The 57,107-nt window shown below is 38.3% G+C and carries 49 protein-coding genes and 6 tRNA genes; 33 read left to right on the forward strand and 22 right to left on the reverse strand.

Annotated features, from left to right (window positions below; genetic code table 11):
* The 3 genes from H4J62_RS14905 to rimP all read right to left on the reverse strand — a co-directional run.
* Positions 1-494, reverse strand: a 494-nt coding sequence (locus H4J62_RS14905; protein WP_182231344.1) for a translation initiation factor IF-2 associated domain-containing protein, incomplete at its 3' end; no start/stop codon positions are given.
* Between the two features lie 20 nt (positions 495-514).
* The gene (nusA, locus tag H4J62_RS14910; protein ID WP_070376182.1) at positions 515-2,008 is read right to left on the reverse strand and encodes a transcription termination factor NusA; all 1,494 of its coding nucleotides are present in this window, start codon (positions 2,006-2,008) and stop codon (positions 515-517) included.
* Between the two features lie 94 nt (positions 2,009-2,102).
* Positions 2,103-2,570 (reverse strand): ribosome maturation factor RimP, encoded by a 468-nt coding sequence (rimP, locus tag H4J62_RS14915; RefSeq protein ID WP_070376181.1) that lies wholly within the window; start codon positions 2,568-2,570, stop codon positions 2,103-2,105.
* Between the two features lie 477 nt (positions 2,571-3,047).
* Between rimP and H4J62_RS14920 the strand changes: the two genes are divergently transcribed.
* The 8 genes from H4J62_RS14920 to nth all read left to right on the forward strand — a co-directional run bounded on the left by H4J62_RS14920 (position 3,048) and on the right by nth (position 11,722).
* Positions 3,048-4,916 (forward strand): EAL domain-containing protein, encoded by a 1,869-nt coding sequence (locus tag H4J62_RS14920; protein ID WP_182215447.1) that lies wholly within the window; start codon positions 3,048-3,050, stop codon positions 4,914-4,916.
* A gap of 156 nt (positions 4,917-5,072) precedes the next feature.
* Entirely contained in the window at positions 5,073-5,654 is a 582-nt protein-coding gene (rsxA, locus tag H4J62_RS14925; RefSeq protein ID WP_070376179.1) for an electron transport complex subunit RsxA, read from the forward strand.
* On the forward strand, positions 5,654-6,208 hold the full coding sequence (gene rsxB / locus H4J62_RS14930; RefSeq protein ID WP_070376178.1) for an electron transport complex subunit RsxB: 555 nt from the start codon (positions 5,654-5,656) through the stop codon (positions 6,206-6,208). Before rsxA ends, rsxB begins: the two co-directional genes overlap by 1 nt.
* 10 nt (positions 6,209-6,218) lie before the next feature.
* Positions 6,219-8,591, forward strand: a complete 2,373-nt coding sequence (rsxC, locus tag H4J62_RS14935; protein WP_182215449.1) for an electron transport complex subunit RsxC — start codon at positions 6,219-6,221, stop codon at positions 8,589-8,591.
* A 4-nt stretch (positions 8,592-8,595) separates the two neighbouring features.
* Positions 8,596-9,672, forward strand: coding sequence for an electron transport complex subunit RsxD (gene rsxD, locus H4J62_RS14940; protein WP_182215450.1), 1,077 nt, complete (start codon positions 8,596-8,598; stop codon positions 9,670-9,672).
* Positions 9,672-10,331 carry an electron transport complex subunit RsxG gene (gene rsxG / locus H4J62_RS14945; protein WP_182171345.1) on the forward strand — a complete coding sequence of 220 codons (660 nt, stop codon included), beginning with the start codon at positions 9,672-9,674 and terminating at the stop codon, positions 10,329-10,331. Before rsxD ends, rsxG begins: the two co-directional genes overlap by 1 nt.
* 5 nt (positions 10,332-10,336) lie before the next feature.
* A complete protein-coding gene (locus H4J62_RS14950) occupies positions 10,337-11,044 on the forward strand; it encodes an electron transport complex subunit E (protein ID WP_182215452.1) in 708 nt (235 codons plus the stop codon).
* Between the two features lie 18 nt (positions 11,045-11,062).
* Positions 11,063-11,722 (forward strand): endonuclease III, encoded by a 660-nt coding sequence (gene nth, locus H4J62_RS14955; RefSeq protein WP_182215454.1) that lies wholly within the window; start codon positions 11,063-11,065, stop codon positions 11,720-11,722.
* 35 nt (positions 11,723-11,757) lie between these two features.
* Here the strand turns inward: nth and H4J62_RS14960 are convergent, their stop codons facing one another.
* A complete protein-coding gene (locus H4J62_RS14960; RefSeq protein WP_182215456.1) occupies positions 11,758-12,426 on the reverse strand; it encodes an ABC transporter substrate-binding protein in 669 nt (222 codons plus the stop codon).
* Positions 12,427-12,762: 336 nt separating this feature from the next.
* Between H4J62_RS14960 and H4J62_RS14965 the strand changes: the two genes are divergently transcribed.
* Complete coding sequence (locus H4J62_RS14965) at positions 12,763-13,182, forward strand: VOC family protein (RefSeq protein WP_182215458.1); 420 nt, start codon at positions 12,763-12,765, stop codon at positions 13,180-13,182.
* A gap of 55 nt (positions 13,183-13,237) precedes the next feature.
* Here the strand turns inward: H4J62_RS14965 and H4J62_RS14970 are convergent, their stop codons facing one another.
* Together H4J62_RS14970 and topA are read right to left on the reverse strand one after the other, a co-directional pair.
* Entirely contained in the window at positions 13,238-15,313 is a 2,076-nt protein-coding gene (locus tag H4J62_RS14970; protein ID WP_182215459.1) for a spermidine synthase, read from the reverse strand.
* Between the two features lie 248 nt (positions 15,314-15,561).
* On the reverse strand, positions 15,562-18,267 hold the full coding sequence (gene topA, locus H4J62_RS14975; protein WP_182215461.1) for a type I DNA topoisomerase: 2,706 nt from the start codon (positions 18,265-18,267) through the stop codon (positions 15,562-15,564).
* A 390-nt stretch (positions 18,268-18,657) separates the two neighbouring features.
* On the opposite strand from topA, the gene H4J62_RS14980 reads away from it, so the two are divergent.
* On the forward strand, positions 18,658-19,764 hold the full coding sequence (locus tag H4J62_RS14980; RefSeq protein WP_182215463.1) for an arginase family protein: 1,107 nt from the start codon (positions 18,658-18,660) through the stop codon (positions 19,762-19,764).
* A gap of 85 nt (positions 19,765-19,849) precedes the next feature.
* Here the strand turns inward: H4J62_RS14980 and H4J62_RS14985 are convergent, their stop codons facing one another.
* On the reverse strand, positions 19,850-22,369 hold the full coding sequence (locus tag H4J62_RS14985) for a hypothetical protein (RefSeq protein WP_182215465.1): 2,520 nt from the start codon (positions 22,367-22,369) through the stop codon (positions 19,850-19,852).
* A gap of 173 nt (positions 22,370-22,542) precedes the next feature.
* On the opposite strand from H4J62_RS14985, the gene H4J62_RS14990 reads away from it, so the two are divergent.
* Together H4J62_RS14990 and H4J62_RS14995 are read left to right on the forward strand one after the other, a co-directional pair.
* Positions 22,543-23,895, forward strand: coding sequence for a dicarboxylate/amino acid:cation symporter (locus H4J62_RS14990; RefSeq protein ID WP_070376166.1), 1,353 nt, complete (start codon positions 22,543-22,545; stop codon positions 23,893-23,895).
* 428 nt (positions 23,896-24,323) lie between these two features.
* Entirely contained in the window at positions 24,324-24,875 is a 552-nt protein-coding gene (locus H4J62_RS14995; RefSeq protein WP_182215466.1) for a DUF805 domain-containing protein, read from the forward strand.
* A gap of 163 nt (positions 24,876-25,038) precedes the next feature.
* On the opposite strand, the gene kdsA is transcribed toward H4J62_RS14995, so the two are convergent.
* The 7 genes from kdsA to hemA all read right to left on the reverse strand — a co-directional run bounded on the left by kdsA (position 25,039) and on the right by hemA (position 31,909).
* Positions 25,039-25,887, reverse strand: a complete 849-nt coding sequence (gene kdsA / locus H4J62_RS15000; protein ID WP_182171330.1) for a 3-deoxy-8-phosphooctulonate synthase — start codon at positions 25,885-25,887, stop codon at positions 25,039-25,041.
* Positions 25,888-25,923: 36 nt separating this feature from the next.
* Positions 25,924-27,186, reverse strand: coding sequence for a DUF819 domain-containing protein (locus H4J62_RS15005; RefSeq protein ID WP_070376163.1), 1,263 nt, complete (start codon positions 27,184-27,186; stop codon positions 25,924-25,926).
* A gap of 71 nt (positions 27,187-27,257) precedes the next feature.
* Positions 27,258-28,058 carry a SirB1 family protein gene (locus H4J62_RS15010; protein ID WP_070376162.1) on the reverse strand — a complete coding sequence of 267 codons (801 nt, stop codon included), beginning with the start codon at positions 28,056-28,058 and terminating at the stop codon, positions 27,258-27,260.
* Between the two features lie 59 nt (positions 28,059-28,117).
* Positions 28,118-28,480: a SirB2 family protein gene (locus H4J62_RS15015; protein WP_182215468.1), complete on the reverse strand. Its 363-nt coding sequence runs from the start codon at positions 28,478-28,480 to the stop codon at positions 28,118-28,120.
* Between the two features lie 21 nt (positions 28,481-28,501).
* Positions 28,502-29,389 (reverse strand): peptide chain release factor N(5)-glutamine methyltransferase, encoded by an 888-nt coding sequence (prmC, locus tag H4J62_RS15020; protein ID WP_220470078.1) that lies wholly within the window; start codon positions 29,387-29,389, stop codon positions 28,502-28,504.
* An 8-nt stretch (positions 29,390-29,397) separates the two neighbouring features.
* Positions 29,398-30,486: a peptide chain release factor 1 gene (prfA, locus tag H4J62_RS15025; protein WP_070376160.1), complete on the reverse strand. Its 1,089-nt coding sequence runs from the start codon at positions 30,484-30,486 to the stop codon at positions 29,398-29,400.
* A gap of 163 nt (positions 30,487-30,649) precedes the next feature.
* Positions 30,650-31,909, reverse strand: a complete 1,260-nt coding sequence (gene hemA / locus H4J62_RS15030) for a glutamyl-tRNA reductase (RefSeq protein WP_070376159.1) — start codon at positions 31,907-31,909, stop codon at positions 30,650-30,652.
* Between the two features lie 232 nt (positions 31,910-32,141).
* Between hemA and lolB the strand changes: the two genes are divergently transcribed.
* The 3 genes from lolB to H4J62_RS15045 all read left to right on the forward strand — a co-directional run bounded on the left by lolB (position 32,142) and on the right by H4J62_RS15045 (position 34,770).
* The gene (gene lolB / locus H4J62_RS15035; protein WP_182215470.1) at positions 32,142-32,777 is read left to right on the forward strand and encodes a lipoprotein insertase outer membrane protein LolB; all 636 of its coding nucleotides are present in this window, start codon (positions 32,142-32,144) and stop codon (positions 32,775-32,777) included.
* Positions 32,770-33,693, forward strand: coding sequence for a 4-(cytidine 5'-diphospho)-2-C-methyl-D-erythritol kinase (ispE, locus tag H4J62_RS15040; RefSeq protein ID WP_182215472.1), 924 nt, complete (start codon positions 32,770-32,772; stop codon positions 33,691-33,693). Before lolB ends, ispE begins: the two co-directional genes overlap by 8 nt.
* Positions 33,694-33,822: 129 nt before the next feature.
* Positions 33,823-34,770, forward strand: a complete 948-nt coding sequence (locus tag H4J62_RS15045; protein ID WP_070376156.1) for a ribose-phosphate pyrophosphokinase — start codon at positions 33,823-33,825, stop codon at positions 34,768-34,770.
* A 120-nt stretch (positions 34,771-34,890) separates the two neighbouring features.
* Here the strand turns inward: H4J62_RS15045 and H4J62_RS15050 are convergent, their stop codons facing one another.
* Positions 34,891-36,012, reverse strand: a complete 1,122-nt coding sequence (locus H4J62_RS15050) for an alanine--glyoxylate aminotransferase family protein (protein ID WP_182215473.1) — start codon at positions 36,010-36,012, stop codon at positions 34,891-34,893.
* A 344-nt stretch (positions 36,013-36,356) separates the two neighbouring features.
* On the opposite strand from H4J62_RS15050, the gene H4J62_RS15055 reads away from it, so the two are divergent.
* The 10 genes from H4J62_RS15055 to H4J62_RS15100 all read left to right on the forward strand — a co-directional run bounded on the left by H4J62_RS15055 (position 36,357) and on the right by H4J62_RS15100 (position 40,419).
* Positions 36,357-36,977 (forward strand): 50S ribosomal protein L25/general stress protein Ctc, encoded by a 621-nt coding sequence (locus tag H4J62_RS15055; RefSeq protein ID WP_182215475.1) that lies wholly within the window; start codon positions 36,357-36,359, stop codon positions 36,975-36,977.
* Between the two features lie 19 nt (positions 36,978-36,996).
* Entirely contained in the window at positions 36,997-37,581 is a 585-nt protein-coding gene (gene pth / locus H4J62_RS15060) for an aminoacyl-tRNA hydrolase (RefSeq protein ID WP_182215476.1), read from the forward strand.
* Between the two features lie 43 nt (positions 37,582-37,624).
* Positions 37,625-38,716 carry a redox-regulated ATPase YchF gene (ychF, locus tag H4J62_RS15065; protein ID WP_070376152.1) on the forward strand — a complete coding sequence of 364 codons (1,092 nt, stop codon included), beginning with the start codon at positions 37,625-37,627 and terminating at the stop codon, positions 38,714-38,716.
* 292 nt (positions 38,717-39,008) lie between these two features.
* Positions 39,009-39,356, forward strand: coding sequence for a DUF3718 domain-containing protein (locus H4J62_RS15070; RefSeq protein WP_182171308.1), 348 nt, complete (start codon positions 39,009-39,011; stop codon positions 39,354-39,356).
* Between the two features lie 216 nt (positions 39,357-39,572).
* Positions 39,573-39,649 (forward strand) — tRNA-Met (locus H4J62_RS15075).
* A 37-nt stretch (positions 39,650-39,686) separates the two neighbouring features.
* Positions 39,687-39,771 (forward strand) — tRNA-Leu (locus H4J62_RS15080).
* A gap of 52 nt (positions 39,772-39,823) precedes the next feature.
* A tRNA-Gln gene (locus H4J62_RS15085) sits at positions 39,824-39,898 on the forward strand.
* Positions 39,899-40,000: 102 nt separating this feature from the next.
* A tRNA-Gln gene (locus tag H4J62_RS15090) sits at positions 40,001-40,075 on the forward strand.
* Between the two features lie 132 nt (positions 40,076-40,207).
* A tRNA-Leu gene (locus H4J62_RS15095) sits at positions 40,208-40,292 on the forward strand.
* Between the two features lie 52 nt (positions 40,293-40,344).
* A tRNA-Gln gene (locus H4J62_RS15100) sits at positions 40,345-40,419 on the forward strand.
* 101 nt (positions 40,420-40,520) lie between these two features.
* On the opposite strand, the gene H4J62_RS15105 is transcribed toward H4J62_RS15100, so the two are convergent.
* Positions 40,521-41,732 carry an FAD-dependent monooxygenase gene (locus tag H4J62_RS15105; RefSeq protein ID WP_182215478.1) on the reverse strand — a complete coding sequence of 404 codons (1,212 nt, stop codon included), beginning with the start codon at positions 41,730-41,732 and terminating at the stop codon, positions 40,521-40,523.
* Positions 41,733-41,984: 252 nt separating this feature from the next.
* Here H4J62_RS15105 and miaB point away from each other — a divergent pair, with 252 nt between their 5' ends.
* The 6 genes from miaB (at position 41,985) to H4J62_RS15135 (ending at position 49,214) form a co-directional block, all read left to right on the forward strand.
* Complete coding sequence (gene miaB / locus H4J62_RS15110; RefSeq protein WP_182215480.1) at positions 41,985-43,427, forward strand: tRNA (N6-isopentenyl adenosine(37)-C2)-methylthiotransferase MiaB; 1,443 nt, start codon at positions 41,985-41,987, stop codon at positions 43,425-43,427.
* A gap of 36 nt (positions 43,428-43,463) precedes the next feature.
* On the forward strand, positions 43,464-44,510 hold the full coding sequence (locus H4J62_RS15115; protein ID WP_182215481.1) for a PhoH family protein: 1,047 nt from the start codon (positions 43,464-43,466) through the stop codon (positions 44,508-44,510).
* Positions 44,510-44,968, forward strand: a complete 459-nt coding sequence (ybeY, locus tag H4J62_RS15120) for an rRNA maturation RNase YbeY (protein ID WP_182215483.1) — start codon at positions 44,510-44,512, stop codon at positions 44,966-44,968. The genes H4J62_RS15115 and ybeY overlap by 1 nt, the downstream gene beginning before the upstream one ends.
* Positions 44,969-45,076: 108 nt before the next feature.
* On the forward strand, positions 45,077-45,952 hold the full coding sequence (locus H4J62_RS15125) for an HlyC/CorC family transporter (RefSeq protein WP_070376146.1): 876 nt from the start codon (positions 45,077-45,079) through the stop codon (positions 45,950-45,952).
* A 5-nt stretch (positions 45,953-45,957) separates the two neighbouring features.
* Entirely contained in the window at positions 45,958-47,526 is a 1,569-nt protein-coding gene (lnt, locus tag H4J62_RS15130) for an apolipoprotein N-acyltransferase (RefSeq protein WP_182215485.1), read from the forward strand.
* 26 nt (positions 47,527-47,552) lie between these two features.
* Entirely contained in the window at positions 47,553-49,214 is a 1,662-nt protein-coding gene (locus H4J62_RS15135; RefSeq protein ID WP_182215486.1) for an amidohydrolase, read from the forward strand.
* A gap of 61 nt (positions 49,215-49,275) precedes the next feature.
* Here H4J62_RS15135 and H4J62_RS15140 read toward each other — a convergent pair whose 3' ends face one another.
* Positions 49,276-50,244 carry a diguanylate cyclase gene (locus tag H4J62_RS15140; RefSeq protein WP_182215488.1) on the reverse strand — a complete coding sequence of 323 codons (969 nt, stop codon included), beginning with the start codon at positions 50,242-50,244 and terminating at the stop codon, positions 49,276-49,278.
* Between the two features lie 2 nt (positions 50,245-50,246).
* Positions 50,247-51,356: a response regulator gene (locus H4J62_RS15145; RefSeq protein WP_182215489.1), complete on the reverse strand. Its 1,110-nt coding sequence runs from the start codon at positions 51,354-51,356 to the stop codon at positions 50,247-50,249.
* Between the two features lie 173 nt (positions 51,357-51,529).
* Here H4J62_RS15145 and tpx point away from each other — a divergent pair, with 173 nt between their 5' ends.
* Positions 51,530-52,195 (forward strand): thiol peroxidase, encoded by a 666-nt coding sequence (gene tpx / locus H4J62_RS15150; RefSeq protein WP_182215491.1) that lies wholly within the window; start codon positions 51,530-51,532, stop codon positions 52,193-52,195.
* 292 nt (positions 52,196-52,487) lie between these two features.
* Positions 52,488-52,979, forward strand: a complete 492-nt coding sequence (locus H4J62_RS15155; RefSeq protein WP_182215493.1) for an Hsp20 family protein — start codon at positions 52,488-52,490, stop codon at positions 52,977-52,979.
* A 135-nt stretch (positions 52,980-53,114) separates the two neighbouring features.
* Here the strand turns inward: H4J62_RS15155 and H4J62_RS15160 are convergent, their stop codons facing one another.
* From H4J62_RS15160 to H4J62_RS15175, 4 genes are read right to left on the reverse strand one after another with little or no spacing between them, the layout of a single operon-like run.
* Positions 53,115-54,350 carry an ABC transporter permease gene (locus H4J62_RS15160; protein ID WP_182215494.1) on the reverse strand — a complete coding sequence of 412 codons (1,236 nt, stop codon included), beginning with the start codon at positions 54,348-54,350 and terminating at the stop codon, positions 53,115-53,117.
* Positions 54,343-55,083 (reverse strand): ABC transporter ATP-binding protein, encoded by a 741-nt coding sequence (locus tag H4J62_RS15165; protein WP_310733562.1) that lies wholly within the window; start codon positions 55,081-55,083, stop codon positions 54,343-54,345. The genes H4J62_RS15160 and H4J62_RS15165 overlap by 8 nt, the downstream gene beginning before the upstream one ends.
* Before the next feature lie 33 nt (positions 55,084-55,116).
* The gene (locus tag H4J62_RS15170) at positions 55,117-56,322 is read right to left on the reverse strand and encodes an efflux RND transporter periplasmic adaptor subunit (RefSeq protein ID WP_182215497.1); all 1,206 of its coding nucleotides are present in this window, start codon (positions 56,320-56,322) and stop codon (positions 55,117-55,119) included.
* Positions 56,323-56,337: 15 nt separating this feature from the next.
* On the reverse strand, positions 56,338-57,057 hold the full coding sequence (locus H4J62_RS15175) for a YIP1 family protein (protein WP_182215500.1): 720 nt from the start codon (positions 57,055-57,057) through the stop codon (positions 56,338-56,340).
* Between the last annotated feature and the right edge of the window lie 50 nt (positions 57,058-57,107).

Below are 57,107 nucleotides of genomic sequence, written 5' to 3' on the forward strand. Positions count from 1 at the left end.
GCTTTAGCTTCGGCTTCGGCTTTTGCCGCTGCTTTACGCTCAGCTTCTGCTTCAGCTTTTGCTGCAGCAACTGCTTTACCATTTTCTGCTTCTTTAGCATCAGCAATTGCTTTTGCTTCAGCAGCTGCTTGAGCGGCGATTTCAGCTTCTGCTGCTACTTTAGCTTCAGCTTCTGCTTGCTGTTGTTCTTCAACTTCGCTGCGCTTAACATAAGTGCGTTTTTTACGCACTTCAACATTAACTGACTTAGCTTTACTGCCATGTCCCATCGTTAACGTTGATTTAGATTTACGGTTAAGCGTCATTTTTAATGGTCCGGCTGTTGAGTCGTCACCATGTTGCTTTTTCAAGTGGTCTAACAATGCTTCTTTTTCATCTTGTGATACGGAATCGGTCGCGGATTTATTCACGCCAGAGTCAGCCAATTGGCTAACTAAGCGGTCCACCGGTGTACCAATTTCTTGAGCAAGTTCTGCTACAGTTGTGTTTGACATCTACTATATTCTCCCGGGAATTATTCTTCGTTAAACCAACAAATATTACGCGCAGCCATAATTAACTCGCCCGCTTTGGTTTCATCTAATTCTTCAATATCGGCAATTTCGTCAACGCCTTGTTCAGCTAAGTCTTCAAGGGTAATTACACCACGACTTGCTAATACAAATGCTAAGTGACGTTCTAAACCGTCTAGCGCTAATAAATCAGCTGCTGGTTCTGCATTTTCAAGAGATTCTTCACTTGCTAATGCACGAGTCGTTAATGCCGCTTTGGCACGTTCACGAAGCGCTTCAACAATATCTTCATCCATACCGTCAATTTCTAACATTTCAGCTGCTGGTACGTAAGCGATTTCTTCTAACGTAGCAAAACCTTCTTCTGCTAATAAGTTAGCAAAATCATCATCGATATCTAAGTTATCTGTAAACAATGAAATAACTTTATCGTTTTCGGCTTGATGCTTCTCGTTCATGTCAGCAACAGTCATCACGTTTAATTCCCAGCCAGTTAATTGGCTAGCTAAACGGATATTTTGACCACTACGACCAATGGCCATCGCTAAATTGCCTTCTTCAACAGCAATATCCATGGTGCCTTTGTCTTCATCAACAATAATTGATGCAACTTCAGCTGGAGCCATTGCGTTGATAACATATTGTGCTGGGTTATCGTCATATAAAACGATATCAACACGTTCACCACCAAGCTCAGTTGAAACGGCTTGCACACGTGAACCACGCATACCAACACAAGCACCTACTGGGTCAATACGCTTGTCATTAGATTTTACAGAAATCTTTGCACGTGAACCTGGATCGCGAGCAGCGCCCTTAATTTCTAGCATCTCTTCGCCAATTTCTGGCACTTCTACGCGGAAAAGTTCAATTAACATTTCAGGCTTAGAACGAGTCACTAATAATTGTGCGCCGCGCGTTTCTGTTTTAATTTCGTATAACAAACCACGAACACGATCCCCTGGACGGAATGTTTCACGAGGTAACATATCGTCACGGTAGATAACCGCCTCTGCATTATTACCTAAATCAATAATGATGCTATCGCGACTGGCTTTTTTAACAACACCTGTCACTAGTTCGCCAATTTGTTCTTGGTAAGCTTCAACAATAAGAGCACGTTCTGCTTCACGAATTTTTTGAACAATAACTTGTTTTGCTGTTTGCGTAGTTACACGGTCAAATTTAACTGATTCAATTTGATCTTCAATGTAATCGCCTAACTGCAACTCTTCATTGTCGTACTGTGCAGCTGACAAACTCATTTCTGCAAATGGGTTTTCTGCTACGGCGTCATCGGCAACAACCAACCAACGTCGGAAAGTATCAAATTCACCATTAGTACGGTCAATAGCAACACGAACAATAATGTCACCTTCATATTTTTTCTTTGTTGCTGTTTCTAAAGCGGTTTCCATTGCTTCAAAAATGCTTTCACGGGGTAATGCTTTTTCGTTAGATACGGCATCTACAACCAGTAATATTTCCTTACTCATGCTACTTAGCCTTTTTAATCGTTTCTGAACAGTTCAACTATTTATGTAATGACGTTGAACAACTACGTATTTTTATTTTATTGTTATTATTTGCTTAGCTTTTTTTATTATGATTAAAAACCAAATTGCCCTTAACAATATTACCAAGCACTAATTCATAGTCTTCACTGTCGACCGTTACTACTAAAGTATCGTTTTCAACGGCAGCTAAGCGACCTTTAAATTTGCGGCGACCGTTTAATGGTATAGATAATTTTACTTCAATAATTTCACCAATCACTGCTTCATAGTGTGGTTTATCAAATAACGGTCGGTCTAAACCGGGTGACGAAACTTCTAAATTAAACTCACTGCCGATAGGGTCTTCAACGTCAAGAATAGCGCCTACTTGACGGCTAACTTCAGCACAATCATCAACATCAATGCCATTCTCATGGTCGATAAACAAACGTAATACTGAGTTATTACCAGCACTAATATACTCAATGCCTAATAATTCCTTACCAACTTCTTCAACAGCAGGACGTAACATGTCTGTTAATTTATGTTCAAACTTAGCCAATCATTTTCTCCAAATAAAATCTTACTTTGTCTTCATGTATCAACATCCAGATACAAAAAAAGGGCTTATAGCCCAGCAATTCTTAAAGCTTATCGTGCTGAACAAATGTCCCAGATACGAAAAAGCCCCAATACGCGGGGCTTATTACACTGAACCCACGATGTTGATTTAACCTAGTGACTTATAAAATAAGCCGTCAAATCGATACAACAATATAAAATTATCTTCTAACTTTGCTTTAAGCAATAGCCAAAAAATTAATTTCAGTGAAATATTATTATATTTAAGCTAGGTCAATTATATAGCGACTACCGCCGAATCGCAAGCCTAATTGATAGGATAAGCAATAAAACCTTAAGTTATAGAGCTCATTAACGCCTACATTATATATCGCTCTAAATAACAGTAAGTTAGTAATTTTTTATCAAGCATGCTATAAATTGAAGTGGGCCTAACTTTTCAGTAAATCAACATATTATGTATAGCTATTCTCAATTATTAATGCGCAACGTCATTTTAGGGATGTTTTTTAATATTCTTATTGTTGTTATGGTGAGTTATTTCTTTGCTACCTCACTCTCGAGTAAGCAATTAATGATGCAAAACTCTATTTCAGCTATTATCGACACATCAGATAAGACCAACCAATTAGAACAAGTTAAACACTTAGTTAATCTAGCTGATTTTCAATTATTTTCCCTACAACAACAAAACAAAGAAATAGTTAATTATAAAGTAGAAAACACCAACCTGCTTGTCTCTTATATTTCCCCACCCATAGTCGTATTTACTCACCCATCTAATACGACCGTTAGTTATCAAATAAACAGTAATGATGCCGCGACATTGATCTTTAAAATAATGCTGGTATCTATTTTAGCCAGCCTTATCATTATTGTTATTGCTTGTACGTTAAGTGTTAAACACACTAAAAAGCTTGTTTTTGTGGTTAACAACAAAATAAAACAGGGTATTGCTCAAGTTATATCGATGAATAAACTTGAGGCTGGTGATGAAATTATCGACATGCCTGAATTAACTCATGGACTAAAAAAAGTCGAGGCATTACTTTCCGCGCATGTTAATGATGCCAGTGCACTTGAAAAGCAAGCTTATATAGAACCTCTTACAAAATTAGAAAACCGTAATCGCTTTATTCAGTTTTTTGCTAATGATGAAAACCAGGTTGAATTTGGTGTCTTAGCGATAACACGCTGTTCTGAACTGCAAACGATAAATCAAATACACGGTTACAGTGAAGGTGATAATTATATTTGCAAAGTTGCCGACATTATCAAAAGCGTTACTGCAACCTACCGAGGTGCAAATGTTTATCGACTTAATAGTTCTGACTTTGCCACTTTGCTTCCTAACGTAACATTAAAAGAAGCTGAAAACGCTGCGAATGAAATATCCAGTAAGTTTAACGCTTACCAACAATCATCAGATTTAGATTCAGTTGGCTACACTGGGTTAGTCTATTTCGAGAAAGACAAACCACTTGGCGAATTACTGGCACTCGCTGATACCGGCATCAGTATTGCACAAACTCAACAACTAAATTCTTGGTATTCGCAAAGCGACAGTGACATTTTACATAGCTCTAGTGCGAATTATGGCAACCAAAATTGGCGTCAAGAAATAGACAGCGTATTAGAAAACCAACGGGTTAAATTACTTGTCCAACCGATAAAACCTAATAGCCGTAACAATAAAGTCTATGGTGAAATTCTTGCCCGCTTTTTAAATTCAACTGATGAAATGTTACCCACCGCTTCTTTTATAGCTATGGCGGAAAAGCTTGATAAAATGATGGCTGTTGACAAAATGATTATCGAAAAAGTGATCAGTGAAATTAAAACAAAAAATTTACATGACCAATTTTTTGGCATCAACATCAGTTCACGTAGTATTCATGACGAACATTTTTTAATTTGGCTTGAACGTCGTTTATTGAAAGAAGCAACTATTGCTGCGAAATTGATCTTTGAGATAACGGAATACGGCCTCCAACAAAACATTAAAACCAGTAAGCGTTTTATTGATATGATCCACAGAGTCGGTTCTCGTATTACTGTTGAGCGTTTTGGTGTGGGTTTAACCTCTTTTAAATTTTTCCGCGACCTTAAACCTGACTTTATTAAAATGGATAGTACTTATACACGTGATATTGATGATGATAAAAACAACCAGTACTTCATCAGATTAATGGTCGATCTTGCTCATCGTCTCAGTATCACTGTTCTAGCTGAAAGTGTTGAAAGCCAAGAAGAAAAGTTTACTTTAGAAAAATTATTTATCGATGGTTGCCAAGGTTTTTATTTAGGAAAGCCTGAAGCGATTTAATTGAGTATAACTTAAAGCTAAACGTTCCATCTTAATAAAGGCCAAGCATGGCAAGAAGATAGTGCATATGCAATAAAAATTAAGGCATTGAGCGGTTGTCATCTGACTAATAAAGTCGGATAATAGCGTGAATTATCTCATAAAATTAATTTTCAAATGACAGATTATCTACTGCTGTTAGTTAGCACAGTATTAGTCAATAACTTTGTTCTCGTAAAGTTCCTAGGTTTATGCCCATTTATGGGGGTGTCTTCACGTACTGAAACTGCAATCGGTATGTCATTTGCCACCACCTTTGTAATGACTATTGCTTCGTTACTCAGCTACATCGTAAATACCTATATTCTTACTCCTCTGGGACTCGAATATCTAACAACTATGATGTTTATTTTAGTCATTGCTGTTGTTGTACAATTTACCGAAATGGTCGTACATAAAACCAGTGCCAACTTATACCGTTTACTGGGTATTTTCTTGCCTTTGATTACCACTAATTGCGCGGTATTAGGTGTTGCTTTATTAAATATTTATGAGCAACATAATTTTCTTGAGTCGATTGTTTATGGCTTTGGTGCGGCTGTCGGTTTTTCTCTTGTACTTATTATGTTTTCAGCGATGCGCGAAAAACTTGCTAATGCTGATATCCCAAAACCTTTTAAAGGTTCCGCTATCGCTATGATAACCGCTGGCTTAATGTCACTTGCCTTTATGGGTTTCACTGGATTGGTGAAGTTGTAATGACCACCCTATTAGCAATACTAGTACTTGGCTGTATGGCATTAGTCTTTGGCGCCATTCTTGGCTTTGCCTCTGTAAAATTTCACGTTGAGGGCGACCCTCTTGCCGAGCAGGTTGATGCTATTTTACCACAAACGCAATGTGGCCAATGCGGTTACCCCGGTTGTAAACCTTATGCTGAAGCAGTCGCTAACGGTGAGGCTATTAACAAATGCGCACCTGGCGGCGAAGATACCATCAAAAAAATAGCAGACTTAATGGGGGTTGAACCACCACCTCTTGACGAAAACCATGATACAGACAATTCTCCTAAAGTTGCTTTTATTATTGAAGAAGACTGTATTGGTTGTACTAAATGTATTCAAGCTTGTCCTGTTGATGCAATCTTAGGTACGACCAAACAGATGCACACTATAATAGCCGACGAATGTACTGGCTGTGACTTATGTATAGACCCTTGTCCGGTTGATTGCATAATAATGATACCTATCGCTAAAACACCACAAAACTGGCAATGGGATCTTAATAATATACCTGTGGTACAGCTTGATTAGGTGAGGATTCGTGGGATCAGTTATTGAACGTATAAAGCGCGCTAATTTTTGGACTTTTCATGGCGGTATACATCCACCAGAACAGAAGTTCTTAACCACTGATAAGCCTATCAGAGCGGTTAGCATACCTGAACAGCTAATACTGCCATTACAGCAACACATAGGTATTGCTGCAGATTTACGGGTAAAAGTAGGTGATAAAGTACTTAAGGGGCAAGCACTCACCCAGAGTATGCATCCTATGGCTGTTCCTATTCACGCTCCTACGAGTGGCACTATTACTGCCATTAAAAATGCCGTTATTGCTCATCCCTCAGGCCTAAGCGAATTATGCTTATTTATTAAGCCAGACGGAGAAGATACATGGCAAGAACGTCATATATGTACTGATGTAAGTAAATTAAGCCATAATGAAATAATTGATAAAATTTCCTCAGCCGGTATATCAGGCATGGGAGGTGCTGGTTTTCCTACACAAGTTAAAATAAGTACTAGAGACAAAATACAATTCCTTATTATTAATGCCGCTGAATGTGAACCTTATATTAGTGCTGACGATTTATTAATTCGCGAGCACAGCCCATCAATTCTTGATGGCATTAATATACTTGACCGTCTTCTTTCACCAGAACATATCCTCATTGGTATTGAAAATAATAAACCTGAAGCGATAAAAGTACTTCAGCAAGCAACCGCTAATAATGAAAAAATTCAAGTGTGTGTAGTGCCAACTAAATATCCTACTGGCGGTGAAAAACAGTTAATTCAAATATTAACAGGTCAAGAGGTTCCTTCAGGCGTTTTCCCAAGTTCTATGGGTATTGTTATGCAAAACATTGCCACTTGCTTTGCGATAGCTGATGCGGTAATAAACGATATTCCATTAATTAAGAGAGTGGTCACTGTCAGTGGCCAAGCTTTACAGAAGCCACAGAATGTCTGGTCATTACTCGGCACCCCCGTAGGCTTCTTGCTCGAACAATGTGGTTACCCCAATAAAGATAAAAAGCATATCATTATGGGTGGTCCAATGATGGGCTATAGCTTACCCACAGATCAAGTTCCCGTTGTAAAAACAACCAATTGTATACTTGCACCGAGTGAGCAGGAAATATCATCACCTTATTCAACCGGCACAAAAGAGGTTGAGTGTATCAGATGTGGCCAGTGTAGTGATGTCTGCCCCAGCCAATTGTTACCACAAGAGTTACAGTGGAGCGCTAAAGCAAAAGATCACCAACAACTTGATAAATTAAACTTATTTGATTGTATTGAATGTGGTGCTTGTGCCTATGTTTGTCCGAGCCAGATCCCCTTGGTGCATTATTACCGAGTAGCAAAATCTGAAATTCGTCAACAAAAACAACTTGATCTAAAAGCTGAACATGCAAAGGTAAGATTTGAAGCACGAAAAGAGCGTTTAGCCAGAGATAAAATAGCACGAGAAGAAAAACACAAAGCAGCAGCAGAAGCACGTAAAGCGCGGATGAACTCAGGTACCAGCGAAGCAAAAACAGAAAAATCAGCGGTTGCTGCCGCCTTAGCTCGAGTTAAAGCGAAAAAAGCTCAACAAACCCAAGGTAGTGAAAATTTCACTGCACAGACAGAAGCACCATCGGTAGAAAATGAACAAAAAAGTCAAGTGAGCGCAGCTATTGCAAGAGCGAAAGCGAAAAAGCTAGCAGCGCAACAAAATACGGCAACTTATAAATCAGAACCACAAAGTGCGCTGGGAGATGTTCCACCGGCAATTGATGATAAAAAAGCTAAAATTGCCAATGCTGTTGCAAAGGCGAAAGCCCGTAAGCTAGCTGAAAAAAATAAGAATAGCGCAGATGATAGCGACTTAACCCTTGATAATAACATTGTTAACGAAGCAGACGCACAAGCAAACCAGGCTGATATGCTCGTTCCAGCTGATGATAAAAAAGCTAAAATTGCCAAGGCGGTTGCAAAGGCGAAAGCCCGCAAGCTTGCTGAAAAAAATACGAATAGCGCAGATAATAGCGACTTAATCCTTGATAATAACATTGTCGTCGAAGCAGACGCACAAGCAAACCAGACTGATATGCTCGTTCCAGCTGATGATAAAAAAGCTAAAATTGCCAAGGCGGTTGCAAAAGCTAAAGCCCGTAAGCTAGCTGAAAAAAATAACAATAGCGCAGATGATAGCGACTTAACCCTTGATAATAACATTGTCATCGATACAGACGCACAAGCAAACCAGGCTGATATGCTCGTTCCAACTGATGATAAAAAAGCTAAAATTGCTGCAGCAATTGCAAAGGCGAAAGCCCGTAAACTTGCCCAGCAACAATCAAAATCAACGGCTAATACTAGCGAAGAAATAACCAACAAACCCGTAAAATCAGAGTTGACGTAAAATTATGGCCTTCTGGATAGCAAGCTCACCACATAATCATGTTCAAAGTGAAACATCATCAATAATGCGTATGGTCATTTACGCCACTATTCCCGGTGTATTTGCCCAGTGGTATTTTTTTGGCTGGGGTAATTTAATCCATATATCACTCGCTGTGATCACCGCATTAATAGCAGAATTTACCGTTTTATCTTTACGGGAGAAAAATATCAAGGCGCAACTATTTGATGGCAGCGCTATTTTAACGGCGGTATTACTGGGGATTAGTTTACCCGCCATAGCGCCGTGGTGGATCACTGTTATCGGTGTATCTTTTGCCGTCATTGTCGTAAAGCAACTATACGGAGGTCTAGGTCATAACCCTTTCAACCCTGCAATGGCCGCTTATGTCATGCTATTGATTTCATTTCCGGTACAAATGACATCGTGGTTACCACCACTTGAACTAATGACCTTACCGTTAAATTTTGTTGATACACTCTCTGTAATCTTTAGTAGCTTTACCATTGATGGCTATTCTGTTGAGCAACTAAGAACACATGTCGACGGTTATACCATGGCAACCCCCCTAGATACGGTAAAAACAAACCTAACACTGGGCTTAAACATTGCAGAAAGTATGACAAGTCCCGTCATTGGTGAAAATTTTGGAGTGGGTTGGGAATGGGTTAGTGCAGGTTTTTTACTCGGTGGTCTATTCTTAATAGGCAAAAAAACAATTCATTGGGCAACACCCGTTAGCTTTTTAGCAAGCATATTTGTTTGTTCATTAATTGCTTTTTTATATAGCCAAGATACTAACGCTTCAACACTCTTCCATTGGTTTAATGGTGCATGTATGTTTGGCGCATTCTTTATTTTAACGGACCCAGTTTCCGGCGCTACCAGTATTAAAGGCCGAATCGTTTTTGGCGCATTAGCAGGCTTTTTAGTCTTTATTATTAGAAAATACGGCGGTTACCCTGATGGCGTCGCGTTTGCAGTGCTAATTTGTAACATGGCTGCTCCACTAATAGATCAATACACACGCCCCCGTACTTATGGGCATAATATTTCATCAAGTAAAGCAGGCAAAGAATAATGGTCCTTTCTCTTACCAGTGCAGTCAGTAAAAATGCCAGGATCCTCGCTTTATTTGCTATTGCTTGCACGGCAATTGTTGGCGTGGTTCATTCACTCACCAAAGATCAAATTATCTTGCAGCAACAACAAGACTTATTACGTAATTTAAACAGTATAATTGCCAAAAATAGCTACAACAATGTTATCTATAAAGACTGCTTCATTTTACCTAACGAGGCATTAGGCACAGTTAACCCACCAAAAGTTTACCGTGCAAGAAATGATAATAGCCCTGTTGCTGCAGCAATTACCACCGTTGCACCAGATGGATACAGTGGCAATATAGAGCTTATTGTTGCCATCAATATCGATGGTAGCATAAGCGGTGTTAGAACATTAAAACACCAAGAAACGCCTGGACTAGGCGATAAAATTGAAGAGAAAAAAAGTGATTGGATCAATAGTTTTACCGGTAAAAAGCTCATTGATAAAAATGATAATCGTTGGTTAGTAAGAAAAGATGGCGGCATGTTTGACCAGTTCACCGGCGCGACAATAACCCCACGTGCTGTGGTCAAAGCAGTACGTAAATCCGTTAATTATTTTAACGCTCACCAAGATGAATTATTTGAAGCAGCGAGTAATTGTTCAAATCAAGATGTTGCTAAGGGAGCTTAATCGTCATGAAAATTAACGATGAATATAAAGAATTAGCTTGGCAAGGTTTATGGAAGAACAATCCGGGTATAGTACAGCTTTTAGGATTGTGTCCATTATTAGCCGTAACATCGACCCTAACCAATGCTATTGGTTTGGGCTTAGCGACCTTATTTGTTCTAATTTGTTCAAATACTACCGTATCGGCAATACGAAAATGGGTACCTAAAGAAATTAGGATCCCTATTTTTGTTTTAATTATTGCTTCTTTTGTTACCTGTGTGCAATTATTAATGAATGCCTATACTTTTGGCTTATATCAATCACTTGGCATATTCTTACCCTTAATTGTTACTAACTGTGCCATTATTGGTAGAGCGGAGGCATATGCCTCTAAAAACCCAATTAAACAAGCAAGTTTTGACGGTTTAATGATGGGCTTAGGCTTTTTATTAATATTGATGTTGTTAGGTGCAGTAAGAGAAATACTTGGCCAAGGAACGCTGTTTGATGGCGCTAATTTATTACTTGGCGAATGGGCAAGTATATTACGTATTGAAGTTTACACCCTCGATAGTCAATTTTTACTCGCCATACTACCCCCAGGTGCTTTTATCGTCATGGGCTTATTTATAGCGTTAAAAAACGCCATTGATGATCGAGTAGCAGCCGCTAAGCCTAAAACAGAAAGTAAGGAAATTGAACGAGTTCGTGTCAATTTTGATGAAAAATAATAATAAAAGAATAACGCCATGAATAAAGTACAACGTTTAGAAATATTAACTCGGTTACGAGACAATAATCCACACCCAACCACTGAACTTAATTTTTCTTCACCTTTTGAGTTGCTTATTGCTGTGCTGCTTTCAGCACAATCGACTGATGTTGGTGTTAACAAAGCCACAGCAAAGCTTTATCCTGTTGCTAATACCCCTCAAGCTATACTTGATTTAGGCCTTGATGGCTTGAAGTTTTATATAAAAACAATTGGTTTATTTAATACTAAAGCGGCAAACACGCTAAAAACATGCCAAATGTTAGTTGATTTACATAATGGCGAAGTTCCCAAAGAAAGGGCGGCACTAGAAGCCTTACCTGGGGTTGGCAGAAAAACAGCAAATGTTGTTTTAAACACCGCTTTTGGCCAACTAAAAGATAATGAAGGTAAGTACTTTATTGCAGTAGACACCCATATTCAAAGACTGGCAAATCGTACCGGTTATGCGAAAGGGAAAACAGTTGAAGAAACCGAAAAAAATATTATTAAAAACACACCAAGAAAAACAGAGTTTTTTTATAACTTGCATCACTGGTTCATTCTGCATGGTCGTTATACTTGTATAGCAAGAACCCCCCGTTGTGGTTCTTGTATAATAGAAGATTTATGTAGTTTTAAAGAGAAAACCAGTTAATTCGTTCTCAGATATTATCAGTGTATAGTCGTTAGTTATAAATTTATATACTTGTTGTATATCCGCAAAAACTCACCACTTTCCTTGATTTTAGTTAACCCTAAATTAAAATCATCTCGAATTTTTTTATCTCTAAATACGGGACGATAGTCCATGGGTTTATCTATAGTAAGTTTGTGCTCGGTAATTTCTTGGCTATCTAGACCATGCATTAAATTAAGTTTCTTTACAAAATATCTAAAGATATAACGATCGCTTACTACCACATCATAGCGCCCAAAATACAGTAACTTCACTTGTGTTAGTTGGTCGCTAACGCCATAAAACCTACTGTCTTCTTTTACTTTTTTTAGCCATTTAGGGTAGCGTTTATCTGCTCCTTGAAAAGAAACCACATTCAACGAATCTAAATCTTTAGGCCTTTCCAGTAAAATATTTTTATTCTTTAAAGTAATAAATACATTGTCATAGATTACAGCTGCCTTGGCATAAAAACCGCCTTGTGATTTTAAGTTTACCCCCATATCTCCCATGACTGCATTAACTAAATTATTGGTGAAAGCATAAGGAATTCGTCCTAATGGAAAGTACATTGGCTTTAACGTATGTCCTTTATGAGCTAAGGCGGCTTTAATAATATCTATTTCGATTCCACTATTATCATCTTCAAAAATATAAGGAGGAATTTCTTTACTAAAAGCCATTGATACTTCTGTAGCTTGGCTAATAATAGGCCATAGGAGACTACAAACAATCAAGCTATATGTGAGTGGTATTATTTTTATCATGTCATTAATTTGTTGTAATATTGTTAACAGACTACATAAGAATATAAAATAAACTATTGATAATGTCATTTTATTTTTCAGTGGGTGTATTTACTGATATTCGATTTTAATTAGCATAGTAAATAAAATACTTTCTGTTTATAGTGGCAATTAATGTAATGGTAAATGAATTATTATCTAAACAACAGATGAAGTTTTTGCTGTTTGTAAATCATTACTTTTTATTAGCTAACAATACAAAACAGGTACAAAATGAAATTTTTACACACAATGGTTCGCGTACATGATTTAGATAAGTCACTCAATTTTTATATTAATCAGCTAGGGCTCATTGAAACAAAACGTGTCGATGTACCCAAAGGGAAGTTTTCGTTGATTTTTCTTGCGACAGAAGTTGGCGGCCCTGAAATTGAACTGACCCATAACTGGGATTCTGAAGAAGAATATACCGTTGGCAGAAACTTTGGTCATTTAGCCTTTGAGGTTGCTGACATATATAAAACTTGTGCGGCGCTAATGGCATCAGGCGTTGTTATTAATCGTCCGCCTCGTGACGGCCATATGGCTTTCGTAAAATCTCCAGACGGCATATCTATTGAGTTATTGCAAAAAGATGACGCATTAGCCCCTCAAGAGCCTTGGTTGAGTATGGAGAATCAAGGGAGCTGGTAAAGTAACGGCTTAATTATCTTGTCGATGACATTTCACTCGACAAGATATTTAATGTTTACTTGAGTACTGATAATAAATCACTGTGATCATCGGTCCATATTATACGACTCTTTTCGCCAATATTTGGCATTGGCCAAGCACTCGCGTATATTTTAATGCGCGCATCATTAAGAAAAAACTCATTATTTGTTACTAGCACCCACTGAACATTATGTTCATTTTCTTTATCCGCTAGCGTTTCCACATAAACAATTTCTTTATCTAATACATCGGCTAAACCACGTACTAAAGGTGTTAAATTAAGGTGTGAATTAGAAATGTGTATCGCTAATACGCCATCTTTTTTTAGGTGCTTAAAATAAAGCAGCAATGCTTCTTTTGTTAATAAATGCTGTGGGATGGAATCACCCGAGAAGGCGTCAATGACTAAGGCATCAAACTGTTTGCTCCCTGAATCTTCAAATTGTTGCATTAAACTAACCCGACCATCACCTAAAACCACTTCAATGTTGGCAGCAGAATCTTTTAAGTAACTAAAATAGTTATTAGCGGCAAAAATAACCGCAGGGTTTAATTCATAAAATATATAGTGATCAGTTTTATTACCATAAGCAGCTAAGGTACCTGCGCCCAAGCCCACAAATCCGGCATTTATATTTTGAGCACTCCCCTCTTGTAGTCTTTGTTTGGTCAGTTGCTCAAGTGCAAGAGCAACACCGGTATTTTTTCTATAGTAACTTAATGGCGTTTTTTCATTGCCTTTCTCTAATGATTGCGTACCGTGTGATGTTGTTCCATCAATCAAACGACGTTGCACTTTATTATTAACTTCTACATCTTTAACACTTAAAATTCCGTAAAAATTGCGTTCACTTGCCACATTAGTTTTAACAAAAAGCGTATTAAGATAAAACAATCCCACGGTAAAACTGACCGCTAAAATAAGATTAGATGCTACCAACCAAGTTTGTGTTTTTATTGCCGTATTTCTTTGTGAATAAATACTCAAAGCTAAAAGAACAAAGACACTAATAATGGCTAAAGGAAACTCTAAAAATTGATCAAAGATATTTTGCGCAATAAAAGCAACAAAGGCACTACCTAAAAAGCCACCCAATGACATAAATAAGTAAAACAAAGTTAACTGCTGAACTTGCGGTTTTAAACGTGCTAATTCCCCATGACAAATCATACACGCACTAAATAATATACAAGCGTAAATAACCACTTGTGAAATAATGTCGAGTTGCGAGCCAATAAAGTACATCAACAAAGCTAAACAAGCCGTGAGTACAAATAGCGCAAACCAATATTCTCTGACATACCACTTAGAGCTATGAAAACTAATAATAAAAGTCAGTAGGTATAAACACAGCGGCACTATCCATAAAAAAGGCACAGGGGGAATATTTTGTGTCATCGCATTGGTGGACGCCACTAATAAAATAACACCAACCATGGCTAACGCTATCCATAAAATTTTATCCAATAATGTGGTTGTTACGACGCTTTTATCCAACGCTTGCTGAGTACTTTGCTCAACAGAAGTAAAGCTTAATTTTGACATTTTTAATAATAACGTTACCAGTAGTAACGCATAACAACCATACCCGAACGTCCAATAATTTGATTGTTGAGTTGTGGTTAGCAGCGGTTCAAATAGAAAAGGAAAACTGATTAACGCCAGCAAAGAACCTACATTGGATAATGAATACAATTGATAAGGGAGTTTTCCTATTTCGATATAAGTTAACCATCGCTGTATTAACGGGCCCGTTGACGACAAAATAAAATAAGGTAACCCTATCGATACTGTTAATAACAGTAGGATATTTTGAAGTGGCGAACTTGTCTGTGATATATCACCCCAATCTTGAATGCCAATAGGAAGAAATAACACACTGACAAGTAGAAAGACCGAGTGAATAATTAATTGTTTTTTGACAGATTTAACTTGTGTTAAACAGTGAGCGTAAAAATATCCTAATAATAGAAAAGCTTGAAAAAACAATAAACATGCAGTCCAGACAGCTGAACCACCGCCAAAGTATGGCAAAATCAATTTAGCAATAAGGGGTTGTACTTGGAATAATAAAAAAGCACTTAAAAAAATAATCGCCAGATATAGCATTTAATATATTTCTCTTAATCGTCAATCTAACTAGCTAATTGCTGGTTACGCTTGTGTTACCTAATGTGGGCATTTTTTAATCCCCTTTATCATGAGCACTTCATTCTTTCACATCGAGATACATGGATGTATTAATACTGTGATGACATGGCTGTCAAAAAGCGGCCATGTCATCATGCATACTGTTCATCCTGAACATAAAAAAAAGCGCTACATAGCGCTTTTTTTTATTTTAAGCTAAATATATATTATTCAGCTTTCGGTTTTGCCTTAGCTTTAGCTTTTGGCTTTGCTTTAGCCTTGGCTTTGGGTTTTACTTTTTTCTTTGCTTCTTCAACCCATTTACCCTCAACATACTTTGCATTCCAGCCCGTTGCTTTAGGTTTTGCGCCATCAGCTTCAGGTGCAAGTTCAGTCATGACATACTGTTCTTTGGTTTTACGACTATAGCGCACAACGGCTAAGTTTCCGTCAGGATCCTTAATAGGCGCATCGGCTAAATAATAAAATTTACTCGATATTCTGTCTCTAAAACGCTGTAGCTCTTCAACTTTAGGTGCACGTGTTTCTCTTGAGCGCGGAAAAGTGTTCGCTGCCAAGAAAATACCCGCTGCGCCATCACGTAATACAAAGTGTGCTTCTGATTTTTCACAAAGTAATTCAGGTAGTTGCACAGGATCTTCTTTTGGAGGAGCCGCTTCACCACTTGCTAGTAACTTACGTGTGTTTTTACATTCTGCATTGGTACAATCAAAATATTTACCAAAACGGCCTGACTTAAGCTCCATTTCAGCCTCACAACGATCACATTCTAAAATGGGACCATCGTAACCTTTTATTTTAAACTCGCCGGTCTCAACTTCAATGCCATCACAAACAGGGTTATTACCACAAACATGTAGCTTACGCGTTTCGTCAATTAAATAACTGTCCATCGCAGTACTACATTTATCACAGCGTCGCATGGCACGTAATGCGTCAGTTTCTTGGTCTTCCACTAATACACTGACCGCTTCTTCGCCAGAAGTAAGGTTCATCGTTTGCGTACAGCGTTCTTTTGGCGGTAAAGCGTAACCAGAACAACCTAAGAAGACGCCAGTAGAAGCAGTACGAATACCCATTTTACGACCACAGGTCGGACAATCAATATCTGTTAATACCGGTTCATTATTACGCATGCCACCTTCTTCAGTAGGCATATCAGCTTGGCTTAACTGTTTAGTGAAGTTTTTATAGAAACCGTTAAGGACATCTTTCCAATTAGCTTTACCCTCAGCCACTTCATCAAGCTCTTGCTCCATGTTGGCGGTAAAATCATAATTCATTAAGTCTTTAAAACTTTCAGATAAACTGTCAGTAACAATTTCGCCCATTTTTTCGGCGTAAAAACGTTTTTTATCTAAGCGAGCGTAACCACGGTCTTGAATAGTAGAAATAATTGACGCATACGTTGATGGGCGACCAATTGAACGCTTTTCTAATTCTTTTACTAGTGATGCTTCACCAAAACGAGCTGGTGGTTTAGTAAAGTGTTGCGCTGGATTTAACTGCTCTAGGGTTAATACTTCACCAACAGATAAATCAGGTAAATGCTTGTCATCACCTTTTGATAATTGCGGATGGACTCTTGTCCAACCGTCAAATTGCATGACGCGACCTTTGGCCTTTAAATCAAAGCCTGAAGCACCAACAGTAATGGTACTAACGGTATAGCGCGCAGCTGTCATTTGACAAGCAACAAACTGTCGCCAAATTAGGTCGTAAAGCTTCTTAGCATCGGCTTCAATGCCTTCCATAAATGCAGATTCTATTTTAACATTTGATGGACGAATCGCTTCATGGGCCTCTTGTGCACCCGACTTACTGCTGTAAATTTTCGCTTTTTCAGGTAAATAATTTTCACCAAAGTTTTTAGCAATATAACCACGACACATTTCAACCGCATCTTTACTTAGATTGGTTGAATCGGTACGCATATAAGTGATATGACCTGCTTCGTATAAACGCTGAGCTAAACCCATAGTACGCTTTACGCCAAAACCTAATTTAGTACTTGCTGCTTGTTGCAGTGTCGACGTAATAAAAGGAGCAGAGGGGGTACTTTTTGACGGTTTATCATCACGTTTATTTACGGTATAGGCTGACTTTTCTAAGCTTGCTAATGCTGTTTTCGCATCTTTTTCGTTGGTCGGCTTAAATGCTTTACCATTTTCGTGGGTAACATCTAATGGAAAATCTAAACCAGAAGCGGTTTTTGTGTCAGCGGTGATTTCCCAAAATTCTTTCGGGTCAAACGCTTTAATCTCACGTTCTTTTTCAACAACTAATTTAACAGCAACCGACTGTACGCGACCGGCAGATAAACCACGGGCAACTTTTTTCCACAATAATGGGCTAACCATAAAGCCAACAACACGGTCAAGAAAACGTCTTGCTTGTTGAGCATTAACACCTGGCATACTTAATTCACCGGGTGTAGAGAAAGCTTGCTGAATAGCGTTTTCAGTTATTTCATTAAAGACAACACGTTTAAATTTGCTGTCATCGCCGCCGATAATTTCTTTTAAGTGCCAAGCAATCGCCTCTCCCTCGCGATCCAAATCGGTTGCGAGATAGACAGTGTCGGCTGAACCGGCAAGTTTGATTAATTCAGCAACAACTTTTTCTTTGCCTTCGAGTATTTGATAATTTGCTTCCCAATCGTTTTCAGGATCAATACCCATGCGGTTAACAAGTGCTTGCTTATCTCGTTTAGCTTTATATTTAGCTTTTGCTGCAGGTGCCATTTTTCTGACTTCAGCAGGAGATTTCGCGGCAACTTTTTTACCAGTACTACTGTGAGGAAGATCACGTACATGACCGACACTAGATTTCACAATAAAGTCTTTACCAAGATATTTGTTAATTGTCTTCGCTTTGGCTGGTGATTCGACAATAACCAGAGATTTTGCCATATATATATACTTTCCTACGTCACTGGCTATTTTTTTTGCCAGTATAATTACATTTCGGTTAGAACTGTCTAAAAATTAGCCGAGCAACTCATTTTTAGCACAAAAAAACCATAAATCATTGAAATTAGAATTCCTATTAGATATATCGGTAAATAAGCAAGCTGACAAGTTATTATTTTTAATAACATCGCCTAATTGAGCTATTTTCGTTATAATGGCGTCAATATTTCGGTATGACTATTATAAAAACTTTCCTGCCAACGATAATTTAATTCTATCTTAAATTCAATTGTTGCCAGTCAAAAAGCCTATGTCACCGTGTAAAACAATATTCATTTAATGCTTACTATCAATGTAAATTATTCGGATAAATAACAAGAGAACAAATATATGACAACATCATGGACTAACTTACAGGAAAAACTAACCAACTGTTTATGCCCAGCAGGTAACGGTGTTTTTACCGTCAATACCGCTAAAGAGCGTAAAGAGCAATTGCATCAAGCCTTGTTCGGTCAATCGACAGACATTGATAATATTTGGAAAGAGTCATTAAAAGGGCTTCCTAATGCGTCAAATGCCGTTATTTTAGGTGTTGCCTCTGATTGCGGTGGCGGAATTTTACGTGGAGCAAATTGGGGGCCATTATTTGTCCGTTCAACTTTACTTGAACAATACCCTGAGCTTGAAGCATTTGATATGGGAGATGTTCGCGTTATTCCACATTTACTTCATGATAAATATTTAAATGAAGCAACGCTTTCTAACTGTAGAAAAGCCCTTTATAAAGATGAAAACAGCCCTTATGCTGTTAGCCCATTAACCATTACTGAAGATGTATTACACGACTTTTATGCTGAGTTCCCACAAAAAGGTATTTTCGGCATTGGTGGCGATCACTCAGTAAGCTACCCGTTAACAAAAGCTTACTTGCAAGCAAAGAAAAAGCGCGGCATTCGTGCCGCTATTATTCATTTTGATGCTCACACTGATTTATTGGTTGAACGCCTTGGCATTGATTTATGCTTTGGCTCTTGGTGTACCCATATTTTAGATGATTTACATGAAAAACATCATTTGATTCAAGTGGGTATTCGCTCGAGCGGTCGTCCTAAGTCCCATTGGGAAAACACTTTTGGTGTAAGACAACATTGGGCTCATGAAGTGAAAGAGCTGGGCGTTGAAAAAATCATTGAAAATATTTTAGCGCAATTAAAAGATGAAAACATTGATGAATTGTATGTAAGCTTTGATATTGATGCACTTGATGAAACTGTCGCTGCTGCCACAGGCACACCAGAGCCAGATGGTTTATTTCAAAATGAAGCGATGGATATACTTCGCGCTTTAGCAGCAAAATACCGTATTACCGGTGCCGACATGATGGAAATTGCTCCTTTTACCGATAGTACAGGTTTAGGAAAAGAGAGTCGTGATAAAACGTTAGCGGCTGGCGCAGAGATCTCTGCCTTTTTAATAGCAGAGATGGCTAAATAAATTTTTAGTTTTATCTGTTATCGATAAACAAAAATAAAAAAACCGCTTAACAAGCGGTTTTTTTTATAGGTGGAAAAGTTAATTATTATTGAATAATAATACTAACACCACTAAATACAGTTGTTACACCACCAGGGGTTTCAACTTTTATTTCTAATGGTCCACTGGTTGGTTCCGCTTTACCTTTAATCGCAACACTAAATTGACTACCGCCGTTACTAGAATCCCCTGGCCATGTATAACTAGGGGTACCAACGACAGATCCAACACTAGCTACAAATGACACAACAGTACCAGCCGGCATAGGTTGATTGTGTAAATCAGCGATAACAACACTAACTGTTCCGGTACTTTCGCCAGCAATATAGAGAGAAATATCGTTTCGGTCAAAGTTTGGTGACGTATCTACAACGGCATCGTTTGTTGCTGTGACGGTTATATACGGTGACGTACCTGACATAATAATAACGGTAGAGCCACGAACATTGGTTGACACTTTTTGCGCTTTTTTGGTCGGATCAGGTTCATCATCTGGATTAGCACAATATTGATTGGCTACCTCGGTACCTGGATTCGTTATATCATTTAAACCACATAAAATGCCATTATAGACACTGTTTTCTATATCGAAAATTCCATTGCTATTAAAGTCAACAAACTCTTCTAACTCACCACCAGCTTGTGTACTCACTTCTACTGGATTGTATAAATTGTCTTCATTATGGTCAACAAAGGCCTCCTTTAGGTCGTAAAGTCTATCGCCAACATCTTTTCCTTGAAACAAAGTGTACTCACTCTCATCAAAGCGACCATTACTATTTTTATCAGGAAATGACTCTTCACCAATAGCGGTTGCTAATATTGTCACTCTTCCGCCATATTCCTGTCCAAGATAATTATTACCATTTGGCAAAGGTTGGCGAGCACAAAAGATCGCTGGATCATCATTTTCAGCCACACTACAAAAACTACTGGTTAATACTTGTCCCGCTGGACGAGGGTTTTGACTGGTCCACATAACAGAGCATGCACCATTAGTTGTTGTACATGAGGAACCTACAGAACCACCTTCAGTAGTAAAGTTAACAGCGGTTCCATCTGGTACTGGATTATTAAATGCATCAGCCATGCGAACAACAACAGGTACTTCTACACCATCAATGCCCCAAGCTTCAGGGTTTGCGACCCCCCGGGCCAAGCTAAAGCTATCTTGGTCCGGTAAACCCGTTGAAACGACGAGTTGACTAGATTGAGTAAATACAAAAGTGCCACCTAATGACTCTGTCGATGCTGTAACACGCACTGTAGTTGCAACAGAGCCTGAATTAACAACTGTTTGTACTAAACCTTGATCGTTAGTGGTCGCAAAATTTTGACTTAATTTTATACCACCCACATTGGTATTTAAGGAAAAATTCACTCGACGATTATTATAGGGGTTACCATCGGTATCTTTTACTTTGAACATCACCGTTGAACTTTCAGAGCCTCCAACAATACCAGCGCCTATTATACCAATATGCTCTGGCGATGCAGACACATACTCGATACTACCAATGTCAGCAGCTAAAACGCTAACAGATGCTGTTGCTGATAAATTAATGCCCCCAGCATTAGCAGTGACATTAATCGTGTCATCACCTACACACCCCTGTGCTAGATAAGTACTTGTCGCCGCACCATTAGAGGTAGTAATCGGTGTACTTAGTGTAGCGGTTGATTGTGCCGTACACCCAGATGAAAAATTAACATCTACAGGTTCAGTAAATAGATTACCTTGATCATCAACAATTGATACTGAAATAACACTCGTTCCGCCAGCAGAAATATTCGTTAAACTGACATCAGCAACACCTTCTATAAATGGGCTACCTGCTCCCATAATGACAGTTGAAGAACCAACAACAAAAATTGTTTGACCCGATTCTCCACTGGTAATTGATGCAGTAATAGTTCCTGCACCTAAGTTTTCACCCGCATATATATCAACAATCGCTTGATTATTTGCATTTGTGATAGCAGATGGAATAGGTATATCACCTACAGTAGAACTAAAAGTAACAATCAAAGGAGCACTAATACCATCAATTGTCGCAATTATTCTTGCCGGTTTTGATGACGTAACCGTGTCAGTGGCATTGCTATCACCATCTATGAGAGTGACGTTGATATTAATATCACCGACAACACCTATATCATCACCTTGTGTTTTAAAGCCTAATGGTACTAACGAGATCTCACCAGAAGAAAGAGAAGCGGATATCTCACCAGCACCACGAACACTACCTGCTGTGAGGGTAATCGTAGCGATACCATCTTCATTTGTTAAAGCAGAACCAGAAGATGGCGAAAAGGCTCCTAAATTTGTTGCGAAGGTTACCGCTCTGTTTGAAACAGGAGCACTGCCTTGCATTACTGTTGCTGTAACCGTTACCGGTGCAGCACCGGTCACCGTACTATCGGAAATATTGAGTGAAATAGTACTGGCAACAGATCCACCTGCAACCGGAGTTTCCACTCTAGATAAACCGCCATCACCACTACCACCACAACCACTTAGTGCGATAATTAAAATCCAAAAACTCAAACGTTGAAGCAGTGCCATACAAGCATCCCTTAGTATTTTTATTTACATCTCTATTTATAGTAACTTATATTCTAGAAATTTCATTAAAAATAGCGCTATAGTTGCTTTTTAATCAATAGCTTTTTTATCAATGAATTACCTGTTAATCTACTATTCATAATTTATAATAAAAAATAACGTTGCATTTCTTTATGACTGATAAAAAAAAAGCTAGTTTAACCGCTAGAATTGTTACTGGCATGCTTGCCGGTATCGCGGTAGGCGTATCCTTACAATTTCTTATGCCAGACAAATCAGACTTTGTTATCCCACTCTATTTCTTTGAACTTTCATTACGATCATTTTTGGTTGACGGGATTTTTGAAGTCATTGGACAAATTTTCATTTCAAGTTTAAAAATGTTGGTAGTACCACTGGTTTTTGTATCGCTGATTTGTGGGACTTGTTCCTTAAAAGATACCACAAAACTTGGACGTATTGGCGGTAAAGCCATTTCACTCTATTTAATTACAACAGCTATAGCGATTAGCTTTGCAATGTTTTTAGCGTTATTAATAAGCCCTGGCGAAGGGGTCAACATGGCCTCGGACACAACCTTCACTAGTCGTGAAGCGCCTTCTTTAGCGCAAGTCTTTATTCAAATGTTTCCGAGTAATCCGTTTGAAGCTTTTGCAAAAGGCAATATGCTTCAAGTCATTATATTTGCTTTGTTATTTGGTATTGCTATAGCGCTTTCAGGTAAAGCCGGCGAACGTATTGCTAGTTTATTTGAAGACATGAGTACCGTTATCATGCGCTTGGTAACTATATTAATGAACCTTGCTCCTTATGGTGTGTTTTGTTTATTAGCGAGTTTATTCACTGATATGTCACTTAAGGTATTCGGCAACCTAATTGTTTACTTCTTAGTCGTTTTCTTTGCACTAATTTTACATGCTACGGTAACTTATTCTACTATCTTAAAAGTAATGACTGGTTTAAACCCAATTACTTTTTTGAAAAAAATGCGTGATACCGTTATCTTTGCATTTTCAACAGCCAGCAGTAATGCAACCATTCCGGTAACACTTGAAACTGTTACCAAAAAAATGGGTGTTAAAAATTCAATCGCTTCGTTTACCGTACCTCTAGGTGCAACCATTAATATGGATGGCACGGCTATAATGCAAGGCGTAGCTACTGTATTTATTGCGCAAGTGTTTAATGTTGATTTAACATTTAGTCAATATTTAATGGTAATACTTACCGCGACCTTAGCTTCAATTGGCACAGCTGGTGTTCCAGGCGTAGGTTTAATTATGCTAGCTATGGTACTAGATCAAGTAGGTTTACCTGTAGAAGGCATAGGTTTAATTATAGGTGTTGACCGTTTACTTGATATGACACGAACCGCCGTTAATGTCACGGGTGACAGCATGGTCTCAATTGTTGTAGCTAAATCAGAAAATCAGTTTGATGAAGATATTTTTTATGATGAAAATGCAGGAAGTAAAATTGAGAATATTGATTTTCAAGACTTAGAAAAAAACCAAAGTGGCGATTAGCACTTACAAGACAGAATATTAAACAAAAAAAAGGTGCTTTAAAGCACCTTTTTTATGTTTTGGGTATTTAAAACATTAATACTTATAATACCTTGCTAAGCAAAAACAATATTGCAAGCGCCCTTATAAGCACTATCAAATTTGTACAGATATCACCTTATCAACGGATGTTTACCATACACTATTTGCAATGTCATAGTGGTAGTAAGCCAATCGCTGGTGCTAATATTCAAGTTAAATAATACTAATTTCTAGTAGCGTATCACGTTAAACTGAAGCTGGTTTTCGACAGAAAAATAGCTAAAGTTGATACCGACAGCTTAAAGTCGGCTCGATGTCGAGGTGATGTCACCGCCTTGTCGTCACGTATAATACAATGCGGCATTATCATAGAGAATAATCTTAACACATCAGTACAAGGAAAATTAATGGACATTAATAGTGTAAAACTCAGGGAGATGCGCCTTGAAAGGCATTGGTCACAAGAGCAACTCGCTACACTAAGCTCCTTAAACCTTCGGACAATCCAGCGACTTGAATCTGGTGCTAAGGTATCAACAGAGTCTTTACGAGCGCTTGCCGCCGTATTTGAAGTACCTGCAGAGAGATTACTGCTAAATGCCGATAAACCCAGCGAATCTGCCCTCGCATCAATTCACGAAGGTATATTAAAAGGCCTAGAATTTAGTGGATTGACTTCACGCGCAGATTTTTGGTGGCTCGCGCTCGCCATAACGATGCTACTCGCCTTCGCTAAATTACTCGCCGAGGCTTTCGCTAGTCCGCTGCCAATGCAAATTGCCTCATTACTAGTTTTACTGCCGTGGGTCGCTGCATGTACTCGACGTCTGCGTGACGCTGGGCTAAGTATTTGGTGGCAGCTAATAAGCTTAGCGCCAGTCGCCGGTATTATTATACTGCTCTACTTACTCACCTACAAAACTCAATCAAAAGAGCCCGATGAGGATCACCCTAAGTGATTTCAGCGCCATTTAGTATTGTTCCATACTCGTGCTAAGGACAACCCCGAATAACCACTATAAAAAAATGCGACTAAGATGACTAAGCAAGATATTATATCAGCTATAAAAAAACCTGAGTAGCTACTCAGGTTTTTGTGTTTTAACGACGCTTTTATTGTTACTAATCAGTCAATAATGGCTCAAATGATTTAACTAAATCGTCAATTGATTTCATTTGCTGTAAGTAAGGCTCAAGTTTATCAAGCGGCAACGCACAAGGGCCATCGCATTTAGCGTTATCAGGATCAGGGTGTGATTCTATAAATAAACCTGCTAAACCTAATGCCATACCACTACGCGCTAATTGTGCAGCTTTAGCACGACGACCACCTGCAGAATCAGCTCGGCCACCCGGCTGCTGTAAAGCATGAGTGGCATCGAATATGACTGGCGCATAATCTTTCATTTCATCCATCGCTAGCATATCAACAACAAGATTATTGTAACCATAACAACTACCGCGCTCGCAAAGAATAACTTGCTCATTGCCTGCTTCTGCGAATTTATTAATAATATGACGCATTTCATGTGCTGCTAAGAACTGTGGCTTTTTAACATTAATAATCGCATTGGTTTTTGCCATAGCAACCACTAGGTCTGTTTGGCGCGCTAAAAATGCCGGTAATTGAATAATATCAACCACCTCGGCTACAGGTTGCGCTTGATGTATTTCATGCACGTCGGTAATGATAGGTACGTTGAAGGTCGACTTTATTTCTTCAAATATTCTCAGACCTTCCTCTAAACCTGGTCCTCGGTATGAATGAACAGACGAACGGTTCGCTTTATCAAAAGATGCTTTGAATACGTAAGGAATATTGAGCTTTTGTGTCACTTCTACGTAGTGCTCTGCAATGCTCATCGCTAAATCACGTGACTCTAATACATTCATACCACCAAATAAAACAAACGGTTTATCGTTAGCGATTTCAATATCGTATTTAGTCAATTTAATTGAAGTTATTGTCATAATTTTTCCAAAATAAAGTCTGGAGCTAACAAACGATTAGCTACCAATAATTCTTAATAACTGGCCACATAACCAAGCCATATAAGTACCTAAAGCATAACCTAACACCGCCAGTAGTACACCAACCGGCGCTAAAGAAGGATGAAATGCTGATGCGATAACGGGCGCAGAAGCAGCACCACCGATATTGGCTTTACTGCCAACAGCTAGATAGAAGATCGGTGCTTTAATCATTTTGCCAACAATAAGCAGTAAAGCAACGTGGACTAACATCCAGATAACTCCAATGGCTATGTATTTCGGTGACTCAACAATTTGAGTAACATCCATATGCAAACCTATTGTCGCGACTAATACATATAATAAGCTACTACCAACTTTCGAAGCTCCTACGGCTTCAAGTTTTCTTACTTTAGTAAACGACAATGCCAATCCTATAGTAGTCACTAAGACGATTATCCAGAATAGTTTTGAATGTAAGCTAAATTTTTCTAATTCAGGAAAGTTTGTCTGAAAATAAGGGACTAAAAAGTCAGCGGCAAAATGTGCTAAACCAGCAGCGCCAAAACCTACCGCTATAATCATCATAAAGTCTTTTAGTAACGGCAACTTGATATTTTCACGTTGAGCCGACTCTACTTTATCAATTAATCTATCAATTGCTGAAGTGTCAGCGCCACTCTTCGCATCAATACGCTTATGGTTTGCTGCTAAATAAAGTAATACCGCCATCCACAAGTTGGCTACAACAATATCAACGGTCACCATAATGGTGAATATTTTGCCATCAGCGCCATAAATTTCTTTCATCGCCAACATATTTGCGCCGCCACCAATCCAACTACCTGCAAGCGCAGCCATCCCACGCCAAACAGCTTCAGGACCAGTTACACCAAGTAATTCAGGCCAAATAGCAGAAATAACTAAGAGCGCAATTGGGCCGCCAATAACCACACCAACCGTGCCGGTTAAAAACATAATAATCGCTTTATTGCCAAGACCAACAATTGCTTTTATGTCGATGCTCAAAGTGAGTAAAACCAAACAAGCTGGCAATAAATAATACTTGGCGACTTCGTCTACTTGACTCAATTCTGCACTAACAATGCCAAAAGTGTTTAGCAAAGAGGGTAATAGGTAGCACATAAGTAATGCTGGCACGTATTTATAGAACTTCTTAAATGCGGGGTGTTCACTATTTGAAGTATAAAAAACGAATCCAAGTATTAGTGCGAGTAACCCCATAACCGTGGCGTCATTCGTGATAAAAGGTGTATTGTTGATAATTTGATCTTCCATTGATTAACCTTGTTATTTTTATTTGATTTATTGGTTTTATTTGTAAACTACAGCCTTATTTCTAAGGCTTATTAATGTAATACCGTATCAGCTATAGTGATTTTATCCAATTGCATTTTTAATAATTGCGCAGCAGGATCTTTTGGACATTTGTCGACAAAATATTGGTAATCATCGTAAGCGACTTTAAAACAATCGAGTTGATGTAACAAAAAACCTCGGTCGCGACGCTCAAACGGATCTTCTGGGCGTAACGCTATTAATATATCAACACACTTTAATGCTTGAGCAAACTGCCCTTCGCGGATCAAAGCATTTTTCAATGAGCTAACGTGCTTAACAATTAAGCTTAACCTTGAAATATCTTCAATTTGGTCGCTTTGTGGATCGCCATCAAGTTCATCCATACATAAATCAAGCTCCTGCCAATTTAAAGACTCTCCAGTAATGGGATCAAAAACAATCGCATAAACATCATCACAGACGACGCGAATCATATTTTTCTTTGGTACGTACACCACATCTGCTTCAAAACCACAAAGACGAAATATATGGCAAAGCACTATACTTTTTAGCGCCGGGGCCATTAACTTAAAATCGAGTCCACTTTGTAACTTATGAGCACTAACGGGCCAAAAGTCACGTTGATTATCAATAAAAAGTTGCCCAATGAAAAGTTCGTTGATTAATTGCTCAGCTTTTTCAAGATACTCTTCTGTATCAGAAATTAATTCTGAACATTGTTCAACTATTTGACTAAGGTTTGTTGGCTCAAAGTCACTATCACCAAAAACAACTTCTTCAATAAGTACAAAAGCTTCAATAAGTGATTTATCGTCATCATTGAGCTCGGAAAATAATAATTCATTCATGCTGTAATTTTTAATTGCTGACTCTATTTATAGTTATTGCTTATTTCAGGGTATATTTATTATAAAAATATCGTTTGTTTTGTTGTCGCTATTCGCACCACTAACATAATCCAGCCCATAGCTACTAAATAACCTATCACTTGCATCATTCGGTTACGAGCTAACTTCAACGTGTAATAGCCGGTAAAAATATAAAAAATAATGGCAAGTAACTTTTCGCCTAGCCATAAATATTCTATTGGATTTATCGCTAACTTAACAGCCAGACCAACACCTAATAGTAGTAAAAAAGTGTCAACGATATGAGGGCTGATTTTCAACCATTTTTTATCTAATTGTGCTGAATTCATCAAGGTTAATGCAAACCGGTAGGTGAACAATATAATGCTTATTGCCGCCAGAGTCATATGTAAATGTTTCATGCAAAAACCTTATATTTATCTTCATTCTTCTTTTTGTACATAAATACAGCAAGTAACTCGGTCATTTCCGCCGTAATCTTTAAATGTTTCAATCGACTGATAACCCAATTGCTTTAATATATCGCTAACGCCAGCCGCTTGTTCAAAGCCATGTTCAAAATAGAGTGCACCATTATTGGTTAAATAACCTTGTGCGTCTTTGGCAATACGTTTGATATCTGCAAAACCATTATCCCGAGCAACCAGAGCAGATAGCGGTTCAAACCTGACATCGCCTGCAATTAAATGCTGATCGGCTTCATCGATATAAGGGGGGTTGCTAACGATAATATTAAACTTTTTATCTGCGGCTACATTACAGAACCAATCACTTTGATAAAGCTCTACCTGTGGTAACTGTAGCCGTTGAGCATTTTTTTTAGCTAAACTAATCGCAGCGTCACTAAAATCAATGCCGTGAACTTGCCACTGTTTTTGTTCTGAAGCAAGCGACAGAGCAATAGCTCCGGTACCAGTACCGAGATCCAAGCACGATAAATCACTTGCTAGATGGCGCGCTAAAATATGTTCGACCAGTAACTCTGTATCTGGACGAGGAATTAAGGTTGCTGGTGATACGTAAAAAGGCAGTGACCAGAATTCACGTTCTTGTGTAATATAAGCAATAGGCTCGCCTTGCAAACGGCGCTCAAACAAAGCTAAAAAAGCGTAGAATTCATGCTCTGCTAACTTTTTGTCAGGCCAAGTTAACAAATAACTTGTTTCTTTATTTAAAACAAAGGCAAGTAGGATTTTACAATCGAGTTTTGCGCTATCAGAAAAGGCAGCGAGTAACTGCTGCCCTTGATTAATTATTTCAGCAAAACTCTGCTGGCAATATGTTATTGACGGTTTTAAGGATTCGCTCAAACCAATAACTAGTTTTGCTCAGCAAGAGCCGCAAGTAAATCGGCTTGATTTTCTAACATAATAGGCTCTAGGACCAAATGCAAGTTACCTTCAAGGACTTCGTTCAAACGATATAAAGTCAAGTTAATACGGTGGTCCGTCATACGCCCTTGCGGATAGTTGTAAGTACGAATTCGTTCTGAACGATCACCACTTGCCACTAAATTACGACGTGAAGACTCTTCTTCACTGCGGCGTTTTTCATCTTCTGCTTGTTGTAAGCGAGCTTGTAATACCGACATCGCCTGCGCACGGTTTTTATGCTGAGAGCGTTGTTCTTGACACTCGACAACTACGCCTGTTGGAATATGGGTAATACGAATGGCAGAATCAGTTTTGTTAACGTGCTGTCCACCCGCACCTGATGCGCGAAAAGTGTCAACTTTTAAATCTGCTTTATTAATTTCAATCGCGTCAGCTTCTGGTATCTCAGGCATAACAACAACGGTACAAGCAGAAGTATGCACTCGGCCTTGAGATTCAGTTTCAGGAACACGTTGCACACGATGACCACCAGACTCAAACTTCATTTGTCCGTAGACGCCTTCACCAAGCACTTTGAAAATGACTTCTTTATAGCCACCTTGTTCACTTTCATTGGTGTTCATAACTTCAATACGCCAGCCTTTCTTTTCACAGTAACGGCTATACATGCGGTATAAGTCGCCAGCAAAAATTGCCGCTTCATCACCACCGGCTCCTGCACGTAATTCAACAAAACAGTTATTGTTGTCGTTTGGATCTTTAGGTAATAGTAAAATTTGTAATTGATCGGCTAATTCTTCAATGGTTTTCTTAGCTGATTTAAATTCTTCTTGCGCCATTTCACGCATTTCAGGGTCTTCATCTTTTAGCATTTCTTCAGCTAAAGCAAAGTCTTCTTCTGCGCTTTGGTAGTCATTAAACACACTAGTGACTGCTTCTAATTGAGAAAACTCTTTTGATAAGGCAATAAATTTTTCTTGATCTGAAAGTGTTCCAGGATCAGAAAGCAAGGCTTGAACTTCTTCAAAGCGCTCGACTAATATTTCAAGTTTTTGATAAACAGATTTATTCATTAAGAAATCTTATAATTAGGAAACAGCGGATAAAAATTGGTGATGTGCAGTTTAAAGGGTTAGTTGAGCACTTTCAATCAAAGGTGTAAAAAAGCTGTAAATACCCAGCTAAGCTCAAATGTTCATCAAAATACGGTTTGGGTGTGTTGTAAGGTCGAGACCGTTATTTAATGTTATAAATATCGCGTAAGTATACCAATTTATCTAATTCGCCACCTTGGGCCGCCGATTGAATAGCGCTAGTGGGTGCATGCATAAATTTATTGGTCAACTTAGTGGCTAACTCAGCCAAAATAGCTTCTGGTGACTTATTACCCTGCAGTTGTAACAATGCTTTATCAAGTAACAGATCGCGATGTTCTAAACATTGTTTACGGTAATCTATAACGGTATCTTGGGTATTTAAGCCACGAAGCCATGACATAAACACATCAGATTGAGTAGAAACTATTGCCTCAGCTTGAACCGCTTCTTTGCGACGATTGGCTAAATTTTTCGCGATAATGCCTTGTAAATCATCAACCGTATATAGAAAAACATCTTCTAGATCACCAACCTGTTCTTCGATATCACGAGGAACCGCTAAATCAACCATAAAAATAGGACGATGCTTACGCTTTCCTAATGCGTGTTCAACCATACCTTTACCTATAATGGGTAAAGTACTACCGGTTGAACTAATAACAATATCGGCGTCAGCCATTTTGTCAGGGATTTGCGCCAAGGTAATAACGTCAGCGCCAATAGCACCAGCCATTGCTTCTGCACGGGCAATTGTGCGGTTAGCAACAGTTATTTTACCCACTTTATTCTCGTATAAATGTTTAGCAACCAGTTCAATAGTTTCACCGGCCCCCACCAATAGTACTTTTACATTTTCAAGACTGGCAAAAATATGTTTTGCTAGATTTACCGATGCAAAAGCAACCGAAACCGCACTCGCGCCAATTTCAGTTTCAGTGCGAACTTGTTTAGCAACACCAAAAGTACGTTGAAATAAACGGTCCATGACTAAAGACATAGAACCAGCGGCTTTTGCTTGGCTATAGGCTTGCTTCATTTGACCTAAGATTTGCGGTTCGCCTAAAACTAAAGAGTCTAAGCCACAAGCAACCCGCATCATGTGGTTAACGGCCTGTTGATCAGTATGCCAATATAAACTTGGCGTAATAGTTGAAGCAGGGACATTGTGATGTTTTTCTAACCAGCGGACAACTTTTTCTTGGGTAACCCTTACATCGCCTTCTTGAACTAAATACAGCTCTGTACGATTACAAGTTGATAAAATAGCCGCTTCACGACATTCTACGTTTCCAAGTAATTCAGTTAATGCCACACTTAAATTGTCGGGATTAAAAGAGATTTTTTCTCTCACGGCAACAGGGGCAGTTTTGTGATTGATTCCAACAGCAACTATAGACATAACGGAACGATTCAGCCTTTTTAAGACGATTAATATAAGAAATAAAAATTATCGATAGCAATTTTTTTTCCATTAATCTTTTTATTAACGATATTATTAATCAAGTTTTATAAAAAACCTATGATCTATGATAAATAATGATGTTAATTTTACGAAAAATCGCAGAAAATTAAAAGCATCAAATACGCGATAACGCAATATTATGGCGATTAACTCAATAATAATGGTTTATATGAATAAAATTACCTTATCGCTGCCACTCTTTTTCAGTTTTTTACTGATATTTCTATCTGGTTGTAGTTCTTTAACGAATAACCATCAGCAAATTACTGAGCATCAAAACATTACCGAGCGCACTAAAAAGCTCACAGCAATGTTGAATTGGAAAATAAAAGGGAAAATGGGCATAATCAGCCCTAAAGAGCGTCATAGCTTAACATTAAATTGGCATTACCAAGGAGATAAAAATCGCCAGATGCTAAATTTAACCACAGTGTTAGGTATTCAAGTTTTTACTTTAGAGTCGGTCAATAATATGCATGTTATTAATGTCGATGGTGAGCGCTACCAAAGCCCTGATTTAAACACCCTGCTTGCTTCGCTAACAGGTTTTACATTACCGACACACGCGATGACTTTCTGGTTAAAAGGCTTACCTTATTTAGCTAATGATAAAATAACCTATAACGAAACAACACAATTACCCCAAACATTGACCAGCGACTCTGGTGAAAAAAAATGGTCTATTAAGTATAGTGGCTATCAACAAGTAGACCAATATCAATTAGCAACGAAGTTCACCATAAAACAAGATAACATCACCATTAAAATTAATGTTCATCAATGGGGCGTGACAAGTAATGACTAAGACTAACCAGCAATTCTATAGTTTTCCTGCACCGGCAAAGCTTAATTTATTCCTCCATATTATTGGTCAACGCAACGACGGCTATCATCAGTTAGAAACTATTTTTCAATTTTTAGATCACAGCGACACCATAGAAATAAGAAAGACTCAGGGTAATAGTATTGAATTACTCACGCCGATTGATGGTGTATTACATGAAGATAACTTAATTGTAAAAGCAGCTCGGTTATTACAAAACCACCTATTAAAAAATCCGACTACTTTTAATAACGTATATTTAGGTGCACAAATAAAAATAACAAAAATTCTCCCTATGGGGGGTGGATTAGGTGGCGGGTCATCCAACGCCGCTACTATTTTATTGGCATTAAATACTTTGTGGCAGGCCAAATTGTCTACCACCGAGCTAGCAAAACTTGGCCTATCGCTAGGTGCTGACGTACCGATTTTTATTCATGGTTTTTCTGCTTTTGCTGAAGGTGTTGGTGAAGAACTCACTGCTGTTTATCCTCAAGAAAGCTGGTTTTTAGTCAGTAAACCTGATGTCAGTATTTCTACTGCCAGTATTTTTACTGATGCTGACTTAACTCGCAATACGGCAAAAGTTAATTTAAATGATGATATTAGTAAGTTAGACATAGACTTATGCCACAATGACTGCCAGACGTTAGTAATAAAAAAGTATCCCGAGGTTGCCAAGTTACTGGCTTGGTTGGTAGAATACGCCCCGTCTCGAATGACTGGTACCGGAGCGTGTATTTTTTCTCGTTTTGATACTGAGCAAGAGGCTTGTCGCATCCAGTCATTACTTCCTAATGGAATAATTTCTTTTGTGTCAAAAGGTGTCAATACATCTCCATTACGCAATGCCATTAACAACTTAGTAACATTGCAAGTAGAAAATGCAGACTATTAATACCATTGAGAATTTATTTTCATAAAAATGCCAAGAACCACTGGAAAAAATTTAATAATTTGCTGATAGTAAACTCAAGGTTTACTAATAGCGTAACTTAAAATGTCAATAGTTTCCGAGGAACTGACCGTGCCTGACATGAAAATATTTACGGGTAATGCCACCCCTGAACTGGCCAAGAAAGTAGCTGATCGCTTGTATATGACTTTAGGCGATGCCAAAGTCGGTAGTTTTAGCGACGGTGAAATCAGTGTTGAAATTAACGAAAACGTGCGCGGTGCGGATGTTTTTATTATTCAATCAACTTGTGCGCCAACGAATAATAACCTAATGGAATTAATTGTGATGATTGACGCATTACGACGAGCATCTGCTGGTCGTATTACTGCAGTTATTCCATATTTTGGTTATGCTCGCCAAGATAGACGTGTACGTAGTGCTCGTGTACCAATTACTGCGAAAGTTGTCGCTGACTTTTTATCAAGTGTTGGCGTTGACCGAGTATTAACGGTTGACCTACACGCTGAGCAAATTCAGGGTTTCTTCGATGTACCGGTAGATAACGTATTTGGCACACCTATTTTACTTGAAGATATGCTTTCTCGTGATCTAGATAACCCGATTGTAGTTTCTCCTGATATTGGTGGTGTTGTTCGCGCTCGTGCCGTAGCTAAATTACTCAATGAAGCCGATCTTGCTATCATCGATAAGCGTCGTCCAAAAGCCAATGTTGCACAAGTTATGCACATTATTGGTGATGTTGCTGACCGCGACTGTATCATTGTCGACGACATGATAGATACTGGTGGCACATTAGCAAAAGCGGCTGAAGCATTAAAAGCACATGGCGCTAAACGCGTTATTGCTTATGCTACTCATCCAGTTCTTTCTGGTAATGCTGCGCAAAACCTAAGAGATTCTGTTATTGATGAGTTAGTGGTAACAGATTCAATACCACTTACCGACGAAATTAAAGCGCTTGGTATTGTTCGTCAACTTACTTTAAGCGGTATGTTGTCTGAAGCGATTCGCCGTGTGTGTAACGAAGAATCTATTTCAGCAATGTTTGACAGTTAAGCATTCCTGATAAAAGAACTTCATAAATAATAAAGCCCCGAGTCATATTTTGACTCGGGGCTTTTTTATTTAACACAACACTGGAGCTACGCTCGCTTAATTCTTTTGGTCAGACGTTGACTATTTCTCTAAAACATCCGCTAAAGCCGCTAAACATAAAGTCACATTTTCAGTTCTTGCCGCATAGCCCATTAAACCAATGCGCCATGCTTTACCAGCAAAACCACCTAGGCCAGCGCCAATTTCTAAATTATATTCATTAAGTAAGGTTTGGCGAACAGCTGCATCATCAACGCCTTGAGGAATCAATACCGTATTTAATTGTGGTAAACGGTATTGCTCTTCAACAACAAACGCTATGCCTAGTTTTTCTAATCCCGTTTTTAATTTCAGGTGTTGGTTTTTATGGCGTTGCCACGCATTTTCTAAACCTTCATCTTGTAACATCACTAAAGATTCATGCAAAGCATAGAGAGAATTCACCGGTGCCGTATGATGATAACTACGTTTACCTGTACCGCCCCAATAGCCCATAACCAAAGATAAATCTAAAAACCAACTGGGCACTTTAGACTTTCTACTTGTTAATTTTTCAACGGCTTTAGTACTAAAGCTAATCGGTGATATGCCGGGCACACACGATAAACATTTTTGACTACCCGAATAAATAGCATCGATTCCCCAATCATCAACCTTTAGTTCAACACCACCTAATGAGGTCACGGCATCGACGATAGAAAGCGCTGAATTTTCTTGAGCTATGGCACATAAGGCTTTTGCATCAGACAATACACCAGTAGATGTTTCAGCATGAACAAAGGCTAAAAACTTAACATCACTATTGTCTTTAAAAGCTTGTTTTACTTTATTGACATCGACAGGCGTTCCCCACTCATCGTTTATAACGATGGCTTGAGCTCCTATGCGTTGAACATTTTCCACCATACGCGAACCAAAAACACCATTTACACAAACAATCACTTTTTCGCCTGGTTCAACTAAGTTAACAAAACAAGTTTCCATACCTGCCGAGCCTGGCGCTGAAACCGCCATCGTTAATTCATTCTTGGTTTGAAATGCGTATTGTAGTAATGATTTAATTTCGTCCATCATCTGCACAAACTCTGGATCTAAATGACCAATGGTCGGACGACCTAAAGCAGATAAAACACGGGGTGAAACATCACTAGGACCGGGGCCCATTAAAGTGCGAGGAGTTGGATAGAAAGATGTAATTGTCATAGTTAATTCTCTTATCGACATTAGGCATTAGAAGTTATGAGGCACATATACCCGCTCAATTTCAGGACGCAGGTTGCTAGAGTGTATTTTGAATGGTAACGGGTCTAACACCTAAATTTCAATAAAAAATTATCTATAACGGTCATTTAGCCCAATGATACCCATAATAAGGAGCCATCATTAATAGTTTATTAATCATATTAACGTTGGATATGTTTAAGTTGAGGTGTTATTATGCCGCGCCTTTTATGATGATTGAATTATTTTTATTGTTGTAAAGGTTCATTGTTGTTTTTGGTCGCAAAAAACAACTCAACTAACTCTTTAATATTAGGTATTAAAAAATGACTGATTTATTTACTTTAGAAGCTGAAGTTCGTACTGACCTAGGGAAAGGTGCGAGCCGCCGCCTACGTCACGCAAACAAAGTTCCTGCAATTTTATACGGTGAAGGCCAAGAGCCGATTTCTTTAACGTTAGAGCACAAAAATGTTTACCGTGCACAACAAGAAGAAGCATTCTACTCTCACGTTTTAACTGTAAACATCGACGGTAAGCCAGTTGAGTGTCTTTTAAAAGACATGCAACGTCATCCGTTCAAGCAACTTGTAATGCATTTAGATTTTTTACGCATTGATGCATCTCATGCAGTTCACGTTAACGCTCCTATTCACTTCCTTAACGAAGAAGAAGCAGAGAAAAAAGGTGGCAACATTACTCACCAGATTAACGAAATTGCGATTAGCTGTTTACCTGCTGACATTCCAGAATTCATCGAAGTTGATGTTGCTGATTTAGAAGTTGGTCAAACATTGCATTTATCAGACGTTACTTTGCCTAAAGGCGTAACATCTGACGAATTAGCAAAAGGCGAAGATCATGATCAAGCTGTTGTTTCATTAAATGCACCGAAAGGCGTAACTGAAGAAACTGATGAAGCTGAAGAAACTGAAGCTACTGAATAATCATTAAGTATAAGCTTAAATGACTATTCAACTAGTTGTGGGCCTGGGTAATCCAGGCCCCGAATATACAAAAACTCGTCATAATGCCGGAGTTTGGTTCGTCGAAGAACTTGCTTCTCGCTACAACATCTCCCTCAGACCAGAAAAAAAATATTTCGGACTTTACGGCAAAGGCCTAATAGGTAACGAAGTTGTTCATTTGCTTGTTCCAACAACGTTTATGAATAGAAGTGGTCAGTCTGTAGCGCCTCTTGCAAATTTTTTCCGTATTCCCGTCGATAATATCCTTGTTGCTCATGATGAGTTAGACATGGAACCGGGCGTCTGTAAAATTAAAAAGGGTGGCGGGCACGGTGGACATAACGGCTTACGCGATATTATTTCGTGTCTGGCTAATAACAAAGAATTTTATCGGTTACGCATTGGTATAGGCCACCCAGGTCATAGAGATCGCGTTACCGGACATGTACTTGGCAAAGCACCAGCTATTGACCAAGACAAAATAGATCAAGCGATTGATGAAGCAAGCCGATGTATCGACATCTGGCAAACAGACGATTTAAAGAAAGCTCAAAATCGTTTGCATTCATTCAAGCCGCTATAACTAAACTTTTAAAACAATTTTGCAAAACAATTAAGGTATTATCATGGGATTCAAATGCGGTATTGTTGGCTTGCCCAACGTAGGTAAATCAACACTTTTCAATGCATTAACAAAAGCAGGTATTGAAGCAGCTAATTTTCCATTTTGTACTATTGAGCCGAATACGGGTGTAGTACCCGTGCCCGACCCTCGTTTAGATGCATTAGCCAAAATTGTAAACCCTGAACGCGTTCTAGCAACTACTATGGAATTTGTTGATATTGCTGGTTTAGTGGCTGGCGCTTCAAAAGGTGAAGGTTTAGGAAATAAATTTCTTGCTAACATTCGTGAAACCGATGCAATTGGTCACGTTGTGCGTTGTTTTGATAATGACAACATTATTCATGTTGCCAATAAGGTTAGCCCTAGTGATGACATAGAAGTGATCAATACTGAGCTGGCTTTGTCTGATATGGACACAGCGGAACGAGCAATTTTCCGCTTAGCGAAGAAAGCCAAAGGTGGCGATGCAGACGCTAAATTTGAAATGCCGGTATTAGAAAAGATATTAAAGCATGTTGAAGAAGGACATATGATACGTTCTTTAACATTGTCTAAAGAAGAAAAAGCAGCGGTAGACTACTTAAACTTTTTAACACTAAAGCCGACCATGTATATCGCGAATGTGAATGATGATGGTTTTGAAAATAATCCTTACCTAGATCAAGTTCAAGCAATTGCTGATGCCGAAGGTGCTATCGTTGTTGCTGTTTGTGCTGAAATTGAAAGTGAATTGTCTGAAATGGATGATGAAGACCGTGTTGAATTTATGGCTGACCTTGGACTAGAAGAACCTGGGCTTAATCGTGTTATTAATGCTGGTTATTCTTTGCTTCACTTGCAAACCTATTTTACGGCAGGTGTAAAAGAAGTACGTGCATGGACAGTAAAGCAAAATGCTACTGCTCCACAAGCTGCGGGTGTTATTCATACCGACTTTGAAAAAGGCTTTATTCGCGCAGAAGTTATTGCCTATGATCACTTTATCGAATTTAATGGCGAGTCAGGGGCTAAAGAGGCCGGTAAATGGCGTTTAGAAGGTAAAGAGTACCGTGTTAAAGATGGTGATGTGGTTCACTTCAGATTTAACGTGTAATGTTTACGCTTTAACGCGAAAAAATTAAATAGTAAAAGGAGCTTCGGCTCCTTTTTTGTCTTTAAAAATAAGTTATTACTCGTCATTCAAGTTTAAAAAAATGACTGCAAAAGAAAAAGATATAAATAATAAACAATGAAAACAATAGACTACTTAATTTAAAAAATTTAAAAATATCTTGTTTTATTTCTAAAATATACCACAATTATCATAATACCAATCTGATATAAGTTGAAATTATCAACGTCAGACCAACAACCTATTACTTTAATAAACAATAAAAAGGCAGACCATGAAAAAAACACTCCTACTTGCTAGCTTAATTGCCGCTTCAGTAACTTTTGCCCCTGTGACTAAAGCCGATAATATATCTCTTCGTATTTGTGAATACGTTGCGGCAAATGATAAGAACCGCTTACGTTCATTTATGAAACAAAATAAATTAAAAATTCGTACACTTTTTGGTAGTATCGAATGTAACGGCCAAAATTTGTTAGTTTTTGCTGCATCTAATAGCGCTTTAGAAACAGGTGAATTTATTATTGGTAAAGTTCCTTCAAAAGAAGTTGCTAAACATATCGCCGATATTGGTAAATACTCAAAACATTTAGAAGAAGAAGCAAAAGAACGCGTAAAATAATCATAAGTTGATATCTACGGTTCTTTAAAATAAAGCAAGAACTTAGCGTTCTTGTTTTTATTTTAAAGAGATTGCGCTTTCCTAGAATATTAAACGCCCAATTTGTAGACTAAACAAGCAAACAGAAAGAAATTAGCATTTATTATAAAAAAACGGTTGACGTAGCCTAAGCAGATTTGCATAATACGCGCCACTTGCTGAGAGGCAATACGGAAAGGCTACATAGCTCAGCTGGTTAGAGCACATCACTCATAATGATGGGGTCCCAGGTTCAAATCCCGGTGTAGCCACCATTTAACTCTTAGTAGTGAAAGAAGTATTAGAAGAAATGCGGGTTTGGCGGAATTGGTAGACGCGCTGGATTTAGGTTCCAGTATCGAAAGATGTGAGAGTTCAAGTCTCTTGACCCGTACCATTCTAACTAACATTTATCATCATGATATTTGTTAGAAAGTAAGTAACATTGCAGGGGTATAGCCAAGCGGTAAGGCAGCTGGTTTTGATCCAGTCATTCAGAGGTTCAAATCCTCTTACCCCTGCCACTTTCTTGTTTAACATTCCTTTTTTAAAACTCAATCAGTCTTTATTAAAACTAATATTAAACATTATAAGTGTCATATTTACTTGTTATTTAGAATACCTACAGGGGTATAGCCAAGCGGTAAGGCAGCTGGTTTTGATCCAGTCATTCAGAGGTTCAAATCCTCTTACCCCTGCCACTTTATTGTTTAATATTCCTTTTTTAAAAGGTAATTAGTTTTTATTAAAAAAATAGTAAACATTACTGAGTGACATAATAATTATTTGAAATATCTACAAGGCTATTAATGCTTAGTAGTATTAGAAGCAATGCGGGTTTGGCGGAATTGGTAGACGCGCTGGATTTAGGTTCCAGTATCGAAAGATGTGAGAGTTCAAGTCTCTTGACCCGTACCATTCTAACTAACAGTTATCATCATGATAGTTGTTAGAAAATAAGTAACATTACAGGGGTATAGCCAAGCGGTAAGGCAGCTGGTTTTGATCCAGTCATTCAGAGGTTCAAATCCTCTTACCCCTGCCATTCTTTTTGAATCTTACCTTAAACACCCAATAAATATTATCTTAAGACTTAATCTCTTACTGCATTGAAAGATTTCTTTTAAGATCCATTATCACTTCAACTTATACACCACAAGCGTAAGCTAAAGCCTTATTTTTCAAAAAAGGTATCTTATTTGCCATTGTCAGCCCTATGTTTCGAAAGAGTTTAATAGCTGGTGATGGGTGGCTAAACGTTGCATACAGTGAATCCATCGTTGTCATCATCAATAGATTGTCTATTCGTCGCTTAGATTCGTAACGTGATAAAACCTCAGGCAAGTGCCAACACTCATTATTACCAATGGCACTGGCTATGACGGTTTGTAAAGCCTTTACATCTTTAAAGCCAAGATTTACTCCCTGCCCTGCCATGGGGTTAATGGTGTGCGCTGCATCACCTAATAATAATACTCGACCTTTTTGATAAGTATTAGCATGTCGACGAGTCAGTGGAAATGCCCCTTTATTAATAACCTTTATTTGACCTATTCGTTGTGGAAATTTTTCAATGATTTCACTTTGCAGTTGTTCATTAGATAAAGCCGACAACCTTTTTATCTCGTTTTTTTGATGATACCAAACCAAGGAAGCATAACCACCTAATTGACTTTCTCCTGGCAGCGGTAAGAAAGCAATTGGGCCAGTCTGAAAAAATTGTTGCCAGGTAATATCTTGTTGTAAATGTTGAGTTTCAACATTAATAAGCATTGCTGATTGCTGATAATCCCAACCCGTTATACCTATATGAGCTAGTTTTCTTACCTGTGAATGAGCGCCATCAGCCGCAATTAATATTTGAGTGGTAATTTTTTCTATTTCACTACACTCTTTTTCAGCCGGTTTAATTGCCAAGCTTACTGCGATTTCATTTTGATGTTCAGTAAAGCTTTCTAAACTCGCTGGTGCAAATAAAGTCACCTTACTGTGAGTTTTAATTTGCTGCCATAAGGCAAGCTGAACTAAGCGATTTTCAATAATATGGCCAAGATGAGATTGCCCAATGTCATCGGCGTTAAACTCGGTATAACTTGTCTGATTTTCCCAAACACCTAATCGTTTATAAGGACACATTCGCCATTGTTTTAATTGTGGCCAAGCCCCCAATTGTGTCAACAAATGCTCAGAAGCAAGCGATATAGCTGAAACACGTAAATCTAGTGCTTGTGTTTCATTAAAACAGACGGGTTGCTTTGGTTCGACAATAGCCACAGTTAACCCTAAGTTTGCCAAAGATAACGCACTAGCAGCGCCAACCATACCACCACCGACCACGACACAATCAAAATTGCTCATAAAATTTACACTTTTTATTTAATGATTTTTCAAAGTTATTCTAACCAACCTATATCAGTTATACGAATATTATTAATGGTTGCGGTCAATAATTGAGATCAGATAGACCCGCGCCACTTAAAGTTGAATCGGGTACTGGCGTCAAGCGTCAAGAAGGAGTAAAATATGCATCCTTAAATTGAACTAACTGCGAAGCAATAAATTTCATGTTAGTTTGTCTAAATTTTTAAATATTTAATGAGTGGAAAGTTAATGAGTAAAAAGCTATATATCAAAACTTGGGGTTGCCAAATGAACGAGTATGACTCGCAGAAAATGGCCGAATTATTAGATTCAACGCATGGTTTTGTATTGGCTGACGAAGCTGAAGATGCTGATGTCATCTTATTAAACACTTGTTCTATACGCGAAAAGGCACAAGAAAAGGTTTTTCATCAGCTAGGGCGTTGGAAACATCTAAAAGACAATAAACCCGGTTTATTAATTGGTGTTGGTGGCTGTGTTGCTTCTCAAGAAGGTGATGCTATTCGCCAGCGTGCGCCTTATGTTGATATGGTTTTTGGCCCACAAACATTGCACCGCCTACCTGAAATGATCCAACAAGTTACTGGTGATCATAATCCTGTTGTTGATGTTAGCTTTCCTGAAATTGAAAAGTTTGATCGTCTTCCTGAACCTAAAGCTGATGGCGCTAGCGCTTTTGTGTCGATTATGGAAGGCTGTAGTAAATACTGTACCTTCTGTGTTGTACCTTACACTCGTGGTGAAGAAGTCAGTCGTCCACTTGACGATGTATTATATGAAATAGCTCAACTTGCTGCACAAGGTGTACGTGAAGTTAATTTATTAGGACAAAACGTTAATGGCTATCGTGGTATTACGCACGATGATGAAATTTGTCGCTTTTCAGAATTATTGCGTTTGGTTGCTACGGTTGACGGCATTGACCGTATTCGCTATACAACATCACATCCGATTGAATTTACCGATGATATCATTGAGGTCTACAAAGACGTTCCTGAATTAGTGAGTCACCTACATTTACCGGTACAAAGTGGCTCAGATAGAATTTTAACGCAAATGAAACGTGGTCATACTGCATTAGAATATAAATCACAAATTCGAAAATTAAAGAAAGCACGTCCAGATATTTGCATGAGTTCAGACTTCATTATTGGTTTTCCTGGTGAGTCGGATGCTGACTTCCAAGCAACAATGGATTTAATTAAAGCGGTAGATTTCGATTTAAGCTTTAGTTTTATTTACAGTGCGCGCCCTGGTACACCGGCAGCAGATATGATTGATGATATTTCTGATATCACTAAAAAAGAACGTTTAAAAGTGCTTCAAGACCAAATTACCCATCAAGCATTACGTATTGCACGTCAAATGTTGAATACAGAACAACGTATTCTTGTTGAAGGTCCTTCAAAGAAAAATCCGATGGAATTACGCGGTAAAACAGAAAATAACCGCACGGTTAATTTTGTTGCTCCTCACACGGTTATTGGTCAATTTGTTGATATTAAAATTACTGATGTTTATGCTAACTCGCTGCGCGGTGAATTAGTGCGCGAAGAAAGTGAAATGGGCTTGCGCATTGCGTATTCTCCACAAGACATCCTAGCGAACAGTCATCATACTAGCAAAAGTAGTAACATCGACGAGTTAGGTGTTGGTAGTTTTACGCCTTAATAATTAAAACCTTAGCCTATAAAAACGGATATAAATTTGACTACAAGTATTAGCAAACAATTTGACTTAACACCGCTTGATAATAATCGCCTAGCGAATTTATGTGGTTCAATGGACGATAACTTAAAAACCATTGAACGTCGCCTTGGTGTTAAAATAAGTTACAGCAGCAATGAATTTAAAGTGATGGGTGAACCCGCAAATTGTGAAGCCGTCATTGTCTTGCTTAAGAATTTATATATTGAAACAGCAACCGTAAAAAATGAGCTAAAAGAAATCACAGAAAAAATGGTCCATCTTGCTATTTTAGACGCAAAAGTGCTTGAGCAAGAGCCCACTAAAGTTGATGTTGATTTCGACAAGTTAGTGACTATAAAAACCAAACGTGGTGTCGTCAAACCTCGTAATCCAAACCAGCAAAGTTATGTGCATAACATTATGAGTAATGACATTAGCTTTGGCGTTGGTGTTGCGGGTACAGGTAAAACCTATTTAGCCGTTGCTTGTGCTGTTGAAGCTTTAGAAAAACAAGAAGTTAGACGAATTCTGTTAACACGCCCAGCCGTTGAAGCGGGTGAAAAATTGGGATTCCTTCCAGGTGATTTATCACAAAAAGTGGATCCTTACCTGCGCCCATTATACGACGCACTCTTTGAAATGCTGGGTTTTGAAAAAGTTGAAAAGCTTATCGAGCGCAATGTCATTGAGATTGCTCCTCTTGCTTATATGCGTGGCAGAACATTAAATGATGCTTTTATAATTCTTGATGAAAGTCAGAATACGACCGTAGAACAAATGAAAATGTTTTTAACCCGTATTGGCTTTAATGCCCGTGCTGTTATCACCGGCGATATTACCCAAGTAGATTTACCACGTGGTGCTAAATCAGGCTTACGTCACGCGATTGAAGTACTTGACGATATTCCTGGCATTAGTTTCAACTACTTTGAATCAAAAGATATTGTCCGCCACCCGGTTGTGGCTAGAATTGTTGATGCATATGATGCTTTTGAACAAAAAGAAAAACGTTTAAAAGATGAAAAAAGAAATAAAGCGGCACTTGATGCTATGGATAATCAATAGTGGCAACACTACTCGATCTTCAACATGCTTGTGATGCCAAAAATTTACCCAGCAATGAACAGTTTCAATCTTGGGTAAATATCGCTTTAAATAATGATAAAACGGATTTTGAACTTACCATTCGTCTCGTTGACGTTAAAGAAAGCCAGTCTCTGAACTTACAGTATCGTGGAAAAGATAAACCGACCAATGTTTTATCATTTCCTTTTGAGGTACCAGCAGAAATTGAACTAGACTTACTCGGTGATTTAGTGATTTGTGCTGACATCGTCGCCCAAGAAGCCAATGAACAGCACAAAGACCTGCATAATCACTGGGCTCATATGGTGATTCATGGCTGCTTACACTTATTAGGTTACGATCATATTGATGAAGTTGAAGCCACAGAAATGGAAGCTCTGGAAACAAAATTACTTAAAGCACTCGATATATCCGATCCTTATATTATAAATGAATAAATTTATCCTTTATAATTCATAGATAAATAACCACTTACTACTTGAATTTACTTTCGATTGATTAGAAAATAAGCAACAAGTTAACCTTACAGGAAATAAATAAGCTCTATGAGCGATGACCACCCCCACTCTAGCAACGGCTCTGCAAATCGATCGATACTTGATAAAATAGTACAGGTCTTTACCGGAGAGCCCAAAAGTAAAGACGAATTGGTTGATGTATTAAATGACGCTGAAGACCGCGACTTAATTAAGCCAGAAACCAAGTTAATGATCCAAGGTGTATTAGAAGTTTCTGATATGCGAGTGCGTGATATTATGATCCCAAGATCGCAAATGGTCACGCTTGATATCAACGATCCGATTGAACATTCTTTACCGATCATCTTAGAGTCTGGTCACTCTAGATTTCCTGTTATTAACGACGATATTGATCACATTGAGGGAATTTTACTCGCTAAAGATCTGCTCGCTTACGGCTTTGGTCAACAAGAAGAATGCATCATAGCCAAAATAATTCGTCCATCGATTATTGTTCCAGAAAGTAAAAGAGTTGAACCGTTATTACAAGAGTTTCGTTCTCAGCGTTATCATATGGCAATTGTTGTTGATGAATATGGTGGCGTTTCTGGTGTTGTCACTATTGAAGATATTCTTGAATTAATTGTTGGTGAAATTGAAGATGAAACAGATGATGAAATTGAACTAGATATTAAGTATCTTGCCGGTAATGTTTATCAAGTTAAGGCATTAACAGAGCTTGATGACTTCAATGAATATTTTAATACTGAGTTTGATGGCAACGATGCCGATACTATTGGTGGCGTAGTGTTACATCAATTTGGCCATATGCCTAAAAAAGGTGAAATAATGACGATTGGTGATTTTGAATTTAAAGTCACCGCCGGCGATAATCGCCGTATCCAAAGCTTACATATTACGATTCCAAAAGACCATAAAATCAATGGAAAGATAGTCGACTAACCTCAATGGCGATCAAGACACTAGGCACTCGCCTAATAAAACGACTACGCGATAACTTATTTAATAAGCGTAACTGGCTCAGCTTCCTTGCTGGGCTCAGCTTAGTGCTCGCCTACGCACCTTTTTCGCTATGGTGGCTGATGCTTATTGTGCTGCCGTTATTTCTCCATTCTATTAATGGTACTGATGTAAAGACAGCCACTAAACAAGGTTTCATCTTTGCTCTTGGTTGGTTTGGTAGCGGTATTAGTTGGGTGCATGTCAGTATTGATCAATTTGGTGGTTTGCCACTATTTTTCTCACTGTTATTGATGGTGTTATTGTGTTGTTATTTGGCACTTTATCCAGCACTTGCTTGCTATTTATCAACGAGGTTTGCGCCAAAGAAAAAATTCTCTCTGTGGTTACTGCCACCCTGCTGGCTTATTTCAGAATATTTGCGTGCTAACATCTTGACTGGTTTTCCATGGCTTTCAATTGGCTATAGCCAAATCGATGGTCCACTAGCGAGTTTTGCACCACTGATTGGTGAAATAGGAATAAGTGCTTTGCTGCTGGTAATCAGTATTGCGGTTATTAATGTTATAAATAACTGCTATCGCAAGACACATATACTCTTATTGATTGCTGTGTCTATCTCCGCTTATTTATTAACGAATGTTGCTTGGGTAACACCGACCAGCAAAAAAATTACCGCTGCTTTAGTACAAGGTAATGTTGAACAATCAATGAAATGGCAGCCCGAAAAAGAGTGGCCCATCCAATTAAAATACCTAGATCACAGCCGAGAAAATTATGATGCTGACATTATTGTTTGGCCGGAGTCAGCAGTAACAGCATTAGAACCCGCTGCACAAGACTTTCTCAGTATGGCCGATAGATCTGCCGCACTCAATGATAGTGCTATTATTACCGGTATTTTAGATTACAAATATCAATCAAAAACCTATTTCAATTCACTGATTGTCATCGGTAAAAAAGAAAGTAACGACGATACTGGGCATTACCGTTATAACCATAGTAACCGCTATTATAAAAACCACCTGTTACCCATAGGTGAATTTGTGCCTTTTGGTGACATATTAAGAAAAATTGCGCCAATATTTAATTTACAATATTCTTCTTTCACCCGAGGTGACTATATTCAACCCAACCTTGTTGCTAAAGGCGTTCATCTATTACCGCTTATTTGTTTTGAAATTGCCTTTCCTGAGCAATTAGCCGCTAACTTTACCAACGAAACCGACATTTTACTCACGGTTAGTAATGATTCTTGGTTTGGCGATTCACATGGTCCACATCAACATTTAGACATTGCTCGCATGCGCGCTTTGGAATTTGGTCGACCACTGCTACGTGCCACCAACAATGGTGTAACCGCTATCGTTGATCACCAAGGAAATATTCAGGCCACACTGCCACAGTTTACTGACGCTGTGCTTAAAGCTGACCTTGAACTCGTCCAAGGAAAGACTTTTTATAGTCAATATTGGCAACTTATTCATTGGTTATTACCATTAATACTATTAATTTTATTTTTCTGCCTTTATCCTATGCTCAATAAAAAAACATAAAAAACAATAATACATAGGATTTATTTATGAAAGTATTGACTAAACACCTGTCCACTTTAACCTTATTTTTACTGACCTCTACCAGTTTAGCCTTCGCACAAACAACCATTATCACCAATGTTCAGGGCTATACTTTAGCTGACCAACAATTAAAGCAGTTTACGGCTATTCAATTTACCGATGATAAAATTGATAAACTTTTTATCGATGGTGAAGTATTACCTAAATCCGGTCAGATGACGGTTATCGATGGCCAGGGTAAAACACTACTTCCGGGCTTAATTGATGCTCATGGCCATATATTAAGTTACGGCTTAAGTTTGATGCAAGCAAATTTACTTGGCTCACTTTCAGAAGAATCAGCGGTAAAGAAAGCCATAAATTATGCAAAGGCAAACCCAGATATTACTTGGGTACAAGGACAAGGCTGGAACCAAACTCAATGGGAAAACACCCAATTTCCAACAGCAAAATCGCTAGATAAACACTTTCCTAACAAACCCGTATTCTTAAGACGTGTTGATGGACATGCGGGCTGGGCCAATACTAAAGCGATGGAGCTTGCTGGTATAACATCAGCGACACAAAGTCCAACGGGTGGCGATATAATTCGTGATGACTCTGGTCAGCCAACAGGAATTTTTATTGATAATGCCATGGATTTGATCACTAAAAGCATTGCCCCTTTGACCAAGCAAGAACAAAAATTAGTCTTAAAAAAAGCGCTTAATAAATTGGTATCTTTTGGTTTAACCAGTGTTCATGATGCTGGTATTTTTACTGATAACCTTGAACTATTCAAAGAATTGAGCAATGAAAACGCCCTCCCTATGCGTGTCAACGCTATGTTGTATTTACCCTCTGAAAATTGGCAGGAAACACTCAAGCAAGGACCATTCACTAGCCGTGATAACATGCTTAATTTTAATAGTGTGAAAATTCAAGCCGATGGTGCTTTGGGTAGTCGTGGCGCCTCTTTAATTGCTGATTATTCAGACCATGCTGGTCATAAAGGTTTAATGTTACATGACAAAGAAAAGTTAACCTTGTATATGAATACTGCGATGAAGGCAGGTTTTCAGGTGAATACTCATGCCATTGGTGATAATGCTAATAAAGTGGTTCTAGATTTATATCAACACCAAATAAAAGCAACAAATACCGAAGCGCTTCGTCATAGAGTTGAACATGCGCAAATATTACAATTAAGTGATATTCCTCGCTTCGCTGAGCTCAACATTATCGCTTCAATGCAAGCTACACACGCAACCAGTGATAAAAACATGGCTGTTGACCGAATTGGTGAAGAACGTATTTTAGGTGCTTATGCATGGCGTAAATTGATGAATGCCAAAGCTATAATCGCTGCAGGCTCAGATTTTCCAGTGGAATCTCCTAATCCATTTTTTGGTTTACACTCTTCAGTCACCCGTCAAGATCATCAGAACCAACCGAAAAGTGGCTGGTTCAGTGAAGAAAGTATGACACGCTTAGAAGCCTTACGAACTTTTACTATTGACGCGGCTTATGCAGCACACCAAGAAAATACTTTAGGGAGCTTAGAAAAAGGTAAAAAAGCTGACTTTATTTTATTAGAAGATAATTACTTTACAGAAAACCAACAAGATATCTGGAAGAATAAAGTCATAGCGACTTGGGTAAATGGAAAAAAAGTTTACGCTCATTAAAGTAAATATTTTATATAAAAAAAGCCCATAAGGGCTTTTTTTATGACTTATTTGTAACGAACTAAACTAGTTGCTTAGGGTGCAAGGCTATTTGATTACGGCCATTATCTTTTGCTCGGTACATAGCGGCATCAGCACACTCAATCCAAGCTTCATAACTTTCAATACTAATGTCTATTTCAGCAATCCCCATACTTACCGTATATTTAACATCAATGTCATTATATTTCACCACAGATTTTTCAATCTCTTCTCTTAATCGTTCAGCAAATACTTTACCATTATCTAATGATGTGTCCGCTAATAATATAACAAATTCCTCACCACCGTAGCGCCCCGAAACATCTGTTTCACGCACATGATGGCGAATAAGTCCTGAGATATGGCGAATAACTTCGTCACCAACGACATGGCCATAGGTATCGTTAACCACTTTAAAATGATCAATATCAATCATCACTAAGCAACTAGGGTTTTGACTACGGATCCAACGCTTGTATTCCGCTTGCAAGCAATGCTCCCAGTGCGTGTGATTAAACAGTTTTGTTAGGCCATCAGTTTGACTCAAAATAGCTAATTCTTTATTCGCCTTAACTAAGTCTTTTTTATGAGAAGCATTATCAGTCACATCATAAATAATGAGGCATAAATGAGTCACTATTCCTGTCGCTGACATCAAAGGAATAAAAGTAGTATTTTGATACATATAATCAGCCGCCCCTGTGATAGGACGATAATTTTGAAACTTAAACAAATAAGGACGTTGTTCCCAAATTGTAAAGGCTTTATTTTTTAGTAAAAAGACTGATTCAGCTTTGCGCTTAAACCATGCTTCAGGTATTTCATCAAACAAAGGGAATAGCACTTTATCTTTCACTTCACGGGGTAACAGACCGCTATGATTCTCCATAAAACCATTCCATATTTGCACTTTATAATCTCTATCTAGTACAACCAATCCTACATCGATGGTGTGTAACATTTCCATTAACCAATGTAATTCATTTATTTGTGATGTTTCTAATGACATAGTTAATCCAGTAAGTAAGAGATTTTATTATTGAGTGTACGCATAGACTCTTCGGTAAAGAGTAAGAGTAAATCACATTTGATTGAATAGTCTTCAATGCTATAACTAATTTCGATAGCTAAGGTACGCTTCCATTTTTTAGAGTTGGTCGCTATCAACTCAGATATTTTTTTATGTTGTCCTAAAACAACGGGGTGGCCTTGGCTAAAAGGCATATCTAATTGGGCAGAAACACCATTTAAACAAGCACCAATAAGTACATTGGCTAGATCCATTAATAATTCAAGCTCAGTACTTTCATCAACTTCATACTTATAATTCATTAATGAAGCAACATCTTTAAAACTTGAGTCATTTAAAATAAGTAGTGCTTCACCAGAAATACCTGCGCCAATAAATCCTTGGCAAATTCCCGAAGTACTTTCTTGTTCTTCTACATCAGAGAGCGCCATGCTCAGTTCACTAACTTCAATTAAATTGACATTAGGAATGGGGAGAACAACAAACACATCAAGTAAACGCGCTAATAAATCTCCTGCTTGTCCCATAGCGACGTTGGCTATTTCTTGGTAACAGTCTCGTAGTTCAGGGTCTAAGAAAAACGCTTCATCTGATTGTTCTCTTTCAATACTAACTGTCTCTGCCGCTTGTGTCAGTGGTGCCAACTCGCTATGTTTAGGAGCTGGGGCTATCACCGGCGGTTTTTCGATTTCAACGGGTAAAGGCTTTTCTTCTTCGCTGTCTTGGGTAAAAATACCGTAAGCCAATAATATTTCTGTTAGTTTGGTTTTATTGACTGGCTTTTGAATAAAGTCTAGAGCACCTAAGCTCGTAACACGTTGGTGTGCTTCTGGCTGTATATCGCCAGAAATTACAATCACCATAGTGTTTAAGTCTTCTTTAATAATAGTTTCAAGGACTTGGTAACCGTCCATCACTGGCATATTTAAATCAAGTAAAAGTACATCACCTTTACCAGCTTTTATTGCTTGAATGCCTTCTTCGCCGTTAGTAGCAAAGCTTATCTCGACATCCCAATCATCAGGTAAAGAACGTGCTACCTGCTTACGCGCCATATTTGAGTCATCACAAATTAACAAGGGTATTGACATATTTTCGTTATTCCTATTTTCAGATAATAGTTGTGGTGATGATTTTTCAACATTTTACTGTTTATCTATAAATAACAATAGATAATATTTGAAATAAAGCACTAAATAATGGCTATTTTTTATCGTCAAAGTTAACATCTCTTTATCCAAAATTTTTAAGCGCGCTTAACATTATGAAATTTTCAACCGTATTTCTTACTTTTTCACTGATTTTAACTTTAAATAGCCTGAGCATTTTTGTGGCATCTGCAAAGCCACTTGATGAAGATAATTTACAACAAACAACTGACTTAGTTAAGGCAAATAACAAATTCATCACGCTATTAGGTACACAAGTTGATGTTGGTCAAAAAGCCCCTAATTTTAAAGTGGTTAATGCCAGTTTTGTGCCGGTAACTCTCGAAGCATTCTCAGGAAAAAACATTCTTATCTCTGTGGTACCAAGTTTAGACACCGGCGTCTGTGCCTTACAAACAAAACGTTTCAACGAAGAAATGGCAAAATTACCCCAAGACATTGTTGTGTTAACGATTAGCAATGATTTACCTTTTGCGCAAAAACGTTTTTGTGAAGCAGAAAGTATCGATAAAATAACGGTCTTATCTGATTCAGTGTGGCGCAACTTTGGTAGTAATTACGGCTTACTCATTAAAGATATGGGCTTATTAACGCGAGCGATATTTATTATTGATTCATCAGGAATGATCGCTTACAAGGAAATTGTTGCTGATATTTCAAAGCACCCTAATTATGAATTAGCCCTTTCGACCATACAAGCATTAAGCCCAAGTGAAACACTGGATATGGAAACGGTTCAAGAGAATAACGACAAACAATAAATCATTACATTTCAAAAACTTAAATTAAAAACAATTTTAATTTAAATTTAAAACTTGAAAAATAAAACATCGCGCCCATCTTTATTAATGTAGTCGCCACAAGCTAAACGGGACTACATTAACCGCCTGTTCAATATTGAAAGGCACCTTAAATCTCTGAGAATAATAATTTCAGCCTAGCTATATCGCGACTTTATGTTGGTTATAGTAAGCACAGAAATATTCAAAAGAGATCCCATATTGCTAATACCCTTACATCTCAATTATGGGTATAACTAATAGGATATGAATTATGCGTATACAAACAGATATCAGCCCACTTTACCGTTCATTTATTGGCTTTGAACACTTAGCGGGTTTAATTGAAAAAGCCTCTCGTACAGACAAGCAATCATCTTACCCCCCTTACAATGTAGAATTACTTGCCGAAGACCAATATCGTATTACTATGGCTATTGCTGGCTTTGCCGATGAAGATCTTGAAATTGAATCAAAAGAGAACACCTTAATCGTTACCGGTACCAAACCTGTCAACGATAATGGTTCACCAAGAAACTTTGTACATCAAGGTATTGCTGAGCGTAACTTCGAACGTAAATTTCAACTCGGTGAACATGTCAAAGTCATCGGTGCTTTTATGGAGCATGGTTTGCTGCATATAGATTTAGAGAGAGAAATACCTGAAGCGTTAAAACCAAGAAAAATTGCGATAAATGGTAAAAGTTTACTGCAACCACGTGCTGCTTCAAGAACTAACCATTCGATAGGAGCAAACGAAAGCTAAACTTTTATTGATTATGTTTCTCCCTTATATTTTTTGCCCAGTCTATGACTGGGCTTTTTTTGTTTAAGAGGTATAAAATATAAAACGTTAATAAGCTCTTTAATTACACAATTATATCGCTGTAATACATGTTAACTACTCATAACGTAGCGCATCAATAGGATCTAAATTAGCCGCTTTAGCCGCTGGAATAATACCAAATAACAGCCCAACGCCTGCACTAAAACCAAACGATAACATTATAGCCCACATAGGTACTTCTGCTGATGGTAAATCAATAAGGCTACTCACCAAAGCGCCAGCACCATAACCTAATGCCAAACCAATTAAACCACCCAGTAAACATAAGAACACAGCTTCTATAAGAAACTGCAAAAGTATATCTACACGCGTTGCGCCAAGCGCTTTTTGAATACCTATTTCGCGGGTGCGTTCAGTCACTGAAACCAGCATAATATTCATAATACCAATACCGCCTACCAATAATGAAATACCAACAACACCACTGAGCACCATAGTGGTACTTGAGGTAATACTATTGACGGTTTCAAGCATTTGCTCTGCGGTACTAATTTTAAAATCATCCGCTGTTTCTTTAGATATATTATGATTTCGACGCAGTAGATTTTGAATATGCTGCTTAATACTTTCAAGTTGATTTGCATCGTCCACTTGCAGCGAAATACTGATATCGGGTTCTTCAGCACCACCTAACAAAGCTCTTGTTGTTGTATAAGGCAACAGTATAAAGTCATCTTGATCAAAGCCAAAAAGTTTACCACGCTTTTCTAGCACGCCAATCACTTTAAACCACTCACCGCCAATCATAATATACTGACCAACAGCAGAACCTTTGATTTCAAGTTTGTCTATAATCGAGTCCCCTAACACGGCTACGCGGCGTCGAGACTTATCATCATTTATATTAAAAAAGCGCCCCGTTTCAGGAAAGATGCCATATAGAGATTGATAACTAGAGCCTGTACCGACAACGCGTGTTGCCGTTGACTCCCCTTTATACTGAACTACGCCATTTGGGCCTGTTGCGGCAACCGTTGGAGTGATATGGCTAATGCCTGAAACTTTATACTGTATTTCTAAAAAGTCACGGTAAGTTAATTTGGCAACTTTGCCTTGAAGACGTTCTTTTAGCGGCGTAAAAGCATTAATACTGACAACATTAGTGCCCATATCGTCGAACTGCGAAGTAATACTGCTGCTTAATCCTTGTACGACAGAGACAACAGCAATCACTGAGGCAACGCCAATAATAATACCTAAGGTTGTTAAAAAACTTCGAAAACCGTGAGCACGCACCGAATGTGCCGCTGAACGAGTACTCTCAACAATTTTAAAGAAAACACTAGACATTAGCACTCTCCTTTATCAGTTGCTGCTCTTTATAGTGCTGTTCAATATTTGGGTTTAATGAATCAGCAACTAAGCAGCCATCAGTTAAGCGTATAACTCGCTGACAACGATCGGCTATTTCCTGTTCATGGGTTACAATAATTAGGGTTTGGCCATCTTGGTGAAGCTCATCAAACAGTGCCATAATTTCCATTGTGGTTGCTGAATCTAAGTTCCCGGTAGGTTCATCTGCTAACAATATCGCAGGTTCAGTGACTAATGCCCGAGCGATAGCGACACGCTGACGTTGTCCACCAGACAACTGATTCGGTAAATGGTCAATGCGGTCCTTTAAACCGACCCGGGTTAAGGCTAGCTTAGCCTTTATACGGCGTTCTTTGATTGGCATGCCTCGATATATCAATGGTTGCATAACATTTTGTAAAGCACTTGATCTGGGTAATAAATTAAAACTTTGAAAAATAAAGCCAATTTCTAAATTTCTAATACCCGCCAGAGTTGTTTCATCAAGCTTAGCTACATCTCTGTCTTTAAGTTTATATTCACCACTTGTTGGATAATCTAAGCAGCCAAGAATATTCATCAAGGTCGATTTACCTGACCCCGACTGTCCGGTTATAGCAATAAAGTCATTATATTGAATATCCAAATCAAAATTATTGAGTGCATAAAACGCTTGATTACCCATTTTATAAAGGCGAGCGATATTTTTTAATGAAATAATTGGCGCTATCACTTTTTTTTCTTGAGAAATGTTAGACATCATTTATGCCTCTTTATCGATCACTTTCACCGACTGAGCATCTTTTAATTTACCAAGTGCTCTTGCGGGTCCAATGATCACTTTATCACCTACTTTTAGGCCTGAAGTAATTTCTTGTAAGCGATCATTTGAGATACCTAGCTCAACATTCTGCTTTACAGCCTTACCATCAATAAGCACAAATACGTGGTCAACATTATCTGCAAGCGCTTCGTTATCGCTTTCATCGTCTACTTGAACGTTCTTGCCCTGTGTAGCAAAAATGACTGACTCACTGGGTACCGCTATCGTTTTACTTTTACTCTGGGTATATATTTCGGCGCGACAACTCATACCAGGTCGAACGGCGATAGTATTTGAGTCAGACAATAATATTTTAACTTTGAAGCTTAAACCTTGTCGTCCTTGTGCGCGCTTAGCTGTGGTGGCAATGCTCTGAACTTGCCCCTTAAGCGCTTTATCAGGAAAGGCGACCGCAAAGATATCGGCTTGCTGTCCAACAAGAATATTTGCAATATCTGCTTCGTCGACCTCTACTTCAATGAGAATAGAAGAGGGGTCAGCTAAAGTAATTAAATTTGATCCTGAAATATTTGTGCTGCCACTAATGGCTGTTTCGCCTTGTTTAATATCAACTGACGTCGCAATACCCTTTATAGGAGAACGAAAAACGGTTTTATCTAAACGCTCTTGTGCTTTATCAAGTGTAGCTTGCGCTTGCAGTAAAGATTCTTGACGAGAACGTAAATCAATTTTTGCTAATGCGTATTGATTGTCGATAAGTTCATAAGCGTCACGGTCAAGAATTTTTCGTTGATATAAGTCATGTTTGCGCTGCCATTGAGATTTTAAGTTTTCAATTTTCTTGCTTTGATGCTCGATGGCAATCTTTTGAATACGAACAAAAGCCGCTTGTTGCTCGACATCAGCACGGAAAGTGCGAGGTTCAAGGCGCATTAATACTTGCCCCTTAGTCACCTCATCACCTTCTTCTATTAACATTTCACTGACTTGGCCAATAACTTCAGAGCGTAACTGAACCTGCTCTTTATAAACTAAAGTGCCTGAGGCCAAAATTGAACGTTTAATGTTTTCAGCAGCCACTTGCTGAACCTTAACTTCAAGCGTCTGGGATTGACCCGTTTTTTTAAAGTAAGCTAAACTGACTAGCCCAATAATAACCACAATAATAATCAGTATTTTTTTCATAAAATCGTGCTCTTTTTAAGCGATAAACATTATGTATAAAGCCCAAGAAATAAAGATAAGTATTTGCGGAGCAGCAGCAATAAAAAATGCTTTTTGAGTGTTAATATTCAACCAAGAGCGCAGACCGATAGTGGTCACTGCAATCAGCCAAAATGAAAATAAGTTAATCGCTTCAAGCAGGCCAAACCAAGCATTGTTTGCCTCAACAGAAAATAATAAGCTATTAAAACTTGTTGGCTGCAAATCTTGCATTGACACCCTACCATCGCCAGCAAATACAATAACAAGTGCACTTAGCACGACAGAAATAATAGCAGGAAAACTTGCCCACCAAGTAAACGCAAACCATTGAGTAAATTTATACTCACTTGCCGCGCTGACTTTCGTCACTATGTGGTAATAGACGGCTGTCAGCATGTTAATAACCACAAAACCTAAAGAGCCACCAATAGCGGTTGTCCAAATCATGGTATCCTTTTGATAAAAACTTGCTACGGCTTTAAGCTCATCATCGGTCATCGGTTTTGACGCCGCAATTTGGTTAATCATTTGCTCTTTTAACCAAGTAAAATCAACAACACTAAAGTAATAGATAAATAACACAAAAGTAGAACTAGTCAGCAGAATAAAAGGTAACCATGACCAGCCTTTTTTTTCTTTAACCGTATCAAAAGCAACAAGGGGTGAAAGTATAGTATCCAAGCAAGCTTGAAAAGGGTTTGCAGACAATTTCATAATCTTCTCTTTTTAGTTTTTTTAGTTTTTTTAGTTTTTTTATATACAGC

It is taken from the genome of Colwellia sp. BRX8-5 (genome assembly GCF_014077325.1).
Taxonomy (GTDB): domain Bacteria; phylum Pseudomonadota; class Gammaproteobacteria; order Enterobacterales; family Alteromonadaceae; genus Colwellia_A.

Bases quoted from the DNA above. Each gene is read 5' to 3' on its own strand.
- H4J62_RS15135 (WP_182215486.1), top strand. From the start codon at position 47,553: ATGAAAGTATTGACTAAACACCTGTCCACTTTAACCTTATTTTTACTG.
- H4J62_RS15160 (WP_182215494.1), bottom strand. From the start codon at position 54,350: ATGTCTAGTGTTTTCTTTAAAATTGTTGAGAGTACTCGTTCAGCGGCA.
- H4J62_RS15055 (WP_182215475.1), top strand. From the start codon at position 36,357: ATGACTGATTTATTTACTTTAGAAGCTGAAGTTCGTACTGACCTAGGG.
- hemA (WP_070376159.1), bottom strand. From the start codon at position 31,909: ATGTCTATAGTTGCTGTTGGAATCAATCACAAAACTGCCCCTGTTGCC.
- H4J62_RS15170 (WP_182215497.1), bottom strand. From the start codon at position 56,322: ATGAAAAAAATACTGATTATTATTGTGGTTATTATTGGGCTAGTCAGT.
- tpx (WP_182215491.1), top strand. From the start codon at position 51,530: ATGAAATTTTCAACCGTATTTCTTACTTTTTCACTGATTTTAACTTTA.
- H4J62_RS14965 (WP_182215458.1), top strand. From the start codon at position 12,763: ATGAAATTTTTACACACAATGGTTCGCGTACATGATTTAGATAAGTCA.
- H4J62_RS14990 (WP_070376166.1), top strand. From the start codon at position 22,543: ATGACTGATAAAAAAAAAGCTAGTTTAACCGCTAGAATTGTTACTGGC.
- H4J62_RS15005 (WP_070376163.1), bottom strand. From the start codon at position 27,186: ATGGAAGATCAAATTATCAACAATACACCTTTTATCACGAATGACGCC.
- rsxB (WP_070376178.1), top strand. From the start codon at position 5,654: ATGACCACCCTATTAGCAATACTAGTACTTGGCTGTATGGCATTAGTC.
- ispE (WP_182215472.1), top strand. From the start codon at position 32,770: ATGACTAAGACTAACCAGCAATTCTATAGTTTTCCTGCACCGGCAAAG.
- H4J62_RS14970 (WP_182215459.1), bottom strand. From the start codon at position 15,313: ATGCTATATCTGGCGATTATTTTTTTAAGTGCTTTTTTATTATTCCAA.
- H4J62_RS14985 (WP_182215465.1), bottom strand. From the start codon at position 22,369: ATGGCACTGCTTCAACGTTTGAGTTTTTGGATTTTAATTATCGCACTA.
- H4J62_RS14995 (WP_182215466.1), top strand. From the start codon at position 24,324: ATGGACATTAATAGTGTAAAACTCAGGGAGATGCGCCTTGAAAGGCAT.
- lnt (WP_182215485.1), top strand. From the start codon at position 45,958: ATGGCGATCAAGACACTAGGCACTCGCCTAATAAAACGACTACGCGAT.
- rsxG (WP_182171345.1), top strand. From the start codon at position 9,672: ATGGTCCTTTCTCTTACCAGTGCAGTCAGTAAAAATGCCAGGATCCTC.
- H4J62_RS15010 (WP_070376162.1), bottom strand. From the start codon at position 28,058: ATGAATGAATTATTATTTTCCGAGCTCAATGATGACGATAAATCACTT.
- rsxA (WP_070376179.1), top strand. From the start codon at position 5,073: ATGACAGATTATCTACTGCTGTTAGTTAGCACAGTATTAGTCAATAAC.
- topA (WP_182215461.1), bottom strand. From the start codon at position 18,267: ATGGCAAAATCTCTGGTTATTGTCGAATCACCAGCCAAAGCGAAGACA.
- H4J62_RS14920 (WP_182215447.1), top strand. From the start codon at position 3,048: ATGTATAGCTATTCTCAATTATTAATGCGCAACGTCATTTTAGGGATG.
- H4J62_RS15140 (WP_182215488.1), bottom strand. From the start codon at position 50,244: ATGTCATTAGAAACATCACAAATAAATGAATTACATTGGTTAATGGAA.
- H4J62_RS15145 (WP_182215489.1), bottom strand. From the start codon at position 51,356: ATGTCAATACCCTTGTTAATTTGTGATGACTCAAATATGGCGCGTAAG.
- miaB (WP_182215480.1), top strand. From the start codon at position 41,985: ATGAGTAAAAAGCTATATATCAAAACTTGGGGTTGCCAAATGAACGAG.
- H4J62_RS14950 (WP_182215452.1), top strand. From the start codon at position 10,337: ATGAAAATTAACGATGAATATAAAGAATTAGCTTGGCAAGGTTTATGG.
- H4J62_RS15050 (WP_182215473.1), bottom strand. From the start codon at position 36,012: ATGACAATTACATCTTTCTATCCAACTCCTCGCACTTTAATGGGCCCC.
- H4J62_RS15015 (WP_182215468.1), bottom strand. From the start codon at position 28,480: ATGAAACATTTACATATGACTCTGGCGGCAATAAGCATTATATTGTTC.
- lolB (WP_182215470.1), top strand. From the start codon at position 32,142: ATGAATAAAATTACCTTATCGCTGCCACTCTTTTTCAGTTTTTTACTG.
- H4J62_RS15155 (WP_182215493.1), top strand. From the start codon at position 52,488: ATGCGTATACAAACAGATATCAGCCCACTTTACCGTTCATTTATTGGC.
- nusA (WP_070376182.1), bottom strand. From the start codon at position 2,008: ATGAGTAAGGAAATATTACTGGTTGTAGATGCCGTATCTAACGAAAAA.
- pth (WP_182215476.1), top strand. From the start codon at position 36,997: ATGACTATTCAACTAGTTGTGGGCCTGGGTAATCCAGGCCCCGAATAT.
- H4J62_RS15125 (WP_070376146.1), top strand. From the start codon at position 45,077: ATGAGCGATGACCACCCCCACTCTAGCAACGGCTCTGCAAATCGATCG.
- prfA (WP_070376160.1), bottom strand. From the start codon at position 30,486: ATGAATAAATCTGTTTATCAAAAACTTGAAATATTAGTCGAGCGCTTT.
- H4J62_RS14980 (WP_182215463.1), top strand. From the start codon at position 18,658: ATGACAACATCATGGACTAACTTACAGGAAAAACTAACCAACTGTTTA.
- kdsA (WP_182171330.1), bottom strand. From the start codon at position 25,887: ATGACAATAACTTCAATTAAATTGACTAAATACGATATTGAAATCGCT.
- rsxD (WP_182215450.1), top strand. From the start codon at position 8,596: ATGGCCTTCTGGATAGCAAGCTCACCACATAATCATGTTCAAAGTGAA.
- H4J62_RS15070 (WP_182171308.1), top strand. From the start codon at position 39,009: ATGAAAAAAACACTCCTACTTGCTAGCTTAATTGCCGCTTCAGTAACT.
- H4J62_RS14960 (WP_182215456.1), bottom strand. From the start codon at position 12,426: ATGGCTTTTAGTAAAGAAATTCCTCCTTATATTTTTGAAGATGATAAT.
- ychF (WP_070376152.1), top strand. From the start codon at position 37,625: ATGGGATTCAAATGCGGTATTGTTGGCTTGCCCAACGTAGGTAAATCA.
- H4J62_RS15105 (WP_182215478.1), bottom strand. From the start codon at position 41,732: ATGAGCAATTTTGATTGTGTCGTGGTCGGTGGTGGTATGGTTGGCGCT.
- nth (WP_182215454.1), top strand. From the start codon at position 11,063: ATGAATAAAGTACAACGTTTAGAAATATTAACTCGGTTACGAGACAAT.
- H4J62_RS15175 (WP_182215500.1), bottom strand. From the start codon at position 57,057: ATGAAATTGTCTGCAAACCCTTTTCAAGCTTGCTTGGATACTATACTT.